At 29.8% G+C, this 57,671-nt stretch carries 58 protein-coding genes (2 of these 58 only partly in view); 39 read left to right on the forward strand and 19 right to left on the reverse strand.

Translation table 11 applies throughout. The features are described 5' to 3' along the window. Positions 1-674, forward strand: partial view of a flagellar filament capping protein FliD gene (gene fliD / locus Y592_RS07975; protein ID WP_075666452.1) — the final stretch only. 1,102 nt of this gene lie to the left of the window's left edge; the window shows 674 of its 1,776 coding nt (coding positions 1,103-1,776); its start codon lies beyond the left edge, outside the window; its stop codon occupies positions 672-674. A gap of 102 nt (positions 675-776) precedes the next feature. Here fliD and Y592_RS09115 read toward each other — a convergent pair whose 3' ends face one another. The 4 genes from Y592_RS09115 to Y592_RS07985 form a co-directional block, all read right to left on the reverse strand. After that, positions 777-914 carry a hypothetical protein gene (locus Y592_RS09115; protein ID WP_156858189.1) on the reverse strand — a complete coding sequence of 46 codons (138 nt, stop codon included), beginning with the start codon at positions 912-914 and terminating at the stop codon, positions 777-779. Between the two features lie 126 nt (positions 915-1,040). Continuing rightward, positions 1,041-1,202 (reverse strand): hypothetical protein, encoded by a 162-nt coding sequence (locus tag Y592_RS09120; protein ID WP_156858190.1) that lies wholly within the window; start codon positions 1,200-1,202, stop codon positions 1,041-1,043. A gap of 350 nt (positions 1,203-1,552) precedes the next feature. Then, positions 1,553-2,599, reverse strand: a complete 1,047-nt coding sequence (locus Y592_RS07980; protein WP_075666453.1) for a vWA domain-containing protein — start codon at positions 2,597-2,599, stop codon at positions 1,553-1,555. 13 nt (positions 2,600-2,612) lie between these two features. Further along, positions 2,613-3,098, reverse strand: a complete 486-nt coding sequence (locus Y592_RS07985) for a hypothetical protein (RefSeq protein WP_075666454.1) — start codon at positions 3,096-3,098, stop codon at positions 2,613-2,615. A gap of 189 nt (positions 3,099-3,287) precedes the next feature. Between Y592_RS07985 and rlmN the strand changes: the two genes are divergently transcribed. Genes rlmN through Y592_RS08025 form a run of 8 tightly spaced genes read left to right on the forward strand, consistent with a single transcriptional unit; the run spans position 3,288 to position 11,071 of the window. After that, a complete protein-coding gene (gene rlmN / locus Y592_RS07990; protein ID WP_075666455.1) occupies positions 3,288-4,310 on the forward strand; it encodes a 23S rRNA (adenine(2503)-C(2))-methyltransferase RlmN in 1,023 nt (340 codons plus the stop codon). A gap of 50 nt (positions 4,311-4,360) precedes the next feature. Continuing rightward, positions 4,361-4,792 carry a PASTA domain-containing protein gene (locus tag Y592_RS07995; RefSeq protein ID WP_232218183.1) on the forward strand — a complete coding sequence of 144 codons (432 nt, stop codon included), beginning with the start codon at positions 4,361-4,363 and terminating at the stop codon, positions 4,790-4,792. After that, positions 4,789-5,655 (forward strand): ribosome small subunit-dependent GTPase A, encoded by an 867-nt coding sequence (gene rsgA, locus Y592_RS08000; RefSeq protein ID WP_075666457.1) that lies wholly within the window; start codon positions 4,789-4,791, stop codon positions 5,653-5,655. The genes Y592_RS07995 and rsgA overlap by 4 nt, the downstream gene beginning before the upstream one ends. Next, complete coding sequence (locus Y592_RS08005) at positions 5,656-7,329, forward strand: YgiQ family radical SAM protein (protein ID WP_075666458.1); 1,674 nt, start codon at positions 5,656-5,658, stop codon at positions 7,327-7,329. A 29-nt stretch (positions 7,330-7,358) separates the two neighbouring features. Next, positions 7,359-8,651: a hemolysin family protein gene (locus Y592_RS08010; protein WP_075666459.1), complete on the forward strand. Its 1,293-nt coding sequence runs from the start codon at positions 7,359-7,361 to the stop codon at positions 8,649-8,651. After that, positions 8,644-9,033 carry a cytidine deaminase gene (cdd, locus tag Y592_RS08015; RefSeq protein ID WP_075666460.1) on the forward strand — a complete coding sequence of 130 codons (390 nt, stop codon included), beginning with the start codon at positions 8,644-8,646 and terminating at the stop codon, positions 9,031-9,033. The genes Y592_RS08010 and cdd overlap by 8 nt, the downstream gene beginning before the upstream one ends. Continuing rightward, positions 9,030-10,553, forward strand: coding sequence for an AAA family ATPase (locus Y592_RS08020; RefSeq protein WP_075666461.1), 1,524 nt, complete (start codon positions 9,030-9,032; stop codon positions 10,551-10,553). Before cdd ends, Y592_RS08020 begins: the two co-directional genes overlap by 4 nt. Positions 10,554-10,558: 5 nt before the next feature. Next, entirely contained in the window at positions 10,559-11,071 is a 513-nt protein-coding gene (locus Y592_RS08025) for a hypothetical protein (RefSeq protein WP_075666462.1), read from the forward strand. On the opposite strand, the gene ligA is transcribed toward Y592_RS08025, so the two are convergent. Beyond that, entirely contained in the window at positions 11,054-13,039 is a 1,986-nt protein-coding gene (gene ligA / locus Y592_RS08030; protein ID WP_075666463.1) for an NAD-dependent DNA ligase LigA, read from the reverse strand. The two genes, Y592_RS08025 and ligA, sit on opposite strands and share 18 nt — an antisense overlap. A gap of 101 nt (positions 13,040-13,140) precedes the next feature. Here ligA and Y592_RS08035 point away from each other — a divergent pair, with 101 nt between their 5' ends. Continuing rightward, a complete protein-coding gene (locus Y592_RS08035; protein ID WP_075666464.1) occupies positions 13,141-13,359 on the forward strand; it encodes a hypothetical protein in 219 nt (72 codons plus the stop codon). A 3-nt stretch (positions 13,360-13,362) separates the two neighbouring features. Here the strand turns inward: Y592_RS08035 and rnr are convergent, their stop codons facing one another. Genes rnr through Y592_RS08075 form a run of 8 tightly spaced genes read right to left on the reverse strand, consistent with a single transcriptional unit; the run spans position 13,363 to position 21,696 of the window. Next, positions 13,363-15,477 carry a ribonuclease R gene (rnr, locus tag Y592_RS08040; protein ID WP_075666465.1) on the reverse strand — a complete coding sequence of 705 codons (2,115 nt, stop codon included), beginning with the start codon at positions 15,475-15,477 and terminating at the stop codon, positions 13,363-13,365. 4 nt (positions 15,478-15,481) lie between these two features. Next, the gene (locus Y592_RS08045; protein ID WP_075666466.1) at positions 15,482-16,732 is read right to left on the reverse strand and encodes a 16S rRNA (cytosine(967)-C(5))-methyltransferase; all 1,251 of its coding nucleotides are present in this window, start codon (positions 16,730-16,732) and stop codon (positions 15,482-15,484) included. Next, on the reverse strand, positions 16,729-17,421 hold the full coding sequence (locus Y592_RS08050) for a zinc metallopeptidase (RefSeq protein ID WP_075666467.1): 693 nt from the start codon (positions 17,419-17,421) through the stop codon (positions 16,729-16,731). The genes Y592_RS08045 and Y592_RS08050 overlap by 4 nt, the downstream gene beginning before the upstream one ends. A 4-nt stretch (positions 17,422-17,425) precedes the next feature. Next, the gene (locus Y592_RS08055) at positions 17,426-18,085 is read right to left on the reverse strand and encodes a response regulator transcription factor (protein ID WP_075666468.1); all 660 of its coding nucleotides are present in this window, start codon (positions 18,083-18,085) and stop codon (positions 17,426-17,428) included. Next, positions 18,066-18,782 carry a 23S rRNA (guanosine(2251)-2'-O)-methyltransferase RlmB gene (gene rlmB / locus Y592_RS08060; protein ID WP_075666469.1) on the reverse strand — a complete coding sequence of 239 codons (717 nt, stop codon included), beginning with the start codon at positions 18,780-18,782 and terminating at the stop codon, positions 18,066-18,068. Before rlmB ends, Y592_RS08055 begins: the two co-directional genes overlap by 20 nt. Then, positions 18,779-19,534, reverse strand: a complete 756-nt coding sequence (gene mazG / locus Y592_RS08065; protein ID WP_075666470.1) for a nucleoside triphosphate pyrophosphohydrolase — start codon at positions 19,532-19,534, stop codon at positions 18,779-18,781. The genes rlmB and mazG overlap by 4 nt, the downstream gene beginning before the upstream one ends. Next, entirely contained in the window at positions 19,518-20,492 is a 975-nt protein-coding gene (locus Y592_RS08070; RefSeq protein WP_075666471.1) for an AI-2E family transporter, read from the reverse strand. The genes mazG and Y592_RS08070 overlap by 17 nt, the downstream gene beginning before the upstream one ends. Further along, positions 20,482-21,696 carry a hypothetical protein gene (locus Y592_RS08075; RefSeq protein WP_075666472.1) on the reverse strand — a complete coding sequence of 405 codons (1,215 nt, stop codon included), beginning with the start codon at positions 21,694-21,696 and terminating at the stop codon, positions 20,482-20,484. Before Y592_RS08075 ends, Y592_RS08070 begins: the two co-directional genes overlap by 11 nt. An 81-nt stretch (positions 21,697-21,777) precedes the next feature. On the opposite strand from Y592_RS08075, the gene Y592_RS08080 reads away from it, so the two are divergent. Continuing rightward, positions 21,778-22,956, forward strand: coding sequence for a hypothetical protein (locus Y592_RS08080; RefSeq protein WP_075666473.1), 1,179 nt, complete (start codon positions 21,778-21,780; stop codon positions 22,954-22,956). A 21-nt stretch (positions 22,957-22,977) separates the two neighbouring features. Here the strand turns inward: Y592_RS08080 and Y592_RS08085 are convergent, their stop codons facing one another. The 4 genes from Y592_RS08085 to rpe are packed head-to-tail and all read right to left on the reverse strand — an operon-like array spanning position 22,978 to position 28,541. Beyond that, a complete protein-coding gene (locus Y592_RS08085) occupies positions 22,978-25,002 on the reverse strand; it encodes an efflux RND transporter permease subunit (RefSeq protein WP_075666474.1) in 2,025 nt (674 codons plus the stop codon). Further along, positions 24,999-25,436, reverse strand: coding sequence for a hypothetical protein (locus Y592_RS08090; RefSeq protein ID WP_075666475.1), 438 nt, complete (start codon positions 25,434-25,436; stop codon positions 24,999-25,001). The genes Y592_RS08085 and Y592_RS08090 overlap by 4 nt, the downstream gene beginning before the upstream one ends. Continuing rightward, complete coding sequence (locus Y592_RS08095; RefSeq protein ID WP_075666476.1) at positions 25,426-27,900, reverse strand: helix-hairpin-helix domain-containing protein; 2,475 nt, start codon at positions 27,898-27,900, stop codon at positions 25,426-25,428. Before Y592_RS08095 ends, Y592_RS08090 begins: the two co-directional genes overlap by 11 nt. After that, positions 27,897-28,541, reverse strand: a complete 645-nt coding sequence (gene rpe / locus Y592_RS08100) for a ribulose-phosphate 3-epimerase (protein WP_075666477.1) — start codon at positions 28,539-28,541, stop codon at positions 27,897-27,899. The genes Y592_RS08095 and rpe overlap by 4 nt, the downstream gene beginning before the upstream one ends. A 59-nt stretch (positions 28,542-28,600) precedes the next feature. On the opposite strand from rpe, the gene Y592_RS08105 reads away from it, so the two are divergent. Genes Y592_RS08105 through Y592_RS08150 form a run of 10 tightly spaced genes read left to right on the forward strand, consistent with a single transcriptional unit; the run spans position 28,601 to position 41,939 of the window. Then, the gene (locus Y592_RS08105) at positions 28,601-29,398 is read left to right on the forward strand and encodes a purine-nucleoside phosphorylase (RefSeq protein ID WP_075666478.1); all 798 of its coding nucleotides are present in this window, start codon (positions 28,601-28,603) and stop codon (positions 29,396-29,398) included. Continuing rightward, entirely contained in the window at positions 29,399-30,382 is a 984-nt protein-coding gene (locus Y592_RS08110) for a DHH family phosphoesterase (protein WP_075666479.1), read from the forward strand. Between the two features lie 26 nt (positions 30,383-30,408). Further along, complete coding sequence (locus Y592_RS08115) at positions 30,409-34,440, forward strand: GGDEF domain-containing protein (RefSeq protein ID WP_088368948.1); 4,032 nt, start codon at positions 30,409-30,411, stop codon at positions 34,438-34,440. Continuing rightward, entirely contained in the window at positions 34,415-35,308 is an 894-nt protein-coding gene (gene murB / locus Y592_RS08120; RefSeq protein WP_075666481.1) for a UDP-N-acetylmuramate dehydrogenase, read from the forward strand. Before Y592_RS08115 ends, murB begins: the two co-directional genes overlap by 26 nt. A gap of 13 nt (positions 35,309-35,321) precedes the next feature. Continuing rightward, positions 35,322-36,662: an aminopeptidase gene (locus Y592_RS08125; RefSeq protein ID WP_088368949.1), complete on the forward strand. Its 1,341-nt coding sequence runs from the start codon at positions 35,322-35,324 to the stop codon at positions 36,660-36,662. Between the two features lie 4 nt (positions 36,663-36,666). Beyond that, the gene (locus Y592_RS08130) at positions 36,667-37,089 is read left to right on the forward strand and encodes a MarR family winged helix-turn-helix transcriptional regulator (RefSeq protein WP_075666483.1); all 423 of its coding nucleotides are present in this window, start codon (positions 36,667-36,669) and stop codon (positions 37,087-37,089) included. 5 nt (positions 37,090-37,094) lie between these two features. Further along, the gene (locus Y592_RS08135) at positions 37,095-38,471 is read left to right on the forward strand and encodes a PEGA domain-containing protein (RefSeq protein ID WP_075666484.1); all 1,377 of its coding nucleotides are present in this window, start codon (positions 37,095-37,097) and stop codon (positions 38,469-38,471) included. After that, positions 38,472-39,770 carry an S-layer homology domain-containing protein gene (locus tag Y592_RS08140; RefSeq protein ID WP_075666485.1) on the forward strand — a complete coding sequence of 433 codons (1,299 nt, stop codon included), beginning with the start codon at positions 38,472-38,474 and terminating at the stop codon, positions 39,768-39,770. A 13-nt stretch (positions 39,771-39,783) separates the two neighbouring features. Then, entirely contained in the window at positions 39,784-41,154 is a 1,371-nt protein-coding gene (locus Y592_RS08145) for a DUF342 domain-containing protein (RefSeq protein WP_075666486.1), read from the forward strand. Beyond that, positions 41,151-41,939 (forward strand): type I phosphomannose isomerase catalytic subunit, encoded by a 789-nt coding sequence (locus Y592_RS08150; protein WP_075666487.1) that lies wholly within the window; start codon positions 41,151-41,153, stop codon positions 41,937-41,939. The genes Y592_RS08145 and Y592_RS08150 overlap by 4 nt, the downstream gene beginning before the upstream one ends. Here the strand turns inward: Y592_RS08150 and Y592_RS08155 are convergent. Then, positions 41,908-42,789, reverse strand: coding sequence for a damage-control phosphatase ARMT1 family protein (locus tag Y592_RS08155; protein ID WP_075666488.1), 882 nt, complete (start codon positions 42,787-42,789; stop codon positions 41,908-41,910). The two genes, Y592_RS08150 and Y592_RS08155, sit on opposite strands and share 32 nt — an antisense overlap. Before the next feature lies 1 nt (position 42,790). After that, positions 42,791-43,045 (reverse strand): acyl carrier protein, encoded by a 255-nt coding sequence (locus Y592_RS08160; RefSeq protein WP_075666489.1) that lies wholly within the window; start codon positions 43,043-43,045, stop codon positions 42,791-42,793. A gap of 164 nt (positions 43,046-43,209) precedes the next feature. Here Y592_RS08160 and ruvB point away from each other — a divergent pair, with 164 nt between their 5' ends. The 18 genes in view from ruvB to ftsY are tightly spaced (at most 34 nt apart) and all read left to right on the forward strand, a layout consistent with a single transcriptional unit that may run on beyond the window. Continuing rightward, positions 43,210-44,184 carry a Holliday junction branch migration DNA helicase RuvB gene (gene ruvB / locus Y592_RS08165; RefSeq protein ID WP_075666749.1) on the forward strand — a complete coding sequence of 325 codons (975 nt, stop codon included), beginning with the start codon at positions 43,210-43,212 and terminating at the stop codon, positions 44,182-44,184. Continuing rightward, on the forward strand, positions 44,177-44,872 hold the full coding sequence (locus tag Y592_RS08170; protein ID WP_075666490.1) for a YggS family pyridoxal phosphate-dependent enzyme: 696 nt from the start codon (positions 44,177-44,179) through the stop codon (positions 44,870-44,872). Before ruvB ends, Y592_RS08170 begins: the two co-directional genes overlap by 8 nt. Then, positions 44,872-45,162 carry a YggT family protein gene (locus Y592_RS08175; RefSeq protein WP_075666491.1) on the forward strand — a complete coding sequence of 97 codons (291 nt, stop codon included), beginning with the start codon at positions 44,872-44,874 and terminating at the stop codon, positions 45,160-45,162. The genes Y592_RS08170 and Y592_RS08175 overlap by 1 nt, the downstream gene beginning before the upstream one ends. Then, positions 45,159-45,914: an NAD(+) kinase gene (locus Y592_RS08180; RefSeq protein ID WP_075666492.1), complete on the forward strand. Its 756-nt coding sequence runs from the start codon at positions 45,159-45,161 to the stop codon at positions 45,912-45,914. The genes Y592_RS08175 and Y592_RS08180 overlap by 4 nt, the downstream gene beginning before the upstream one ends. A 10-nt stretch (positions 45,915-45,924) precedes the next feature. Then, complete coding sequence (locus Y592_RS08185) at positions 45,925-46,617, forward strand: phosphate signaling complex PhoU family protein (protein ID WP_075666493.1); 693 nt, start codon at positions 45,925-45,927, stop codon at positions 46,615-46,617. After that, entirely contained in the window at positions 46,614-49,904 is a 3,291-nt protein-coding gene (locus tag Y592_RS08190; protein WP_075666494.1) for a YjgP/YjgQ family permease, read from the forward strand. Before Y592_RS08185 ends, Y592_RS08190 begins: the two co-directional genes overlap by 4 nt. A gap of 17 nt (positions 49,905-49,921) precedes the next feature. Beyond that, on the forward strand, positions 49,922-51,229 hold the full coding sequence (rlmD, locus tag Y592_RS08195) for a 23S rRNA (uracil(1939)-C(5))-methyltransferase RlmD (protein WP_075666495.1): 1,308 nt from the start codon (positions 49,922-49,924) through the stop codon (positions 51,227-51,229). Between the two features lie 34 nt (positions 51,230-51,263). After that, a complete protein-coding gene (locus tag Y592_RS08200; protein ID WP_075666496.1) occupies positions 51,264-51,863 on the forward strand; it encodes an IMP cyclohydrolase in 600 nt (199 codons plus the stop codon). Positions 51,864-51,874: 11 nt separating this feature from the next. Then, positions 51,875-52,486 carry a hypothetical protein gene (locus Y592_RS08205; RefSeq protein WP_075666497.1) on the forward strand — a complete coding sequence of 204 codons (612 nt, stop codon included), beginning with the start codon at positions 51,875-51,877 and terminating at the stop codon, positions 52,484-52,486. Next, on the forward strand, positions 52,455-52,739 hold the full coding sequence (locus tag Y592_RS08210; protein ID WP_232218184.1) for an EscU/YscU/HrcU family type III secretion system export apparatus switch protein: 285 nt from the start codon (positions 52,455-52,457) through the stop codon (positions 52,737-52,739). Before Y592_RS08205 ends, Y592_RS08210 begins: the two co-directional genes overlap by 32 nt. 1 nt (position 52,740) lies before the next feature. Then, on the forward strand, positions 52,741-53,640 hold the full coding sequence (locus tag Y592_RS08215; RefSeq protein ID WP_075666499.1) for a PEGA domain-containing protein: 900 nt from the start codon (positions 52,741-52,743) through the stop codon (positions 53,638-53,640). A gap of 12 nt (positions 53,641-53,652) precedes the next feature. After that, positions 53,653-54,762 carry a peptide chain release factor 2 gene (gene prfB / locus Y592_RS08220; protein WP_077198682.1) on the forward strand — a complete coding sequence of 370 codons (1,110 nt, stop codon included), beginning with the start codon at positions 53,653-53,655 and terminating at the stop codon, positions 54,760-54,762. A 10-nt stretch (positions 54,763-54,772) separates the two neighbouring features. Next, on the forward strand, positions 54,773-55,576 hold the full coding sequence (gene minD / locus Y592_RS08225; protein ID WP_075666501.1) for a septum site-determining protein MinD: 804 nt from the start codon (positions 54,773-54,775) through the stop codon (positions 55,574-55,576). A 5-nt stretch (positions 55,577-55,581) separates the two neighbouring features. Next, on the forward strand, positions 55,582-55,848 hold the full coding sequence (locus tag Y592_RS08230; protein ID WP_075666502.1) for a trigger factor: 267 nt from the start codon (positions 55,582-55,584) through the stop codon (positions 55,846-55,848). Next, the gene (locus tag Y592_RS08235) at positions 55,794-56,480 is read left to right on the forward strand and encodes a hypothetical protein (RefSeq protein ID WP_075666503.1); all 687 of its coding nucleotides are present in this window, start codon (positions 55,794-55,796) and stop codon (positions 56,478-56,480) included. Before Y592_RS08230 ends, Y592_RS08235 begins: the two co-directional genes overlap by 55 nt. A gap of 12 nt (positions 56,481-56,492) precedes the next feature. Continuing rightward, the gene (locus tag Y592_RS08240) at positions 56,493-56,726 is read left to right on the forward strand and encodes a hypothetical protein (protein ID WP_075666504.1); all 234 of its coding nucleotides are present in this window, start codon (positions 56,493-56,495) and stop codon (positions 56,724-56,726) included. After that, the gene (locus tag Y592_RS08245) at positions 56,723-57,505 is read left to right on the forward strand and encodes a class I SAM-dependent methyltransferase (protein WP_075666505.1); all 783 of its coding nucleotides are present in this window, start codon (positions 56,723-56,725) and stop codon (positions 57,503-57,505) included. Before Y592_RS08240 ends, Y592_RS08245 begins: the two co-directional genes overlap by 4 nt. Before the next feature lies 1 nt (position 57,506). Next, a protein-coding gene (gene ftsY / locus Y592_RS08250; RefSeq protein ID WP_075666506.1) for a signal recognition particle-docking protein FtsY crosses the window boundary here: on the forward strand, positions 57,507-57,671 show its start. 723 nt of this gene lie beyond the right edge of the window; the window shows 165 of its 888 coding nt (coding positions 1-165); the start codon lies at positions 57,507-57,509; its stop codon lies off the right edge, out of view.

Consider the following 57,671-nt stretch of genomic DNA (forward strand, 5'->3'; position numbering starts at 1 on the left):
TTACTGCATACAATTTAGGAAATGTAACTATAAGTGTTAATACTGATACAGATGCTATAGTGGAAAAAGTTAAAGAATTTGTCGATAAATGGAATGAAATGACTGATTATCTATACACTAAATTAACTGAAGATAAGGTTAAAGGTAAAGATGAAAGTGAAATGTCTGAAGAAGAAAAGATACAAGGTTACTTAAAAAATGATCAATATTTAAGAAGAATTTTTGACAAAATGAGAGGATTTTTATATGATTCGTACAATGGTAATTATTTATGGGAACTTGGAATAACTTCAGGAGATAGCGGTATAGGTTTTGAAAATACGATGAAAGGTCATATTGAATTAGATGAAGATAAATTAAAAGAGTATATTTCGAAAAATGGTGTAGATTCTGTTTGGAAATTTTTTGGAGGTTCTGAAACAAGTTTTGCAAGCCAAGTAAAAGATTATCTTTATGATTTAACAAAGTTTAATGGAGAAATAGATCAAGTTGCAGGAGTAAGTGGAAGGTTAGGGAGAGAAAAAAGGGTGCTTGCAAAAGAAATGGCAAACTGGATTGATATTTTGCAGAAAAAAGAGCAAGATTTGTGGGCAAAATTCTCTGCAATGGAAGAAGCACTTGCAAAAATGAATTCTCAAGGTATGTATATTGCACAGGCTCTTTCAAAAAGATGAAAAAGCGGATGAGATAGACTTGCTTTCGAAAATATGATAAACAAAAATTAATTTATTAATTTTTGAATGACATGGCTTCAGTATACCACTGAAGCCATGTTTTTAGTCTTTGAGGATAGAATCGTTAAAATACGAACTCTTTTTATATTTGTGAAAATTCATTTCAAAGTTATGAGCCTCAAATAATTGTATTTTATCTATATCATTGAACATATCTGATACGTATGATTTGATTTTCAAAAAATATCTCCAACTATTTTCGAGTAATAATCTTGCAAGTGCTATTTTTGTTTTTTCTCTGCCAGAAATATTGCTTTTATTGCTTCCAAGAACTATGTCAAGTTTTTTTATTTTGTATAAACTTTTTCAAACCTGCCAAATCTTTTCTTTGTATTGTGATATATACTTTAAAACAAGTCTTATAAAAGTTGTTTTTCCTTCTTCACTTGAACATACAATAGCCACTTTATCATCATGTGTTATTTCAAGATTAAGATGTCTAATATTTTTCTTTTTTAAATGAAACAATACTTAGTATAATTTTTTGTGCTTCCATATGTCAGGTGACTAGTATAATTATCAATATTTAAAGTTTCAAAGCCAAGTTTTTAATTAAATTTTAAATGATTTATAAAGCGCTCTAATTGGACCTTAAACTAACTCTACTTAGATTAATACATAAGAAAAGAAACAATGATTTATTTTAAATTTTAAAATAAAGTCTAATAACTTATTCTTTTAGTTTAGGAAGAGATAAAATTTTTGCTATTTATTTACCAAAAAAAAGCACCCCCTCGTTGGTTTTGTTTACCACCTAGGGGGTGTTTTTATTGTTTCATTTTTGGATTTATAGCAAATTGAAGACCTTTTTTATAATTTTAATAATTTACATTTTCAAGTTTTTTGTAACCTTTGAGGTTTTCGTGATCTATAAATACTTCTATTGTATGCGTTGCATTTGGAGAGTCACTTTCGAATGCAATTATCCAGCTTGAAGAAATGTATTCTAAAAGACCTATATTTGTCAAATCAACATTGCCAGATGAATCGGTATAGTTTACAATTCCTCCTGTTTTTTCTATGATTTCCCTTGGATCTTCAGGATTGCTAAAATCAGTATCGGTAATATTATAATAATATGTTGGTACAAAAGCACCGTGTACTGTTACGTATCCTGTTATAGCATCGATTACTTCGCTTTTATCGTATAAAGTTTCACCTTCGGCATCTCCAGGATATGATTCTGATTTATAATGTGCAGATGCATCTGTAATGAGTATTATAATTTTTTGAGAAGAAGTTCTCCAAGATGCGTTATTAAATGCATACATGATACCTGCGTATGGATTTTCAGGGAAATCTCCTCCACCGTATGCAGATAAACTAGAAACAAAATTTTTAGCGCTACTTGCATCTGAAAGATCCAACCAGGCGGGTGATACCGTTATATTTTTAGAAGGTGCAGCATCATCAAATGGAACAATTCCTATTCTTGCATCTAAGCCACTTGCTTCTAGAGTGATAATCAAATTTTGAATGCTGTTTTTAACCCCTTCAATTGCGTTATACATGCTTCCTGTTGTGTCTAATACAATCATTATATCAATTTGTGTTCTTTTTTCAGCTTCTTTAAATAAAAGAAATCCTTGAGCTTTATTGTCTTCGAAGACTTTTATTTCGCTATCAGAAAGATTTGAAATATCGGGAACACTTAATTTTAACCTTACATAATCTGGAACGGAAAGTGGTACTAAAAACGGTGTTTTATCAGTTGTAAGGTATAACGTAAGATCAGTGTACAAACTTGTTGAAGGTTTAAGCACTCCTTTTGGATCTTTTGGAATTAATTTGGGCAACGTTGGAATGTTAACACATCCAAATATGAATATTAAGACTATAAATGATAAAAGTATAATTTTTTTCATAATTATCCCTCCTTTAGAATGTAAGACCTATACCAAGATTTAGGGTATAGATTCCGGTGCTTAAAAATTGAAGATTAAATGTAGTAATTGCTTCGAGTGATAGTGTTATTGGTGCTCCAGTTTTTAATCCCAATTTTCCATGGAATATTTCTTGCGAATAAAGTCCAATTTCTGTGTTTTGTAGATTTACAATAAGAATTGGTGCAACTCCAACGTAAATAGAAGTGCTAGAGATTTTTAGATTAAAAAGTAAGTATGGATCAAATTCAACTAATTTTATTTCTGAGAAATTGGTGTTTTCTAAATCCAAATTAGTTCCTGAGAGTGGATAGTAAATGTTTAAGGAAAAACCTATAATGCTTGAGTAAGTGCCTAATTCTGCTCCTAAAACAAATCGGTTTTTTCCACTCATTTCTTTTCCAATGCTTGCTCCTAAAAACATGGAAAAATAAATACTCGAAAACAAGAAAAGAAGTATCAATAATGTTATTCTTTTCATTTTAATCACCTCCTAAATATATCATATCACTTTACTATATAAAAATAATATAACATTAATTGGTTATATTAAGTTGTTTGGTGTAATAATACTATGTTAAATTAATAATTCTTTGTTTTTCGAAGTATAGTATTAATTTTTGGACATTTGTGTTAGAATAATATTAGAAAAAATTTGGAGGGGAATAATATGAAGAGTATTTTGGACTTTAAGTATGATAAATTGGTTGGAGAATTTAAAAAAATAAATTTAGAAAGATATAGGGTGGATCAAGTTTTGGATTGGATCTATAAGAAAAAAATTTTTGATTTTAACGATATGACAAATCTTTCTAATGAACACCGAAGGATACTTTCAGAAAGATTTACAATAGATATTCCAGAACTATTAGATATGCAGGTTTCTAAAATTGATAAAACTACAAAGTTTCTGTGGAAATTAAAAGATGGTAACACAATTGAGTCTGTTGCGTTATTTCATTCAGGTAGGGTTACTTCTTGTATATCTACGCAAGTAGGATGTCCGGTAAAATGTAGTTTTTGTGCAACGGGACAAAGTGGTTTTGTGAGAAATTTAACTGTTGGTGAAATTGTAGGTCAAATTTTGGCTATTGAATTGAATAGAAAAGTTAAAGTGGGAAATGTAGTTTATATGGGAATGGGTGAACCACTATTAAATTTTGGAAATGTGCTGGATAGTATTAAAATATTAAATCACAAAAAGATGTTGAATATAGGGATTAGAAGAATTACTATTTCTACCGTTGGAATTCCAGAAAAAATCGTAGAACTTGCAAAATCAGGTTTAGATGTGAAATTGGCATTATCTTTACATGCCCCCACAGATTTTAAAAGAGATCAGATAATTCCGTTAAATAAAAAATACAGTGTTGAAGAGTTAATATATGCATTAAAAAAGTATCAAGAAATCACAGGTAATAGAATTACAATTGAGTATATTTTAATAAGAGAGTTTAATGATTATCCAGATGATGCTGTTAAATTAGCAGAATTATTAAGAAGATTGAGTGTATTTGTCAATCTCATTCCGGTTAATCCAGTAAATCCTGAATTTCATAGGCCAAGCAAATGGGCAATTGAGAGGTTTAAAGAGGTATTAGAGAAAAATGGTATAGAGTGTGAAATTAGGCAAGAAAAAGGTACAGATATAGATGCTGCTTGTGGACAATTAAGAAGGAGGAATATAAAATAAGGTTTTTAAAATCTTTGATAATATTTTTATTTGGAATCTATTTTGGGGCGTTGGCATTTATAGGTATAAATTATTATTTCCAAAGAACAAATTTCTTGACGTTTTCAATTGATGAGTTGAAGGGTAAAAAAATTGAAGATATAGAAAAAGATCTAAGTAGTTCTGGATTTAAGGTGGAGTTTTTTAACAAAGGACAAATTGTTGATATTATTCCAAAGTTTAGTGTGTTAAAAAAGGGAAGAACTATAAAAATAATATTGAGAGATGAAAAATTTAAATTACCTAATTTGTATGGTGTTTTTTATCTTGAAGGTATAAGCTTTTTGAAAAAACGTGGAGTTGATGTTGAAATAGTAAAAATAAAATTTCCTGGCCCAGATGGAAGGATATTGGCATCTTACCCAAGTTTTGGAAGTGAGATTTCTGAGAATTCCAAAATAAGATTATTAGTTGATTTTGGTGAAACAGGAGGTATGGAATGAGAAAAAAAGGTTTGGTATTAAAATTTATGTCAAATATGGCGTTGGTTGAAGATATAGAAACAGGGAAAGTATTTATTTGTAAGCTTAGGGGAAAATTTAAGGAACAAGGAATTAGGCCAATAGTTGGTGATTTTGTAGAATATCGCCATATAGTAGGTAATGAAGGGGTTGTAGAAAACATTTTAAATAGGAAGAACGAATTAAAACGTCCAAGGATTGCAAATATTGATCAAGTAGTGATTGTTACTTCTTTAAAAAGACCTGAAGTGCCTCTAAAAATATTGGATAGGTACTTAGTTTTGGTAGAAAATGTAAAAATACCCGCTGTCATTGTTTTAAATAAATGTGATTTGTTAAGTAGAGAGGAAATTGATGTGTTTTTAAGTATTTATAGTAAAATGTATCCTGTTTTTTTGGTGAGTGCTAAAAATAGAATGGGAATTGATAAGCTTGTAGAAGTCTTTAAAGATAAAGTGTCTACTATGGCAGGTATGTCTGGGGTAGGAAAGAGTAGTATATTAAACGCTATTAATCCTGGTTTATCGTTAAAAGTAGGTGAAATTTCAAAAAAGTTAGATAGAGGTAAACATACAACTACTGTTATTGAATTGTTGAAATTTGATTTTGGTGGATGGATTGCCGATACACCTGGATTTGCCAGTTTAGATATTAGTGAAGTTGAAAGTGAAGAACTTAAAAATTATTTCCCGGAATTTAGTAATTTTTTATGTTTGTATCCTGATTGTAATCATATACACGAACCAGAATGTGGAATCAAAAGAGCAGTTGAAGATGGATTAATTGCAAAGTCACGATATGAAAGTTATTTTGAAATGTTTCATGAGCTTTTGGAGGGAAATTAAATGTTTTTACCCACTACAAAATATGATATGGAAAAATTAGGGTGGAAATATTTAGATATAATATTAATTACGGGGGATGCCTATATTGATCATCCCTCAATAGGTGTTTCTTTGTTGGGGCGTTATCTTGTTTCAAAGGGATTTAAAGTAGGGATTATTGGGCAACCTGACGTAAAGGATGATAGAGATGTGACGAGGTTGGGAAGACCTCGTTTATTTTTTGGGATAACCGGTGGAAATGTTGATTCAATGGTTGCAAATTATACGGCATCTATGAAGAAAAGAAAAAAAGATGATTATACTCCAGAAAAACTTGGCAATAAAAGACCAGATAGAGCGGTAATAGTGTATTCAAATTTAGTTAGAAGGTTTTTTAAGGGCGTGCCAATTGTAATTGGTGGTATTGAAGCAAGTTTAAGAAGATTTGCACATTATGACTGGTGGTCTGATAAACTTAGAAAATCTATATTGTTAGATGCAAAAGCGGATCTTTTGGTATACGGAATGGGCGAAAAGGCGATTTTGGAGATTGCAAAGTGTTTGCAAAAATATGGGGATACAAGTAAATGTAACGATATCAGGGGGGTAGTTTGGTGGACGTCAAAAAGGGTTGAAAAAGCAATTGAAATTTCCTCTTATGAGGAAATATTGAATGATAAATTGAAATATAATGAGGCATTTAAAAAGATTAGTTTTTTAACTGATCCAAATAGGGATATTTTAATTGTTCAAAAGCAAGACAATAGATATGTTGTGCAAAATCCACCTCAGTTTCCTTTAGATAGAAATGAATTTGATAATTTGTATTTGTTACCTTTTGAAAGGGAAGTTCATCCTTTTTATTTAAAGAATGGGAAGGTCAAAGCTATTGAAACAGTTAGATTTTCCATTACTACTGTTAGAGGTTGTTATGGTATGTGTGCATTTTGCGCACTAACCCAGCATCAAACAACGCATGTTATTTCTAGAAGTAAAGAGTCAATTTTGGAAGAGGTGAAGATTTTAAGAAAAATGAAAAATTTTAGGGGAACAATTTTTGATGTTGGTGGTCCTACAGCAAATATGTATGGAGCTCAGTGTAATATTCGTGCTTTAAAAGGACAGTGTAATAGATTTTGTCTTTTTAAGGAACCTTGTAAAAACTCATTAGTTGATCATAGTAAATTGTTGGATTTGTTATATACTATAAAAGAGGTAGATGGAGTGAAAAATGTTTTTATTTCATCTGGAATAAGACATGATTTGGTTTTGGAAGATAAAAAATACGGTGAAATTTTTATTAGGGAGCTTCCAAAATTCACCCCCGGGCAATTGAAGCTGGCACCGGAACACTCTCATGAAAATGTTTTAAAGATTATGAGAAAACCGAATATTAATAAGTTTTTGGAATTTAAAAGGAAATATGAAAGTAACTCCAAGAAAAAATATGTAGTTGCTTATTTTATTGTTGGTCATCCTGGAGAATCTTTTAAAGAAAATAGTCATTTGAAAAGATTTATTAGAGAAAAATTGGGATATAGACCTCAGCAAATTCAAATCTTTACACCTACACCTGGTACCTTAAGCACGGCTATATATTTTACTGGTGTTGATCCGTATACAAATGAAAAAATATTTGTTGAAAGGAAATTGAGTAAACGTAATCAGATGAAGAAAAATATTATTCACATGTGATATAATCTTTTGTGGAGGTGGGTTATAGAATGGAAGATCCTTTAAGTTATTTTTGGTCATTTATATTTTTGATATTTTTGTTGTATTTGTCGTCTGTTTTTTCGGCTTCAGAAACAGCTTTAACATCTGTAAGTAGATTGAAATTAAGAGAGTCTTTGAGAAAAGGTGATATGAAAGAGGAAGAAAATGAATTACATCTTTTTAATAAGTTACTTACCGTTATTTTGATTATGAATAATTTGGTAAATATTTTGGCTTCATCCGTTGCAACTTTGTTGGTTGTTGGTCTATTTGAAAATATACTTCCGAGTAGTGTTTCTGCACTTTTAAGTACTTTAGTCTTAACCTTTTTTATACTTATCTTTGGTGAAATTACTCCTAAGATATACGCACGACAAAACAATGAGAAAATTTTTAATAAGATGATTAAAGTGCTTTTATTCCTTTCAAAAGTTTTTTCTCCTATAATTAAAATGTTAGTGGGAATTTCAAATTTTGTTATAAAGTTAATTGGTGGAAAATTGGTAGAAGAAGCGCCGTTTATTACAACTGAAGATATTTTAATGTATGTGGAAGTTGGAATGGAAGAAGGAACTTTACGCCATGAGGAAAGTTTTATGTTAAAAAGGACTTTGGAAATGGAAGAGTCAATGGTTAAAGAAATTATGATTCCCCGAGTGGATATCATAGCAATTGAGGAATCTGAGACATTGGATAAAGTAATGGGGATTATAAAGGAAGAAGAATATTCAAGAATTCCTGTTTATAAAGAAACTATAGATAATATTGTGGGAATTTGTTATGCAAAGGATGTTCTTGTTTTTATTAGTGAGAGAGGAACGGATGTTTCAACCAAAGTAAAAGTAAAAGAACTTATGAGGGAACCTTTGTTTGTTCCAGAAACAATGAAAGTTTCTGAACTTTTGAAAATTTTTAAGGAACAAAAAATACATATGGCAATAGTGGTAGATGAGTATGGAGGAACAGCAGGTCTTGTAACGATGGAAGATATATTGGAAGAAATTTTTGGTGAAATAATGGATGAATATGATCAAAATGAAAATATTGGTATAAAAAGGCTTGAAAATGGGACATATATAGTTGATGCGACAGTGCCAATAAATGATTTGGAAAGGGAATTGGGTGTTGACTTTCCTGAAACGGATTACGAAACACTGGCCGGTTATATATTAGAGCATCTTCAAAGAATTCCAAAGGTTGGTGAAGAAATTCTTATTGATGATTTTTCGTTTAAGATTATTGCAGCATCTAAGAACCGAATTGAAAAAGTTTTAGTAAAGGTGGTGGAAAAAAATGAGTAATAAGTTAATTGCATTGGCAAAAGATGCAATGAAAAGAGCTTATGCACCTTATTCCAGTTTTAAGGTAGGAGCGGCACTGTTGACAAAAACTGGTAAAGTCTTTACGGGTTCAAATGTGGAAAACGCTTCTTATGGATTAACGTGTTGCGCTGAGCGTATAGCCATTTTTAAAGCTGTAAGTGAAGGTGAAAAAGAATTTGATACATTAGTTGTAGTTGGAGATACAGAAGATCCAATATCACCATGTGGTGCTTGTAGACAGGTTATGGCTGAATTTGGAGACTTCAAAGTTATTTTAGTTGGAAAAAATGGTGCAGTAAAGGAAACAACTGTGGGGGAATTGTTGCCCGATTATTTTAAAAAGGAGCATTTGAACAAATGAACAGGGCACAGATTGTCTCCATGCATTTACATGATTATTTGTATTTTAGAGATATTGATATATTTTTTGATTCAGGACTGAATGTTATAACTGGAGAGACTGGTGTTGGAAAAAGTTTAATATTAGATGTATTTGGGATTTTGTTGGGGATTGCTAATGGAAGAGTGGATAGTTATAACGCAGAGATGGTAATGGATATTCCTGTAGATTATCCTGAATATGACGTTTTTTCCGGAGAGAATGTTTTTTCTATAACAAAGAAAGGGAATAGAACTGTTTTTAAAATTAATGGGAAAGTTTTTCCAAAAAAGATTGTAAGTAAATTACTCTCGGAATTTATAACTTTGCACAGACAAAATTCACATATAAAGATTTTAGAACCAAATTTTATTTTAAACTTTCTGGATGAAACTTCAAATAATTTTGAAGATTTGAAGAAATATAGAGAGTATTTTGAAAGATATAAAAAAATTCGAAAATTATTAACCGAAGAATCGTTAAGTGATTTAAGGGAAAACTTGGCGGAATTAGAAGAAAAAATAATTGAAATTGAAAAGATTAGTCCCTCAATAGAAGAAGAAGAGAAGTTGAAGAGAGAATATGATATTGCTTTGAAAGCACAAGAAACTATTGAAAAGTATAATTATATATTAAATTCAAGTGAGGAAATTACGGAAAAGCTCTGGGAAATAAAAAAGATGTTGAATGAAAAACATGAAGAATCTTTGAATACCGCGTTAGATATAATAGAAACTTTAAAGTTGGATTTGCAGAAAGAAATTGATGAAATAGAAAGCTACGATATAAAGGAACTGGAAGAAAGAATATGGGATTATAACCTTTTAAAGAGAAAGTATGGACCTACAATAGAAGATGTAATAGATAATTATGAGAACTTTATAAAAGATTCTAAAAAATTAAAAGAAAGAATTAAAATTTTAGAAAATTCAAATAATGAACTTGAGCAAGTTTTAAATAAAATGAGGAAATATGCAAGTTTGTTGTCGGAAAGTAGAAAAAATGCTGCAAAGAAAGTTTTGGAAAGGTTTTATAGACATTCAAGAGATTTGAATTTGTCTTTTGAATTGAAATTTCAATTTGAAAATGTGGATTTTAATTATTTTGGAATGGATAAAGTAGAATTACTCGGTAGTGCAATAAAGGAAGAAAAATTAAAACCGGTAAAGAATATAGCATCGGGTGGAGAGTTATCAAGACTTATGCTTGCTTTGGAACTTTCCGTTGTTTCAGATGGGATTTTGATTTTTGACGAAATTGATGCGGGAATTAGTGGTATTACTGGGAATAAACTTGCAGAAAAGTTGAAAGAAGTTTCTAAAAATTATCAAGTAATTGTAGTGACGCACTTACCACAAGTTGCAATTAAGGCTGATAAACACTTTGTTGTGAATAAAACAGATAACGGAGGAGAAGTTTGTGAATTGGATGAAGAAAAAAGAGCGCAAGAGATAAAAAGAATGTTAGGTTCCGATACTGTTTTAAAGTTTATTGAGGAGTGATGTTCGTGAAGAAAGTATTTATTTTATTTTTTCTACTTTTATTGTTTTTTGGGTGTAATAATACCGATGAAAATTGTATTCTTATTGGAAAAAATAAAATTTGTCTACAACCTAATGATGAAATTATCAGTATAAATACAGGATATTATAATGTTTTACTTAAGAATGGTGACTTGTTATATTTTGAAGGAATTTCTCAAACTGGTGGGATTGATTTGGAAAAAGCATTAATTTTGGCTAGAATAGATGCAGCTTTAAAAATGAAAGATTTTTTAGGAATAGATATTAAGTCGGAAAACGGAGAAATTACCTTAAATTATGGTGATATAAAGCATCTATCGTATGACTTGATCTATCTTTTGAATAGATCTTTGGAATATATTGTTTTTAGGAGAAATCGCGGAAATTTTTATGAAATACATACAATTTTATTTTTTATTCCATCTTTAAAGAGATTTGTCCCTATATATGAGGATGATTTTTCAAGAAAGATTTGGAAATTAAGTAATCATTTTTAGAAAGTCTTCTTCCGATAGAATTTTTACACCTAATTGTTGTGCTTTTTTCAACTTTGAGCCTGGATTTTCACCAACTATTAGGTAGTTTGTTTTGGTACTTATGGAATTTGATACTTTGCCACCGTTTAATTCTATTAGTTCTATAGCTTTATCTCTTGAGAGAGAGTTTAATTTACCTGTAATTACAAATGTTAGTCCTTTTAATATATCCGATTTTTTCATTTCCTTTTTTTCAAGATTTACTCCAGCCTTTTTCAATTTTTCAATAATTTCTTTTGTTTTTTCGTTTTTGAAATAATTTATTATACTTTTGGCAATTTCAGGACCTATATTTTCAATTTCAACTAGTTCTTCATAGGAAGCATTGGATAGGTTTTCTAAGCTTTTAAATCTTTTTGCTAGTATTTTTGCAGTTTTTTCACCAACTAATGGTATGCCAAGACCAATAATAACTCTGTTTAGTGGAGTATGTTTTGCTTTATTTATTTGTTCTAGAATTTTTGCGATGGATTTTTGACCTAATCCGCTTATTTGTGCTAGCTCAAAGGGAGTTAGGTAAAATATATCGGCTACATCATCTACCAATTTTGCGTCAACTATTTTATCGATAATTTTTTCACCGATACCAGAAATATCAAAAGCAGATTTAGATACAAATATTTCTAAATGTCTTTTAAGTTTCTGAGGACAATGTGGATTGAGACATCTAATGGCGGTTTCATCATCAGATAATTTTCCAATTTCGCCATTGCAAATGGGACATTTTTTTGGAATTTCAATATCTTTTTCGGAACCTGTTCTTTTTTCTTTGATTATGTTTACAACTTGTGGAATTATACCTCCCGCTTTTTCAACGAGGACGTGATCACCGATTTTAATGTCTTTTTCTTTTATGTAATCAAAGTTATGTAATGATGCACGTTTTACGATACTGCCATCTAAATCTATTGGTTCAAAGATTGCAACAGGAGTAATAACTCCGCTTCTTCCAACATTTAATTCTACGTCTAATATTTTTGTTTCTTTTTGAATAGCAGGGAATTTAAAAGCAATAGCCCATCTTGGTGATTTTGTGGTTTCTCCCAAAATTTTTTGATACTCAAAGTTATTAACCTTTATTACCAATCCATCGATCCAATAATCTAATTTTTTCCTACCATCGGTCCATTTTTTCCAAAAATTTACAACACATTCTATATCTTGGCACAGTTTTGAGTGCGGATTAACTTTAAACCCTATTTCTTTCAAGAAGTTTAAAGCTTCCCATTGAGTAGTTAATCCGTATTTTTCAGGATTTACTATATGATAAATAAATGAATCAAGGTTTCTTCTTGCAACAATTGAAGAATTCAATTGGCGAATTGTCCCAGCTGCTGCATTACGTGGATTTGCAAAAGGTTGTAAGCCTTCTTTTTCGGCTAATTTGTTGTATTTTTCAAATTCTTTAATAGGCATATAAATCTCGCCTCGAACTTCTATATCAATATTTTTGAATAATCGCAAAGGTATTGATTTTATTTTTTTTACATTTTCTGAAATGTCATCGCCAATTATTCCATTGCCACGACTGATTGCAGTTTTAAAATATCCATTTTCATACCTTATTGCAACGGAGATACCATCTATTTTTAATTCACATACATATTGTACTATGTTTGTCTTTAACATTTTTTTTATTCTATTATCAAATTCTCTCATTTCTAGTTCGTTGTATGTATTGTCTAAACTTAGCATGGGAATTGAATGTTCCACTTTTTTAAATCCTTGAATTAATCCTCCTCCCACTTTTTGTGTTGGAGAATTTGATGAATAGTATTCCGGATATTTTTTTTCCAGATCTATTAATTTTTTTAAAAGTTTATCGTATTCTTCATCACTTATTACCGGATTAGCCAAAACATAATATCTGTAATTATGATATTCAATTTCTTTTCGTAATTTTTCAATTTCATCTTTGATTTTATCCATATTACTTTCCTCCAAATTATTTTTGTAAATTTGCAAAAAATTTGATTGTATGATAAAATATTTTTCGGTAATTAATATATTTTTTTGGGGGAGGTATAAATATGATAAACTTTCTTGCTATTTTAGGTGTTATATTTTTAATAATTTTAGGGATTTTATTTTTTCCGTTTTTATCCCCTATTTTATCTATAGTTCTTGGGGTTCTTTTAATTGTTTTGATTTTTATTGGATTAGTAACAATAGTACTTCCAGTAGTTCTTGTCTTAATAGCAATCGCTCTTATTGTAAAAGGTGTCAGATATTTAACAAACAAAAGGTGAGGCTTATGCCTCACTTATTTCAAAATCAATCTGCATTCTAGTTTTGTTAGCATTTACAACTTTTGCCCTTAATTTATCTCCTATTTTGTACACTTTTCCTGTATGTTGACCAATTAAGATACTTTTTTCGGGATCATATAAGAAATAATCATCCAGTGTAGAAACATGAATTAATCCTGATATGTTTTTATCTATTATTTCTACGAACATTCCAAATTTTGTGACGGAAGTTACAACTACATCGAAAACTTCACCAATGTGATTTGATATATAGTCAATTTTTTTCAAGGCAATATAATCCCACTCAGCTTCATCTGCTATTCTCTCTCTTTTACTTGAATGTATGGCAACTTTTGATAGCTTCTCATTTAATTTTTTGAGTTGCTTTTTTGATATTTTTTTGTTGTCAGTTAAGAATTTTTTAATAAGTCTGTGGACAATAAGATCTGGATATCTCCTTATCGGAGAGGTAAAATGTGTGTATGCATATGAGGCAAGTCCAAAATGTCCAATGTTTGTAGCTGAATAGATTGCACGTTTCATTGAACGGACAAGGAGTTTTTCTATACTCCCCCTTAATGGATGTCCTTCGGTTTTTTCGAGTAATGTTTGTAATACTTTGGGTTGTATCTTTTTTGGAACTTTAAATTCTATCCCTAAAGCTGCTAAATAATTTTTTAATTGGATAATTGTATCTGGATCAGGTTGTTCATGTACTCTATATACAAATGGCAAATCAAGATGATGAAAAATTTCTGCGATGGTTTCATTTGCTTTTATCATAAATTCTTCTATGATAACTTCTGCTTCTCCCCTTTTCCTTGGGATAATATCAACTGCGTGCCCTTTTTCATCTAGAATAATCTTAACTTCTCCACCTTCTATGTCTAAAATTGCCCCTCTTTCTTTTCGAGCTTTTCTTAAAATATCTTTTAATTCTTTCATTAGCAATAATTCTTTTCTTAAGTCTCCAATTTTTTTTATTGCTTCTTCTTTTCCTTCGAAAAGAGCGTTTACATCGTCGTATACAAGTCTTCTATTGCTTCTTATTACTCCTTTTGTAACTTCAAAATCAACTACTTTACCATCTTTGTTGATTTCCATTGTTAACGACATTACCAAACGATCTTCGCCTTGGACCAAACTACAAATTCCATGTGATAATTTAAAAGGTAACATTGGAATGACTCTATCGATTAAATAAATACTTGTTCCGCGTTTAAACGCTTCTTTGTCTAGAAAGCTATCTTCTTTTACATAGTGTGAAACATCTGCAATATGTACTCCAAGTAGGTAGTTTCCATTTTTTAATTTTTTTACACTTACAGCATCATCAAAATCCTTTGCATCTGGTCCATCAATTGTTACTACTAATTCATTTCTAAAATCTTTTCTATTTTTAATGTCTCTTGAAAAGACTTTATCAGGAATTTTTGATGCTTCTTGCATAACTTCGTTTGGAAAAGATATATTTATGTCATGTTTTACGATTACAGTTGGAAAATCAGTTGCAGGATCATCGGCATAACCTAATACTTCTACAATTTTTGCAACGGGATTTTTCGTAGGGGTAGGATATTTTAAAATCTTTCCTACTACTTTTTGACCAGGTTTTGCATTATTAAAAAATTCTATGGGGATATAAAAATCATATTGAATTTTTGGATCATCTGGGATTAAAAATGCAGCTCTTCCAATAGGTTGAAATGTTCCCACTACCTTTTTTAACCCGTGATCAATTATTTTTATTACTCTTCCTTCAGGTATGTCATACCATTTTCCCTCTATTTCTACTATTACCTTGTCTTTATGTATAGCTCTCCCTGCTTTTTCGGCGGGAATAGCAATTTCTTCTCCAGATTCTGTCCAAACAAATGCCATTGTACCATTTCTTGTGAATTCTATAGTACCAATAACCATATTTTTGCTTATTGGTTTGTATCTTCCTTTACTGTCTTTGAATAATTTTCCTTCGTATAAAAGATCATTTAGTATTTTTCTTAGTTCTTTTTTTTCGGTTTTATTTTTTAAGCCTAGTGCTTTATATAATTCTTTTTGAAGCATAGGTTTATAATTTTTTGAATTGATAAAATTTAATACTTTTCTTTTGGTAATCATTTCTTCACTCCTTTATTTTTCTAATGATTGAAACATAAAATGGTGTTAGAGTTTCATCTGGATAAAATAGCGCTCCATAGCCATCCCATATATATTTTATACCAAATTGTTCTAATTGGTTTCTTATATCCAAAAATTCACCGAGAGATTTTAGTTGATTTACAGTGTTTTTGTTTTCCTCGATAGTTACTGTACATGTAGAATAAACCATTAATCCATGTTTTTTTAGATTTTTCCATAAATTTGATATGATCTTTTGTTGAATTTTGGAAAGTTTCTGGAAATTTTCCTTAGATTGTCTTCTTAAAACCTCTGGATTTCTTCTTGCTGTTCCTAGACTGCTGCAGGGTACATCAACAAAGATTTTATCAAAAAAGTCATTTAATTTTATTTTTTGAGCATCGTAATTTAAGATTTTTTTTGGTTTTAAATTTAATCTTTTGAATTGTTCTTCTAGGATTTTTATCCTTTCTTTTTCGATATCGTTTACATATAAGTTTACATCTTGCAGTTCTAAAATATGTGTGGCTTTTCCACCTGGAGCAGCACATGCATCTAAAACATATTCATCTTTTTTGAAGTCTACAAGTAAAGGTATTATCTGTGATGATTCACTTTGATATGTAATTAGACCTTTTTTGTATTCTTCAAATTCCCATGGATTTTTTTCAATTTTTTCAAAGACTATTCCTACAGGAGAATGGGAGGTAAATGATGAATTGCTTATTTTTATATTGTCTCTTTCTATCTTTCTAATATTTACCCTTGCAGTAGTTTTGAGGGGGGTTTGATTTAATTCTAACATTTTAATTATATAATCTGTTGGCAAAAAGCTTTTCCAATATTCAACTAACCATTTTGGATGGGAGAATTTTAAGTGTATTTCTTTTGGTTCTATATATCCAATTTTTGATATTTTTCTTAAAACAGCGTTGACAAGTCCTTTGAATGACTTTTTTTCAACTAAATCCACCATTTCATTTACAATTAAATAATTTGGTTTATTTGTGAATAATATTTGAAAAGTTCCCATTCTTAAGATAGTTCGAATTGACGGAGGTATCTCTTTGTTTTTCAAAAAAGAATTTATTATCCAATCTAGATAATCTTGATATCTTAAAACGCCAAATATCAAGTTTTTAAAAAAAGCTTTCTCCTCCACATAGGAGAAAGCACTATAAAATTCAGTGGAGAATATTCCGGACTTAAACTTTTTTCTTAATAGTCTGTATGCAATGATTAAATCACTTTTCAATCTCTGTTTCCTCCTAGAAATCCTGCAATTAGCAACATTCTTAAAAGTTGTAAGAATGCCATTAGCGTACTTGCAACATAAGTCATAGCTGCTGCACCTAGTACACTTTTTACACCAGATAGTTCATTTTTTGGCATCATTAAGTTGTTTTCCAAAATCTTAACGGCCCTTCTGCTTGCGTCAAATTCTACAGGAAGAGTAATTAATGAGAATATAACCGCTAATGAGAATAAAAGAATTCCAATTCTTACCAATGCCATATTCATAAAGATAAATCCAAGTATAAATAAGATCCATGAAAGATTTGAAGAAAAGGATACAACTGGAGCAATACTATTTCTCAAAATTAATGGCACATATTTTCTTGCGTGTTGGATTGCATGACCAATTTCATGTGCAACTACTCCGAGTGCAGCTACAGAATTTGAATTGTATGTAGCATCGGATAGTCTAACAACTTTTTTTATTGGATCATAGTGATCTGTTAAATTTCCAGGAACTCTTTCTACTTTTACATTATAAATCCCTGAAGATTCCAACATAAATTTTGCAAGTTCAGCACCTGTCATATTTAGGCTAGATGGAATTCTAGAGTATTTTGAAAATCTTTCTTGAACGTACATTTGCGCAATAAGTGCTAAAAGGATACCAGGTATTAGAATTATAAAGGTTGGGTCAAAGAAAAACACCTTTTCACCTCCAATTTATTGTATAGCCCACTCCTCTAATAGTTTTTATTAAATCCGGTGAGATTTTTTTTCTTAGATAGTTTATATATACTTCAACTATATTTTCAGAACCTTCATACGAAATTCCCCAAACTGCGTTTAAAATTTCTTCTTTTGAAACTGTCCTATTTGAATTTTTAACAAGATAAAAAAGTAAATCAAACTCTGTTTTAGAAAGATTTACAGGTTTTGATTTGTGTAATACTTCTCGTTTTTGTAAGTTTATTTTTAGTTCTCCTATTTTAATTTCTTTTTCAAAAGTTATTCCTTTTCTCCTTGCAAGTGCTTTGGTTCTTGCAAACAATTCTTCAAAATCGAAAGGTTTTACTACATAATCGTCTGCACCACTTTCAAATCCTTCTAATTTATCTTTTTTTTGAGAAAGAGCTGTTAGCATTATTATACCAGCTGTTGGATCCATTTTTCTTATTTTTTTGGCAACTTCTGTACCATCTATATCTGGCAGCATAACATCCAAAATTACGACATCAGGTTTGAATTTATCATACAAAAGTATGGCATCTTCACCAAATTCACAAGTTTTAACTGTACAATTTTCGTGTTTATATTCTAATTCTAATAATCTTCTTAATTTCTCATCATCTTCAACTATTAATATCTTCATTTTTTCTAAACACCTCGTATAATAATATTCCAGCACTTACAGATACATTTAAAGATTCTACTTTATTTTTCATGGGAATTGAAATTAAATCGTCGCATTTATTTTTTACATTTTCTCTAATGCCACTTCCTTCGTTTCCCAATACTAAAGCTACGGGTTTTTTTAGATCTACTTTATGATACGCTTTTCCTTCCATTGCAGCACCATATACCCATACACCTAACTTTTTTATTTTTTCTATAAATCTTGAAAGGTTTGTTACTTGAACTATATTTGTTTTAAATATTGTTCCTACAGAAACTTTCACAACAGCTGGTGTTACCTTTACTGAGTTGTTTTTTGGTATTACTATTGCATCAACACCAGTTGCAACAGAAGTCCTAATGATTGCACCAAAATTATGTGGATCTTGTATTTGATCTAGAATAACAATAAATGGGTTGGTTATTTCTTCGATTATTAATTCATCTTTATATTCAAACTTCCCAATGTCGATTACAACCCCTTGGTGTTTTTTTTCATTTGAAATCCTTTCTAGTATTTTATCATTAGCTATTGTATATGGCATGTTTCTTTGTTTGACACTTTCGATTAATTTTTCTAAATCTCTTGATTTTGAATTTGAAAAGTAAACCATTTTTACAGATACATCATTTTCCAATATTTCTTTTAGAACATTTCTACCATACACTTTCACTTTTTTGACTCCTTCCAATATTGTTCTAGTTCGTTAATTGATAGATCTTCCATTCTTCCTCCATCCTTTTCGATTAATTCTTCCATCTTTTTAAACCTATTTACAAATTTTTGTGTTGCGTTTCTTAATGAGACTTCTGGATCAACTTTTAAAAATCTTGAAAGATTTACTATTGAAAATAATAAATCACCAAATTCTTCTTCTATTTCATTTGCGTTTTTGGAGTTTTTAAGTTCTTCAAGTTCTTCGTATACTTTTTCGTATACATCTTCTATGTTATCCCAGTCAAAACCAACGTTTGCAGCGTTTTCTTGTATTCTTCTTGCAAGCGAAAGGGCAGGAAGTGATTTGTTTACTTTTCCAATTTTTGAGAAGTGTTTTTCTCCCTTTTCAAGTGCTTTTATTTTTTCCCAGCGTTCATATGAAAAATCTTTTTCGTTTCCAAAGACATGTGGATGTCTTCTAATTAATTTGTTAATCAAAGTGTTGATTATATCTTCGATTGTAAATTCTTTTTTTTCTTTTCCAATTTGTGCATGAAAGATTACTTGTAAGAGAATATCCCCTAATTCCTCAACCATATTTTTGTAATTTTGATTTTTAACTTCTTCAACAAATTCATAGGTTTCTTCGATTAAATACGGAATTAGCGATTCATGAGTCTGTTTTCTATCCCACGAACAACCATTTTCTCCCCTAAGGGTTTCCATAATTTGGAGTAATTCTTCAAACTTTTCACCTATTTTTCCCATAATTACCTCCCAAAATGTATTCAAGCCAATATCTTTTTATAAACAAAAGAGAAGGAATAGCTATTAGGATTCCTATGAATCCAAGTATATCCCCAAAAATGAGCAGAGAAATTATTAATATAAACCAATGTATGTTAAAATTCTCGCTTTGGATTTTTGGGGCAAATACCCAACTTTCCAATTGATTTGCCAATGCCAAAATTAAGATACTAATTATTATACCTTTTATACCTAATGATGAATATCCAAGCATTAACATGGGAATTGATACAATTACAACTCCTAGAAACGGTATAAAATCCGTTATAAATGAAATTACTCCAAGAAAAAACGCTCCCTTAATTTTAAAGACCCATGCAAGAATTCCAACTATAAGTCCTACAAGCATTGCAATAATTACCTGTCCACTTACAAATTTTTCAAAGTCTTTGTAAAATTTCTTTATAAAATTGTATCCTTTTTCTGGATCTTTTATGAAAAAATTTTTTACGCGTTTTTTTAAATATTCTTTTAAATTTGCAACTGCAACTGTGGTGGTTGTTATTAAAATTACCATTGTTATTAAAGATGGAGTAAAACTGATGATTTTATTAAAAATATTTAACGCGAAATTTGAAATTTGTCGATTAGAGTTGTTTATAAAATCTAGGAGCCATTTCGGAAGTGTTGTATTGTTTGGAATAGAAAGTTTGGTTAATTCTGAAAATATTTTTTTCCCTTCTAAGAAGATTATTGGAAAAAAATTTATAGAAGAGTAAAAAATCAAAGATAAGAGTAATGAGTATGAGATAACCTTTGAAAGTTTTGGATTCAACTTTCTTGAAAGATATTTTGCAGGAACGTCAAGTACAATAGAAATATAAAAACCAATTACTACTGCTCCTAAAACAAATGGTGAAATTTTTAATATGATTAGGAATATAACAAAATAAAATAAGAGTATAAAACTATCTAACATCTTTTTCACCATCTTTTTTTTTGAATTTGTTAAGAAATTTATTGATAATTGATTCTTTTTGATTTATTTTAGAGACATGTGTAAATTTATTTTGCTTATCTTTTAAAAATTTGACAAATAGGTTTAAGATTGCTCGATTAGCATCTACTTCTGGATAAAGTATTCTTCCAATACCTTCGATTGCATTTTCTAAAGTAGTGTCAATGTTAGATAAAATTTCTTTTTTTAATACAAGAGTTCTGTTTTTGACATGATACTTTTTATTCTTTGTTTCCAACATATTTGTTGATATTTTTATTTCTAATTCTACTGCTAAGTCTTTGAGTAGGTTTTCGACTATTTTTAAGTTTTCTTTTTCTACATCGGTTAGCTGATCTTTATTTATGTAAGCAAATTCAAAATTTTTTGAGTATTTTTCAAGAAAAACATTAATAGTGTTTATATTTTTTCCTAAAAAATCTTTTTCACTTTCTACTATATCTTTTATATTTTGCGAAATATAAACTGGTTTATAGCCACTTTCAATTGCCGTATCTATTAAGTAATAATATTTTACATAGTCACTCTTTGTTATAAACAAGTATTTGTTGAGGGCATTAAGCAATTTTACCGCGTGTAATTGTACATCTTTCCAGTTTATCTCATCATGTGCTTGCCCTCCATCAAGTTTTTCCAAATCTTTTGCAAGATACATTGCAATTTCCGCTTTTTCACAATTTAATAAGATAGTCTTTATCTTATGAACATACGCTGTTCTTTTAAATGGCAATTCTAATTTTTCGATTTTTTTTATAATAGTTTTTGTTGGTTTTTTTATATTATAGCTAAATAGAAAATTCTTTTCTGTGGCAACTAAAAAGCCGTTTATATAAATTTTTGAATTGTTATTTTCGTTTAGAAAGACTTCACCTTCGTTGTTTGACTCTAGTACCGTTACGTTATTTAAAAACATAGATTTTAACTTGTCGAGCGATTCATCTGGAATATTATAAAATAAAATTGTTGCATTTTCAATTACAGGAGAATCAATCTTATTATCTGCTTTTAATATTTTAAAATCGACATCTTTAAGAAATTTAGTAACTATGCGATCTGCAGAGAATAGTATTTCATTTTTGTTAAATTTAATTTTGTATTTTGAGATTATAGCAAGGTTTGCAAGTGAGAATACAAGCGACTTTTCTGTTTTGGAAAAATCAAACATAAAATCCCCCCTAGATTCAAAATAAATTATACCATAACTGTGGTATAATAAAATTACGAAGAATTATGTGGAGGTGATATTATGAGAAAATTTTTAATTACGTTATTAATTTTTACGTTTACATTGTTTGTATTTTCAAATATTCCCCTTAGTATTGGTACAATTGAAAAAAATAATGAAAAGTATTTTGTGTATGAATTAACCCCTGAATTTTCTTTTGGACCTTTAACTTTGGGAATTGGATTTACAGCTTATGCCACTGATGTAGTTTATGGAGAGCTTTATTATGGAATTCCTTCTTCTACACCGAGTACTAACATAATTAATGCATTTGTTTTAAATACTCTGGGAATAAAAACGGATAATTTTGAGTTTAGGTACGGTTTAGTTAAACCTACTACTTTGGCTTTAGGATTTAATATGAGGAAGTACATTAACAGAAATACTAGGGCATTTGATTTAAAATTTAATTTATCTAATTTTGGGCTTTATACACATATACCATACGAGATTACTAAATTTGTACCTTTTGAAGTTTTACAATCTGATAGTGTATTTTTTGGTGACTTTGTGTATAAAGCAGGATTTGTGGAATTACAAGTATATGGTATAACTGACCCTGAAGCAACGGATACTTTTGTAATTGACAATTCTACACCTGTTAAATATGCGGGTGGTGTTGCAATATACGTACCATTAGTTAATGTTGTAAAATTGGGAGTTGAATTTGCTTTACAATCAGATGAAAGCTTTTCTTCTATAGGAAATGGTGTCTTTGTAGGAGTTTATGGAGATTTTGGAGTTTTAGAACCAGTTGGTGGAGTATATTATTTTAGAAATGGCTATGTTCCATTTTTGTTTGATAGAAACTATAACTATTTAAAATCAAATCAAAGTTTAAATGGTTTAGAAAACGTTGAGGATAAATCTGGATATTTGGTAGGGATGTCAGTGGATTTGATGCCGTATGGTAATGGTGAGTTTTACGTTTATGGTGCTTTAGATGGTGTTACACCAGTTGCTGAGGGAAATGTAAGAATTATATTACCGGAAATAGCTAGCTTTCCAGGATTGTTTATTGATGGATATTATTACGATTCCACACCATTTGAGAATGGTTTCTTAGATGAAAATACAGAAGTGTATTTAAAAATTTCATATCCTATACTCGGTGAAAGTTTCGTTGCAGGGATTGTTTATAGCTGGGAAGAAAACCAATGGGCAAAGAGTTTGTTTATAGGTGGATTGACAACGTTTTAAGAAAAAGACCTCTCTGATAAATCAGAGAGGTCTTTTTTTATTTTTTGTGAAATTTAATAGAAATGGCTGTATTATCAGTGTAAAGTAAAGACCGGTAGATATACCAAGTATTAACAATAACGCTATTGATTTGAAGAGTTTTAAAGAAGAGAAAAGTAGAACAGAAAATCCCAGTATCAATCCTATACCATTTGCAAGAATTGGAGGACCGACGTTTATTATCGATTGTTTTGAAGATTTTGTTAAACTTCTGTCATTTGCAAGATGTATCGAATAGTCTATAACTAAGCCCATTAAAATACTAGAAGTTATGGATGTTGAAATATCCAGGTTAATTTTAAAGATTGCCATGAAGATAAAATTAAAAATTGTGGTGAAGCTTATTGGGATTATTACACTTAATGTTATTTTGATTGATTTAAAAGTAATTAAAACCATGAGAAAGATTATGATACTTGCAAATAAGATAGTCTGTAATTGTGCATTTAATATACTGTTATTTATATCATGCCATATTAAAGAAGAACCGGCCACATAGAAGTTATCATAAGGTATGTATTTTTTTATTAATTTGACTACTTTGTCGACGTTGTTATAACCATCTTGAGTTAAGTAGATTAATAATCTGATCTTATTTTTATTGGCAATGTAATATTTTAAAACGGGATTTGTCTTTGAAAAATTGTATAATAGTGGTATAGGAATATTGAGTGGAAAATTGGCATTGGAGATAAGTTCAGACTTTTCAAGTTCTCTTGTAAATTTCTTTAATTTTGTATTATCAGAGGCAAGGAATACTTTTTCATTTTCTATGACCAATGATATAGGTTCTCTAAAGTTAAAAACATTTTGCATAATTTTTGTTGCTTTTCCAAGTTGCGAGTTTTCTGAAAAATACGATAACATGTCAGATTTTATTGAGATATTTTTAAGAATTAATGGGGAAAATATTATTAAAACAACAAAAGTTATTAGAGAGAAAATAGCAACTTTGTCTCCTAAGTATTTTATACCAAATTTTTCAGGTTCTTTTTTTCCGAGTGATAGAATTAATGGTGAAAGTTCAAAAATTATTATTACATTTATTGCAAGCCCTATAGAGACCAAAACACCTAGTTCCTTAAAAGATTCAATCTTTACAAAAATGAAAGATAAGAATCCAGCAGCGGTTGTTAACATTGAAAACAGAATAGGAGCTAAAATATGAGATTTTGTCTTTTTGAAATCCTTGTTTTTGTAAAAAGAATTATAATAGTGTAAACCATACCCGGAACCTATTATTAAAAGAAATGAAAAAATCATTACGGTTAACGTATTTAAAGGTCTTCCCGTGAGGAAGAGCATAGCAATTGTTATTAACGTAGAAAGTATGGGAGATAAAAGTATAAATAGTGAAGATTTAAATGATTTTGTTTGGTAGTAAAAAAACAATAGTATTAAAGAGAACATTATAACAGGATAGAAATACATTTGTTTTAGTAATTCTTTAAAGAGATAGCTATCAATAACTGGTTCCCCAAATAAATAAAAGTTTTTAAAGTAATTTGTTACCATGTTTTCAATTTTTGAGATATCTTTTCTTGAATCTACATTTGGTCTGAAAATTACGTTAATTATGCAGTATTTTCCATCTTTGCTTATTAAATTTTGTGCCATTTTGTCTTTTAGAATATCTTTTTGTAGAGTGTTATTTTTTACATAGTTTTGTGATAAAAAATTTGCTTTTGGAATATTTGTAGGACTTAAGATTGTAGTTATGTTTTTCATTTTTAAGAGAGCTTTTTCTAACTTTATTAATTTTGTTGTTTGTTCACTGTTAAAAAATGTTTTTTCAGAATAAAGTATAACAAAGATTGTGTTGCCATCGTTAAAGTCTTTGCCAAGTCTTATAAAATTTTTAATGTTTACATTGTTTATTTCTTCTATATTTTGTCCATGTTTAAAACCAGGAAGAAATACTTCTGGACCTGTATATACCTTTCCTTTAGAGATTATTATTAAGATAGATAGTAAAATAACGATAGAAAAAATTATAAGTTTTTTCATAATTTATCACCTTCAAATTTTTCCGCTTCAACAGCAGCATTAATTAAAATATCATGAAATTTTTTCCATTCATTTATGACTTTTTGTTTTTTTAGATGTTGGACACATTTTTCATTTTCCTTTGGTTCTAAAAGTAAACATCCACTGGGGCGTTTTTCTTTTGTAAGTTTACATCCTCTTTCCGTTAAAAAAGTGCATTCGCCTGATATGGAATGATCAAAAACTTGAAATTCTTTTCCTTTTATAGAAGGCCTTACAAAATATTCATCTTTTTTCTCCCAATCTATGCACCAATTTCCGGATTTGAAAGCATCGATTAGATTTTTGTAAATTTCTTCTTTTGTATTACCAAAATCATTTGGAAGGGTAAGTCCTGGATAATTCTTGCAACATTTACCTTTGCATTTACTACAAATTTCAAAATTAATATACATCTCTTTCACCTTCTATCATTATTTTATAATCGTCAAAGAGAGGTCTTGCACCTTTTATTTTTAGATTATTATTTTTAACGTAGAGGTATTCATTGGTGTTTCCTTTTTCTAAAAAGTTTTTTGGTGGGAGATTGTTTACACTGTAAGTTACTTTTCTATAACCTGGAATTATTTTTAATTCTCTATCATATATCAACGTGTAAATTCCATCGGGAATATTTATTTTAATTGTAGAAATACCATCACTTGCATATCCGGCGATTGATTTAACATTAATTGCTAATTTTTGATCCCTTGAAAAAGCTATTGAAAGCGGGGCAAGTTGGTTTTCTAATTCGTTATCTGTAAATGGTTTTGAAATACAAAATCCCAAAGTATTGTATTCCATATCGCAGCGTTCCCATGCTTTTTCTTCTTTTATTTCTTCACTAATCTTTTTACCAAATAGTTTATTAGATAATTCCAAAATTTTTTCATTTATTCCATTCCTAATTTCTTTTAATTTAAATAAAAGTTCCCTTCTATTATTTGAAAGATAATCAAAACTTCCAACTTTGATTAAGGATTCAATTACCGAGTAATTTAAATTTGGATTTTTTTGAATAAACTCTTCTAAGGAATTGTATGGAGAGTTTTCAAGTATTTTTCTTTCAAGATTTTCGTTTATACCTTTTATTAAAAATAGGGGGATATAAAAAGTATTTTCATCTTTTCTATTTTCGATATTAGGGGAAGAAATTTTGAATCCCCTTGATTGAATTTCAAAAATTATCTTTTCTATTTTTGAAGTATCGTATTTTAAAAGTATTGTATAAAATTCTTTTGGATAGTGTTTTTTGAAATATGAAAGATAATACGATATATGAGAATATGCAACGGCGTGAGATTTGTTAAAGGCATATTCTGAAAATTCTAAAATAATTTCAACTAATTCGTTTACTTCATTTTCGGAGAATTTTTTTAGAAGGTTATTTCTAAATTTTTCCATTAAAGGTTTCATTATGTTTTTATCTTTTTTTGAAACTGCTTTTCTCAAAATATCTGCTTCTTCGTCGGAAAATTCCGCGTAGTTTTTTGCAATTTTCATTATTTGTTCTTGAAATATCAATATTCCATATGTTTCATCAAGTATATCTAATTTGCCTTTTTGATTTTTCCATTTGGCACTTGCCAATTTTTTATCTAGATTAGATTTTAAAGGTCCAGGCCTGTTAAGGGAAATAACTATTGAAAGTTCGTTTATGGATTTTGGTTTAATCAATCTAATAATTTTTTTTGCGATATTACTTTCAAGTTGAAAAATTCCGTTGGTATAGCCTTTAGATATGAATTTGAACGTTTCACTATCCAATTTTGGCTTTCCAAGTACATTTTCAAGTTCAGAAAGAATTGTCAAAGTTTTTAAGCCTAGAATATCAAATTTTATATATCCAATTTTTTGTAAAGAGTCCATATCCCATTCAATTATATTATCTTTTATTGGAAGTTCTAAGGGTGATGTAGATATAATTATGCCTGCAGCGTGAATACTTTTGTGAATAGGTAACCCCAAAAGGTCATTTAGTTCTAAATAAGACACATTGGTTTCGAATGCAATTTTTTTTAGTGTTTTTAATCCGATATTAGAGAATGTACTTATGTGGTACACATATTTGAATTCTTCTTTAAGTAGTTCTATAAGTTTTTTCCGTTTTTCATCTTCAACATCTAAATCTATATCCGGTGGTTCTTTTCTTCCTATGTTTAGAAATCTTTCAAATAACAGATTGTATTTTAGAGGGTCAATTTTTGTTATTCCGAGCATGTACGACAGCAAAGAGCCTACAGCACTTCCCCTTCCAGGACCAATTTTAATGTTATTTTTTTTTGCAATATTTGTTATTTTGTGGACTGTGTAGAAGTAATCTAAGAAATTTTTGGCTTTTATGATTTCTAACTCATATTTTAACCTTTCTTTATATGCGGGATTGTTGATTTTTTCCAGGTTTATAAAATTTGATGGTGCTTTTGGAAGTGTTTGAAAAGATGTAATTTTATAATCTGAAACATCTAAATTGCAATAAATTTTTTTTAATACACCTTTTTCAACGGGTGAGATACCCAAGAATTTAGAAAATGTTTCATAGACCTTCCTTTTTCCGGGCAAGTAATATGCAAAGTAAACTTGATCTTTATCTATGTAATTAAGATCTAATTTTTGAAAAGAATTGTTGGAATATGCATTAAATAACGAATACAACTCATCCGTGTTTTTCGCATAAAATACCTTGTCATTGTATGGATATGCAATTATAGGTTTAATGTGGTATTTTTTGCAAGTTTCTATAAATTTTACAGTTGCATGAAAGTTATTATCACACAATACCAAAACCTTTGCCTCTTGACTTGAAGCATATCTTACAGTGTCTTCAATTTTAAGAATAGATCCTTTAAAAGAATAAGGAGAAACTATTGCGGTGATCATTTTCCCCTTAATTGGCTGCTCAGATTTTCAAGATCAGGATTTTTGAAAATACCATAACCCATTATTAAAATATTCGCACCAGCGGATACTACAACGTCGGCATTTGAGGAGTTTACCCCGCCATCTACTGCAATTGAATAGTTCATTCCGTATTTTTGTTTCCAGTTGTTTAGAGTTTTAATTTTTTCAATAGATTTTGCTATAAATTTTTGACCGGAAAACCCTGGGTTTACACTCATTACCAGTACGCCATCCACATAAGGAATAACTTCTTCTATTAATACAAGGGGAGTTCCTGGATTTAGTGTGACAAAGGCCTCGATGTTATTTTCTTTTATTTTTGTAATTGCCCTATGGATGTGTACAGTGCTTTCAATGTGGACTGTGATTCTTTGAATATCGAAATCTAATAGTTTATCAATGTGAAATTCTGGATTTGTAACCATTAAATGTACGTCTATGGGTAAATTCGTAATATTTTTAACTGCTTTGATCAATGGAAAACCAAAGGTTAAATTTGGAACAAAATGACCGTCCATAACGTCTATATGGAGTTCGTCAATGTAATTTTCCACTCTTTTTATTTCAGACTTCAAATTTGAAAAATCTGCCGCAAGGATTGAACCACTTAATTTAGTCATTTTTCATTCCCCCTAACAAATTTATGTTATAATAATTATAACATGAGGAGGTGGAAATAGTGAAGGAAAAAATTTTGCAAACAGTTGAATATATTAGAGCAAAAGTTGATTTTAAACCGGATATAGGATTAATTTTAGGATCCGGTCTTGGTTTTTTAGCGGATAAAATAGAAGATTCAAATGAAATAGCATATGAAGAAATTCCGAATTTTCCACATTCTACGGTTGCAGGTCATGAAGGAAAATTGGTTTTTGGTAAATTATCTGGGAAACGTGTAGTTGTACTAAAGGGAAGGTTCCATTTGTATGAAGGATGGTCTCCTGAAGTGATAAAATTTGTGATTTATGTTTTAAACAAATTAGGTGTAAAAAAATTAATAATTACAAACGCAGCAGGAGGAATAAATAAGTTATTAAAACCTGGAGATATTGTTTTGGTAAAAGATATTATTAATTTCCAATTTAAAAATCCGTTGCGTGGTCCAAATTACGAAGAGTTTGGACAGAGATTTCCAGATATGTCGACTATTTTAGATAAAGAATGGACTGAAAGGTTAAAAGAAAGTTTTGATTTGCCACAAGGAGTTTATATGGCCGTTTTAGGCCCAAGCTATGAAACACCCGCCGAGATAAGGGCGTTTAGAAAATTAGGGGCTGATGTAGTGGGAATGTCAACGGTTCCTGAAATAATTGCTGCAAAGCACTGTGGAATAGATTGTCTTGTGTTGTCTTGTGTAACAAATATGGCAGCAGGTGTTTTGGATCAGCCATTATCACATAAAGAAGTTGTAGAAGTTGCAAATAGAGTAAAAGATAAATTCTCAAAAATAGTTTTAAAGTCTTTGGAGGTGGCTTGATTGGTTGCAAATGAGTTTTTGAATATTGTTGGAACCTTAAATGAAGCAAAAAAAATAGTTGTAATTGGTCATATAATGCCAGATGGTGATGATATAAGCTCAGTGTTATCTCTTTCATTAGGTCTAAAAAAATTAGGGAAAGAAATTCTATCTTCAATTGATTGGAAAATTCCAGGTTATTTTCACGAGATTGATGAAGTAAAACATATCAGAAATTATGATGAAATAGATGTATATGGGTTTAATCCAGATGTTATAGTAGTAGTTGATGCCTCTAGTCCAGATAGAGTTGGAAGATTTTCAGAAGTGTTAAAAGATTTTAAAGTCATAGTTATTGATCATCATGCTACTAACACTTATTTTGGAGATATAAATTGGGTGGATCCTACTTTTGGAGCTACAGCCCAAATGGTTTTAAGGATTAACAAAGAACTTCAAGTTGAATATGATGAAAGACTTGCATTAGTAAATTTAATGGGAATAGAAACTGATACGGGATTTTTTAAATATTCAAATGCAGATGAAAGAGTTTTTAATGATGCGGCATATTTGATCTCACTAGGTGCAAGACCAGATGTTATTGCAAGAATGATATTGGAAAACAAAAGGCTTGAACAGTTTAAATTATTATCTAGAATGATTGATAATTTAAAATTAGAATGTGATGGGAAAATTGCATATTCATTTTTATCAAAAGAAGATTATGAAGAGTTTAATTGTACAGATGAAGATAGTGGAGGATTTGTAAGCGAGATTAGAGCTATTAAAGGAGTAGAAATTGCCATATTTTTCTATGAATATGTAAAGGGAGAAGTTCATATAAGTTTTCGGTCGAAAGAGTGGTTTGATGTAAGCAAGATTGCGTTTTCTCTGGGGGGAGGAGGCCATCCAAGGGCGGCTGGTGTGACCATAAATGGGAATATAGAAGATATAATTAAGGAGGTAATTAAGTTAACTAAGGCTACTTTTTCAGCGCAAAGGTAGCCAAGTAAGTTTCAAGGGGGAAATATATGAAAATTTTAAAATTTTTTAGGAAGACTTATAATGGAGAGGAATATATCATTGAAGAAGAAGGAAATATAAAAAGAATGAAAGTTATAGACAAAGATTTAGTTGGAAATTTTATGGAATTTTCCAACTATTTGAGTTTGTTAAATTATGTAATGGGTTTTTTAAAGCCTGAAAGATACGAAATAGAAAATGAAAAGGTAGTTTTGTATTTTGCATATAACAACGAGCAACCTGTTGAAATTGAAAAACTCTCTTTAAGCTCTAAGAGAGCACTTTTTTTGATTTTGCTAAATTTGCTTCAAGAAATTTATCATGTACCAAATTTATTTTTTCCAATTTTTTCTGTTGACGATATTTTGTTACAGGAAAATACTTTTGTTGTACAGCCACCAATTTGGTTATCCAGAAACATGGTTCCTGAGATAAAAGATAGAGTTTTTGTTGCGCCTGAATTTTTGAAAAAACAGCAAATTGTTGAAAAATCTACGGTTTACGTTATTGGAAAATTTTTAGAAAAACTAAACTTGGAAAATGACGAGATAAATAAAGTAATAAAAGAAATGGTAAGAGAGGATGTTACCAAAAGAAATTTTCATTTTGGAATGCCAAGTGTTTATAAGAGTTTTTTGGAAATGAATTTTGTTGTTCCTACTATCCAAAGACCTGAACTTGATATTATTTTAAAAGTTGTAGATTATCCTGAAAGATTTATTGGAGTTGTAGGAGAACAAAGAATGGGTAAAACCACCTTAATTAATATATTGCAAGACAGGTTTATGGTAGAAGGGAAAAATGTTATCCGTGCAAATAGTATTAAACAATTTGCATTGCAACTTTTACAATTGGCAGCAGATAAAGGTTCAGAAAATGTACTGAGTGAGATCAGTGATATTATAAAAAATGGCGGGAAAGTAGATACGCTTGTACCTTTAGTTGGAAGTGTAATGGAGGAATTTGATCAGATTATAATATTAGTTGATGATTATCAAGAAAAATTCGATAATTTTAAAGTTTTTTTGAAAGAATTATCTAAGTTGAGTTTTTCTGGAAATCATAAGATTATAGCTTTTTCAACGGAAGAATTTGAGGATTTTGAAAAAGTAATAACATTGAATCCTTTTAGTGTAGAAAATGTAAGAGAATTAGTGGAAAAGTCATTTGGTAAAATTGAGAAATTAGATATTTTGGTTGATTTTTTGCATAAGGTAAGTAGTGGGTTTCCCGGGATCTTGGTGGAAATTTTGGGTTCCCTTGTTGAGAAAAAAATATTAAGAAAAGATATTGAAAAAAATTGTTGGATTTGCGATTTTGAAAGACTAGAAAATTTTAGTTTTGAAAATATTTTTGATGTTTTCTCTATGCTAAATGCAGAAGATGTATATTCTTTGAGGTGTTTATCTGTTTTGGGACAGAAGTTTACTGTAGAAGAAATAAAATTACTTGAAAAAATATTAAATAAAGATTTTTCAAAAATTATAGAGTTATCTGAAAAAAGGGGAATTTTATATAGAGAGTATTCTATTTGGAGATTTACACTGAAACAATATTGGCAGAAGTTATATTCTCAAGCGGAAAGAAAAAAAGAAATTCATCAAAAACTTATCTGTGAGTATTTGAAGTTTGATTTTTTTGGAGTTTACCAAAAAGTAGCGTGGCATTTTAAAATGTTAGGAGAGGAAAGAAAAGCCGTAATTTTTTACTTAAAAGCAATAAGAAGGGGACTTGAAAAATACTATTCACCTAATATATTACTTAAAATGATTTCTGAAGCGGAAGATCTTGCCCCTGGAAAGGTTTTGTATTCGTTGATTAGATTTAAAATAGAAGTATATTACCGTACATTTAAAAAGATTAACTTTGAAGTTTCAGATAAGGAAATCTTTTTGTATTGGAGGATGGTTTCAAAATTTGTTAATCAAAAAAATAGAGAAGTTGTGGAATTTTTTGAGGAAAATAAAGAAAAATTACAAGGATTTGGAAAGATAGGGACTTATAGGAGGATATTGTTATATTATTCGGCACTTTATAATTTAGGATTATACGATAGAATAGATATTTCCGTTTTAAAAGAAATCTCATCAATTAAAGATGTAGATTCGAAATTTGTCGTGGATTTAAAAATAAGGGCTCTTATTTTATTGGGAAATCTCTTATCTAGTAGAGATAAGCTTTCTTCGGATTATTTTTATAATACAGCAGAGATGATAGCAAAAGAAAAGGAATTATACCACTTTTTACCCACTATATATAACAATAAATCGTTTAACATTGGTAATTTTGTCATATTAAGACAATTGCTTGATAAGTCTATTTATTATGCAGAAAAGGTTGGACTGACTAATCTTTCTATAGTTTCCAAGATAAATAAGATTTATACAATGCTATATATAGGAAATATTAGAGAGTTTTTTATGGAACTTTCAAAATTAAGGAAGATAATTAAATTAAAAAATATGGATTATGAACTTGCTGAGACTTATAAATTGGAAGTGTTATATCATATCTACAATAGAGAATTTGAAGAAGGGTACAAAGATTTGATGATAATAAATAAGATTTCACAAAAGTTTGAAATTAGTGATTCTTATCTTAAATCTTTGTTTATGTTATATATTTTTACTGGAAAAGTTGAACTTGCAAGAGCACTATACGAAGAACATAAAAATGAAAAGTCATTTTTGGAATGGGGATTTAACTATTTTGTTAAATTAAGTCTTGCAGAAGATGAAGATAAATTTAAAAGAGTTTGGGATGAGTATAAAGATTCAGACGTGTTTTTGTGGAGGGAGGAAATTTTCTCATTATTTGGCGAGAAAATAGCCAAAGTTGATCCTGAAGGTTTCTTTGAACAATTGAGATTTTTTGAAAAAGATTATGCAAGTCAAGATTTGAAGTTGTCATTGGCGCTTTTGTATGAAGGATTTGCCAAATATTACAAGGTTTTAGGAAAGAGTTATAGGTATAGCCTGTATATTTCAAAAGCATATTCATTGTATAGAGAAATTGGGTTGGAGAATTACGTGAGAATTTTGGAGAAAAACGAAAGTGCAGGTATAAATTCTTATTTTAAGAAGGGGCAAAATATTTCCGATATGCTTCAAAAACAAAATATTTCTAAGGGATTGAAAGATTACTTTTTAAAATCTAATTTTGCATTGGAAGTTTTAGAAGAACTAAAGGCTATAGAAGAAATAGAAGAACCGCAAAATATCATAAATTATTTTGCAAGTAAAATTATTCAAATATTGCCTGTTAATGAAGTTGCTATTTATGTTGAAGATAAGCAAATTGAAGAAAAGTTTGAATTTTCTAACGCAGATGATATATTGAAAGAAGATTCTATAGAAAAATCACCACTGAGAATTAGAATTTCAGATAAGATTGATAAATACTTAGAATATTATATATACATTTCAAATAAAAATTTGAGAATTAGTGATGAAGAACTATTATATATTTTAGATTTATTAAAGATTGTAGAATATGGTTTTGTTACTGCACTTAAGTCATCTATATTAAGAATTAGAAGTCTTTTAGATCCTTTGACAAAATTGTATACAAGATATTACTTTGCAGAAAAGATAGAACAATATTTTATAAGGGCCAAAAAATTTAGAGAAAAAATGTCGATAATAATGTGTGATTTGGATCACTTCAAACAGATAAATGACAAATATGGACATTTAATGGGAGATAAAGTTCTAAAGGAAGTAGCTCGTATCTTAAAAGGTGGTGTACGTAATAAAAATGATATAGTTGGAAGATATGGTGGTGAAGAATTTATAATTTTGCTTTCAAATACTTTTTCTAAAGAGGCTAAACAGATTGCAGAGAGATTAAGAAGAGAAATTGAATTGATTGATAGATTTCCATTTAAAATAACTATGAGTTTTGGAATAGCATGTTATCCTGAAGTAAAGGTGGATACTTCAGATGAACTTGTTGGATATGCAGATGATGCATTATATAAAGCAAAAGACTTGGGAAGAAATAGGGTGGTAGTATTTGAAGTATTTAAAGAAAATAATTAATATATTATTGGAATTGGGAAATGATGTGCATACCAATGAAAAATTAAAATGCCATGTAAGTTTTAGAATAGGTGGACCAGTTAGGTTATTTGTAGTTCCATATTCGTTAGAATCATTTGTTAAAACAATAAAACTATTTGAAGGTAATGTTAGAATTCTTGGAAATGGTACTAATGTTTTACCAAAAGATGATTTTATGGATTATAACATTCTTTCTACAGAAAAGTTAACGGAGATTGTTTTTGAAAAAGATTTACTGGTATGTGAAAGTGGTTTAAATTTAAAGAGATTGTGTCTTTATGCATTACAGCATGGTTTTTCTGGATTTGAAAAATCATATGGGATACCGGGAAGTGTTGGTGGAGCTGTATATATGAATGCAGGGGCTTTTGGTTGGGAAACAGCAAATTTGGTTGAATTTGTCGATGTATATGATGGAAATAAGATCAGAAGATTAAGTAAATCAGAATTGGATTTTTCATACAGAAATAGTATTTTCAAAAAAAATAAAGGATTATTTATTTTGAGAGTGGGATTTAAAATATTTGAAGGAGATAAGCAAAAAATATTTTTGGAAATGAATGATATTATAAAAAAAAGAGTTGAAAAGCAACCATTAGAGTTCCCAAGCGCTGGTAGTGTATTTAAAAGACCAAAAGAGAACTTTTATGTTGGTAGTGCTATAGAAAAGATTGGATTGAAAGGTTTTAAGATAGGAGGAGCTATGATATCTGAGAAACATGCAGGGTTTATAATAAATTACAACAATGCAACATCAAAAGATGTAAAAGATATTATTAATCACGTAAAAAATAAAATTTATGAAGCATACAAAGTTAATTTGGAAACTGAAATAGAAATTTGGTAAAGGAGGAAAAGTTATGAAAAATCTTTGGAAATTGAGGGACATTAACGAGGTAGAAAGTTTTGGAAAAAGTTATAGAGAATTTATAGATACTGCTGTAACCGAAAGACTTGCGGTGGAATTTTTTGAAAAAATGCTTCTTAAAAATGGATTTATACCATTGGAAAAATATACTGGAAATGAAGAAAAAATATACTATATCAATGCAAACAAGTCTTTGGTTGCCGCAAGAATTGTCGGTGAACCAAGGGATGGATTTAACATTATAGCTGCTCATATTGATGCGCCGCGTTTTGATCTTAAACCTAATCCATTATTTGAGGACGAATCTATTGCAATGTTAAAGACACATTACTATGGAGGAGTAAAGCTTTACCAATGGTACAATATTCCTTTAGCACTTGTTGGAGTGGTTTATAAATTAGATGGTACAAAAATTGATATAAATATAGGTTTGAGTGAAGAAGATCCTGTGTTTTTATTTGCTGACTTATTACCACATTTAGATAAGGAAGATAAAAAAGTAAGTGAAAAATTTCAGGGAGAAAAAATGAATTTAATCGTTGGCTCTATTCCTTTAGATGGCTCTGAGAAAGACGCAATAAAGAAAAATATATTAAATATTTTAAAGGAAAAGTACGATATTGAGGAAGAAGATTTTGTAAGCGCTGATATTGAAGTTGTTCCTGCAATTAAGTCAAGAGAAGTGGGATTTGATAGAAGTATGATTGCGGCATATGGGCAAGATGATAGAATTTGTTCGTATCAAGCTATTATGGCGTTGATTGACGCAAAAAAATTGGAAAAATCTGCAGCGGTTATTTTATTTGATAGGGAAGAAATTGGAAGTGAGGGTAATGCAGGTGCCAAAGCAAGGTTTTACAAGAAATTTTTTAGAAGTATTTTAAAAGCCAAGGGAGAAAGCGATGTAGAATTTGCATTAGATGAATTATTTGAAAATTCTTTTGTTGTTTCTGCAGATGTTGCTGCATTAATAAATCCCAACTTTAAAGACGTACATGATAAATTCAACGCTCCAAGGATTGGGAATGGAGTTGTTGTAGTAAAATATACTGGAGTACGCGGTAAAGCTGGTGCAAGTGAAGCACATGCGGAAACATTGTTGCACGTAAGAAGAGTATTAAACAGTGCAAAAATAAGGTGGCAAGTTGGAACTTTGGGGAGAATTGGAGTAGGTGGTGGAGGAACAGTTGCAAAATTTTTGGCTCAAGAAGGTTTTAATGTTATTGATATGGGTCCAGGATTATTAAGCATGCATTCACCGTATGAAATTGTGTCAAAGATTGATTTATTTGAAACATATCTAGCGTACAAAGAATTAGTTTCAAAGAGGTGAAATTGTGTCGAAAAATGTTGAAAATCTTTTGAGGGAGATTTGTTTTAGAATTAAAATAAAAGGAAGAGAAGTATTAAAGGATTTTCCTATAACTCCTGCGCAATTTGATTTGATGCAAAAGCTTTATTTTACCGGTGAAAAAACAATGACAGATTTAAGTAAAATGTTAGGAATAGCTAAAAGTACAACTACAGGTTTAGTCTCAAGATTGGAAGCTGAAGGTTTTGCAGAAAGAAAGAGAAAAAATGATGATAAAAGGGTTATTGCTGTGGACTTAACAGAAAAAGGTAAAGCGGTAATTGATAAGGTTATTTTAAAAAGGATAGAATTTGTGGAAAAAGTAATAGAGGATTTTGATGATAAGTCCAAGAAACAGCTTATTGTTCTTTTGGTGAAATTGAATGAATCAATGAAAGATTACGGGTGATAGTTATGAGAAAAACTTTTGTTATTTTGATTTTACTTTTTACAAGTATGTTTTTTTCTGAGTTGGTAATTATAACTGAGCCAAGCGCAATGGTGTATTGGAATGATAAATTAATTGATGTTGTTCCGTTAAATGGTATTTTAAAGATTTCCAATTTGACGTATCCAGGAAAATTAAAGATTGTTAAACCCGGTTATTCAATATATGAAACACTGGTTTCAACAGAAAGCACTTTAAACGTTTCATTATCATTGCCTTCTTACGTTGAAATAACCACAGATCCTGAAAATGTCAAGATTTATATCAACGGTAAATTTTACGGTTTATCACCTTCTGTTTTTGAAGTTCCGGCTGGTTTTTTAGAAATTCACTTGGAAAAGGAAGGGTTTATTTCGAAAACTTTAAATTTGCATGTGGGAGCTTCAAAAATTGAGAAAATAAATGTAAAACTTAAAAGGTTTGTCAAATTGAGGATTAATGCTTCTGAAAAGTTAAATGTAATTTTTAATGGAAAATATTTAACTATTCCTACAGAATTGGAAGTTTTACCTGGAAAATATGTTTTAGAGTTACTAGATCCCGAATTTGTTAAATTGAAACAAGAAATAGATGTTCCAAATGCAGAAGAATATGAGTTTAACGTAGATGAGACGAAATTTTCCAAGCTTTACGTTTATGGTTTTCCAGAAAATGCCGAAATTATTTTTAACAGCATTTCAAAGGTAAGCCCAGCAAATTTTAAAGCAATGCCAGGAGATTATGAAATTACAATTAGAAGCGAAGGTTATAAGGAGTTAAAAAAGAAAATAAATTTAAAGTCTGGAAATAATACTTATGTTTATAATTTAAAGAGAAATGTAATTTCAAAAATAAACGAAAATTTATTGGTATTTCTTGACGGTATAAAAGCATCTAATCTTTTTGTTGCAAAAAGGTTGTATTTTACAAAGATAGTAGGAAAAAACAGGGAGTGGTATGGTTTTACAGATGGATCTATTGAAAAGATGCCAGAAAGTTATAGTATAATTTTAGGTAGAGAGGGTGCAGTAGAATATAAGGGGATAAGGTATAACTCTCCAGCGATTATAAATGCAAGATTTGGTGAGATTTTAACCTTTATTTCAGATGATGATTCTACAAATTTTACAGTTGTAAATAACTTGATTATTGATGATGAAGAACATTGTGTAGTAAATGTCTATTCTAAGGATAAATTAGATGTTTATGTTGATGATAAGTTTATTGGTAGAACTCCCATTTATTTTTTGGTTTTGCCAAAGGGGATGCATAAGTTTAGATTTCAAAAAGAAGGTATTATTGTGTCTGAAAATAAAGTGATAATTCAAAATGGCATATTAAATGAGGTGTTTGGAGGGGATTAAATGAAAAAATTAGTATTAGGTTTAATATTATTTCTCAGTATAGCGTTTTCTGCTGAGATAACTATAACGGATTTGTCTCCAATTGTGCCAGAATATTCTGCAGTTGAATTTTTGGTTAGAAACCAAATAATGGAATTAGATATTAATGGTAATTTTAAACCTTCATTGCTTATTACAAGACTTGATATTGCAAAAATATTGTATACCGTTATACAAAAATACAGTTTGGATAAGTTATCTGAATTAGAAAATGTTCTTTTAAATATTAACGAAGATTTAAAAACATATAAAGCAGCTTTAAATGGAGTAGATAAAAGGATGTCGCTACTTGAAGATTCTTTTTCCAAAACAAAGATGAGGTTTGAAGAGATAGAACGTTTTGTAAAAAAAGCATCTGAAACTGTTTTATCCGAAGGAGCAATTGAAAAAATTTATGAAAAGTTAAATAATTTAGATAAAGAATATGCAAAAAAGGAAGATTTAAACACACTTTCTGCACAAATTTCTATGATATCTGAAATATTCAATACTCAGATAAAAAAGTTTGATGAAAAAATTGCGTCTATTGAAAAAATTGGAGAACTTGAAAAAAAAGTAAATATTTTGAATACTGAACTAGATGAGTTAAAGACTAATTTTTTAGAAGAACAGGCGAGAAATTTGGCAAAGTTTTCAAAATTAAACGAGCAATTGGGGAATATACCTTCTGATGTAACTAATTTGAATCTAATGGTTTCGCAGCTTTCAAAAAAAATAACGGCTATTGAAGATTTGTATAATAAATTAGGAGATTTAAAACCTAGTGATTTTGAAAAACTATCTAAGATTTCGGAAATGGAAACAAAAATTAATGAATTATACACTATGTTATCTGATTTAAAGTCTTTTTCTGGTGATTTGGATACTTTAAGACAAAGGTTGGAAGGTATAGATATTTTAACGGTTAGAAATGTGGTAAATAAATTTGGGATTATTGAAAATAGGTACCAACAATTGGAAGTAAGGATACAAAATTTGGAGGATTCTTTCGGGAAATTTGATGTATATGATCAGAAAATCAAAGAATTTGAGGCGAAATTATCTGAAATAGAAAATAAAAAGATTGCTTTAGACAATATTTCAAAGATTTCCAATGATGTGGAAGACTTAAAAAAATACAAAGGTGAATCTGAAAAAGTTTTAAACGTAATGACGGATAAGATCCTAGAAGCGGAAAATAAAATTAATACTCTTCAAATTGTTTCCATTGTTTCTGTGGTTATTTCCGTTTTATCATTGGTAGTGGTATTTACAAAGTAAGAGGGGGGGATTTATGTTAATAAATGTGAAGATTTCTGAAGATAAAATGAGTGCTAGTGTTATACTTGAAGAAACTTCAGATAATGAAAAAGTTAGTCAAAAAGATATAATGGATGCATTAAAGGAAAATGGGGTAGTTTTTGGAATTGATAGTGATGTAATAAATAGAATATGTGAAAATCCAGAATTTAATGTACCTATAAAGGTTGCTTTTGGAAAACCAGCTGGTATTGGATTAGATGGAAGTATAGAATTTGTAGATTTCGAAAAAGGTATGGAAAATAAAAGTGATAAAGTAGATTTTAGGGAGTTTCCAACACACAGAAGGATTATTGTTAAGAAGGGGCAAAAAATAGCTTCAATTTTCCCACCTACTAAAGGGGAAGATGGAATAAATGTTTTAGGAGAACCTGTTTTGGGAAAAAATGGAAAAGAAATTGAGCTTAAGTTAGGGAAAAATGTTGAAAAAATTGATGATGAAATATATGCAAAAGTTGATGGGATTTTAAAAGTAGACAATGATACGAATTTTATAGATGTTGAAGAGACTTTGGAAATAGATGGTAATGTGGATTATTCCGTTGGAAATATTGATTTTCCCGGAACTGTTATAGTTAAAGGAGATGTTAAATCAGGATTTGTTGTAAGGGCAAAAGGAGATATTGAAGTTGGAGGATTAATCGAAGCAGCTACTGTAATTTCGTTAGAAGGGAATATTACTGCGACAGGTATTAAAGGACGTGAAAAAGGTATTGTAAAATGTAAAGGTACTTTGAAGATAAAATTTGCGGAAAATGCCACTATTGAAGCTGGAGTGGTTGTCTTTAATGAACAATTGAGTAATTGTAAAGTGAAAGCCAGAAAATCGATTACTTCAGAAAATGGAAAAGGTGTAATAGTAGGAGGAGATTATGTAGCTGAATTTGAAATTGTAGTTGAAGAAGCAGGTTCAGAAATTGCAACGCCTACACATCTTGAGGTGGGAATTTCACCTGAACTTATTGAAGAAAGAAATTTATTAAAAACTCAAATAATGCTTGATAAACAAAATGCAGAAAAATTATTGCAAATATTAAAGCAGTATAAAGTACTAAAGGAGAAAGGTGTAAAAATACCTGAAGATAAAAAGAAATTGTTTTTGAAGACATCTAATACTTTAATGGTAATCAAAGAGCAACTTGAAAAAAACACAAAAAGGTTTCATGAAATAGAAGAAAAAATAAACAAAACTAAGGTAAATGCTAGGATAGTTATAAAAAGGATTGTACATCCAGGTGTAGAAGTTTCTATACAAGGAATAAAGTATTATATTAATAAAGGAATGCCTAAGGTTATTTTGAAACTTTCAGAAGGAAAAGTGGTTGTAGGAGGTTATAGTGAATGATAAAAGTTAGACCGCAATTTAGAAACCAAATTTGGGGAAATAAAAAGATAAATGAGATCTTTGGAATAAAAGAAGGAAAAATTGGTGAAATTTGGTTAGTTTCCGGGCATCCACTTTTTACAACGTTAGTAGATGGAAAAGATATTAATGAGATTTCAGAGAGTTTGTGTGGAGAAAGATTTGAAAGATTCCCACTTTTGGTAAAACTTATTTCCACTTCTGATTGGCTTTCTCTTCAAGTTCATCCCGACGATGAATATGCAAAGATTGTGGAAAATGAACCTTGGGGAAAAAATGAAGCGTGGTATTTTTTAAGTGATGGAGAAATAGCAATTTGTGAAGAACCATCACTTATACCAAGAGCCGTAAAAGAAGGAAATTGGCAGGGCATTTTAAAAATTTTAAAAGTAAAAAAAGGGACTTTTGTTAATATCCCAGCAGGGATAATCCATGCACTTGGTCCCAACTCAACGGTGATTGAAGTTCAACAATCATCAGACCTTACATATAGAATATACGATTGGGGTAGACCTAGAGAGACACACTTAAAAAAAGCTTTAGAAGTTGCAAAATCTGTTAAATTTAAAGATTTATTTTTTGATAGGATTGATACAAAATATTTTAAAATGGATGTAGTTAAGAATTGTAAAATAGATGGGTTTAGTATAGTTGTGCCAGAAAAAATAGATAAAAACTTCGGAGCCTCAATAATTCCAAGAGGCTCCAAAGAAGATATATATGATTCTATAGTAATCAGACTTGGTGAATTCTTTTTGAATTCATAAATATTTTAGAGCCTTTTTCTACTCCTATGTAATCGGATATAACTTGGCATTTTGCAACGAGGGCAAAATAAAGGTTTTTTCTGGAAACTTCAGACAAACCTTCAAAATTTCCTTGTCCTTTTGCAATTACAATATCGTGCATGAAAAATGCTTCCCTAAACAATTGTGAGGATTTTTCTAGACAAGTTCCTGCTGTTTTTAATTCGGTATTTATTAATGTAGCAAACTTATTTAACCCAATGGCATAACCGTCCTCGACAGTTGCGTCGTTAATAATAGGATGTCCTTTTAGCGCAACTGATATGTTTAATTTAGGATGAAATTCTTTTAAAATTTCAATAAATAACATATCAAAAACTATTTCTCCTGTATTATCAGCGATATAAAGCAATGTATTAGAATTTGAGATATTGCTTTTAAAGAGTTCGAAATCATCAATCGAGAATGGTTGTTGCCAAATTTCGTTAATTCTATCAAATAGTTCCTCGGGAGAGTTACTTAAAGCGCCAAAATCGATTAAATTTCCGGATACTGCAAGCTTGGCTGCTTCATACAATGGATCCGCACAATCAAGTACTTTAAACTTAAAATTTTCGTACAAGGATAGCGCAATTTTATTTGACTTTTCCTTTTCTGTTTTGTATAAATCTTCTTTATCTAATAACTCTTCAAGTTTTTTGTATAAAAATTCCGCAATTTCAATAGGCTTTAATCCAAACCTTGTTTTGGAGAGCTCTTTTAGAATTTCTTTTAGAAATTCAAATTTTTCTTGTTCTGAAGAAACAAATTTATCAAGTATCCTTTGTGCTTGCTCGACATGGCAAGTTAAACATTTACTAATTGATTTCATGTTAATCCTCTCTGTCTTTTAATTTGGGTTCAAGAATATTTAAAAGGTCTTCGATTGTGACAATTCTTTCAAGTTCATCGTCTTCTATCTTTACGCCATACTCATCTTCTAAAATCATTACAAGGTCGACTACATCAAGTGAATCTGCACCCAGATCGTCGATTATATTAGAAGATTCATCTATATCTTCAATGGGAACATCAAGCTTTTCGGCTAAAATTTTACTTACTTGTCTTAAAAGTTCTTCTCTCTTCATTTTATCCCTCCTTAACAGATTAATTACATTAAAGATTAAACACAATTTTTTTAACTTGTCAAGTATATTATATACCAAAATGGTATTTGTTAATACAAATTTTTATGGTATCATTTCAATAAGGAGGTGTGATTATTTCTGAAAGGATAATTGATCCGGAAAAGATGCCAAATGATGTACAAACAATACGACCACAAAAATTAAATGAGTATATTGGGCAAGAAAATATAAAAAAAAGACTAGGACTTGCGATAAAAGCATCAAAGATGAGAAGTGAGGCACTTGACCACGTTTTGTTAGTGGGACCTCCTGGGCTTGGAAAGACTACATTAGCACATATAATTTCAAATGAACTTGGAACTAATATACATGTTACAAGTGGACCAATACTTGAAAAACAAGGGGATGTGGCTGCAATACTTACTAATTTAGAATATAGTGATGTTTTGTTTATTGATGAAATACACAGAATGAATAAATCTGTCGAAGAAATTTTGTATACGGCAATGGAGGATTTTCAGATTGATATTTTAATAGGGAAGGGTCCTTCTGCTAGGTCAATACGGATAGATTTACAACCTTTTACTTTGGTTGGTGCAACAACGCGTAGTGGTTTGTTAAGTGCCCCTTTGCGTAATAGATTTGGTTTAATAATGGAATTGGATTTTTATTCAATAGAGGAATTAAGCAAGATAATTGAAAGAGCGGCTTCAGTGTTAAATGTTGAGATTAAAAAAGATGCTGCAATTTTGCTTGCAAGAAGATCAAGGGGAACTCCTAGAATAGCTCTAAGACTTTTAAGAAGGGTCAGAGATATGAGTACAATACGTGGAAAAGTTACAATAGATATGCATATGGTTGGAGAAATAATGGAACTTTTGGGAATAGATGAAGAAGGATTAGATGAGCTTGATAGAAGAATTTTAAAAACAATAATAGAGGTGTATAATGGAGGACCAGTTGGTGTGAAATCACTAGCTGCATCTGTTGGTATCTCAGAAGATAGTATTTCAGAAGTTTATGAACCTTACCTTTTGCAAAGTGGATTTATTGCACGTACTCACAGGGGAAGAATAGCTACACAAAAAGCGTATAAACATCTGGGAATAAATGTAAAAAGGGGGCTTTTTGATGAGTAATGAATTAAAGGAAAGATATGAGGTAGTAGTAAATAGCATAAATAGTAAAATGTTGGAAGTTGGAAGAAAGGATGAAATAAAACTTGTTGCGGTGAGCAAGACTTTTCCAGTAGATGTAATTAAAAATGCGTATGAAATTGGAGTTAGGATATTTGGTGAAAACTACGCGCAAGAATTACGCGATAAATCGAAAATTTTGAAAGATTATGATATAGAGTGGCATTTTATTGGAAGAATACAGTTAAATAAATTAAAATACATAGTCCCGATAGCAGAATTAATCCATTCTGTTACAAGATTAGAGGAAATAAAAGAAATCAATAAATTAAGCACGAAATTTAACAAGGTTCAAAAGGTTTTAGTACAGGTGAATTTATCAGGTGAAACAACCAAAGCAGGATTAAGAAGTGAAGAAGTAGAAGATTTTATAAAAAAGGCATATGAATTTGAAAATGTAAAGATTATTGGTTTAATGACTATGGCCCCTTTTACTAATGATGTTGAGGCTATAAGGCGTGTATTTAGGAGTGCAAAGTTTTTAAAAGAAAAACTCCTTAAAAAATTTCCAGAGATTAAGGAACTTTCAATGGGGATGTCAAATGATTATCTAATTGCCATTGAAGAAGGTGCGACTATATTAAGAATTGGTAGTAAGATTTTTGGAGAAAGAAATGGGAGGTTGAAATAATGTTTATTTTAGGTAATTTTTTGATAGGATTGGGGGTAGCTTTGCGAATTTTAATAGATATTGAGATGTTTTTTGTTATTATCTCTGCTATTTTAAGTTGGTTTCCATTACCTTCAAGGATATATTATTATTTTCAAGCAATTGCCGATATTGTGGAAAAACCTGTAAGAAGATTAATTCCAAGAATTGGACCTGTGGATATTTCGCCGTTAATAAGTATAGTAATATTGGTGTTTTTGGATAGATTTTTAATACAGAGTATTATAGATTTGGGGTATATGTTGAAATGAAAACTATAGGAATATTTTATAAACCTACGTTAAAGGATATTGCCGAAAAATTTAAGAAAGATCTTCTTTTTGAAGGATTTGATGTTGTTTATTGTAATGAGAAATTGCTAAATATTGAAGTGGATTTGACGTTGGTCTTAGGTGGAGATGGAACATTTTTGAAAGCGGCGCATAAAGTAAAAAATCCATTAGTAGGATTTAAAGGTGGGCGATTGGGATTTTTATCCAGTTATACGTTGGAAGATTTTGAAAAATTTTTGTTTGATTTAAAGGAAAATAATTTTGTAAAGGATAGAAGATTTTTTTTGAAAGTTGAAAAGTTTTACAGTTTAAATGAACTTCTGTTGATAAAGGATCCTACTCAAAAGATGTTGGATATACAAGTTTTTTTTCAAGATGGTAGCTTTTACTTTCACGCGGATGGGCTTATAGTTAGTACTCCAACCGGTTCAACTGGGTATTCATTATCATTGGGAGGACCTATTTTGCTCCCAAATGTGAGTTCTTTTGTAATTACACCAGTTGCTCCACAATTTTTGGCATCACGAAGTATTATTATACCAGATAGTGAGGAAGTGTTAATTAAGTTAAATCAGAAGTCAAATCTTGTTTTAGATGGAATGGGATTTGGTAAAGTAAGTGAAGTTAAGATAAAAAAGTCGAAGAAAAAGATAATAATTTTAAGACCAAAGGATTATGATTTTTCAAAATCTATAAAGGAAAAGTTGGGGTACGGTAAAAAATTTTTGTAGGGTGGTTGGTATGGATTGGATATTAAAAGAACATGTGGAAGATTTGAAGAAAATGGTTTTGAAAGAAGGATGGTTAATTGAGTCTTTGTTAAATCAAGTGTTGAATGCTTTGAAGGAAAGGGATAAAGATGCAGCATTTAGTGCTTTAAAAAATGAGAATGATATCAATGTAATGGATATGAAAATAAGGGAGAAGGCTTTAATAATATTATCTACCATGATGCCTATGTCTAGAGAGCTGAGAATGGTTACGGGAAGCTTTGTTATTTCAAGCTATTTTCAAGAGATTGCGGAAAAAACACTTGATATTGCAAAAAAAGTTTTAGAACTTATTAAAGAACCGCAGTTAAAACCGTTGATCACGATTCCAGAAATGACTAAAATTTCTTTAATTATGTTAAGAGAGAGTATGAGAATGTTTGCAGATCAAAATGTATCTGGAGCAGAATCGATTTGTGAAAAGGATGCGGAAATAGATAATTTCTTTGAAGATATTAGAAAAGAATTAATGGTTTATATGATGGAAGATTCAAAATATGTAAAAAGGGCATTGATATTATTAGAGATATCACAAAGAATAGAAGAAATAGCGGATCTTGCTACAAAAATTGTAGAAACAACATCGTATATAATTACCGGTAGACAATATAAATGTTACGAGGATAAATTGCATACTATCGAGTCTTTGGAGGATAAAGCTTGAAGGTTTTAACAAAGTATGTTTCAAAACTTTCAATAGGTCCTTTTTTAATGGGAGTTGGGGCTTTTGTTTTGTTTGCAAGTGTTGAGCTTTTGTATCAACTCTCTGATATTATTGTTAGACATAGAGTTAGTATATTAAAGCTTTTTGAGCTTGTATATTATAACTTGCCGTATTTTGTCTCTATGGGAATTCCAGTAGGGGTTTTATTTTCCATTTTCTGGGTTTTATCTCAGTTATACAATTCTAAGGAGATTACAGCGCTACTTGTTCATGGTATTCCCTCTCGAAAATTAGTATATCCTTTTTTCATGTTATCAATTTTATTTGGTATTTTTGCATTTTATTTAAATGATCAAGTAGTTCCATCTTTTAATCATAAGGCTATGGAAACTATATCTAGGTATGTTTACAAAAAGCCAGAAATTTCCATTAGGGAAAATGTCTTAACTAAGATAGATGATTCTCAATATTTTTTTGTTAAGAGATATGATCAGTCTAACGGCATTTTATACAATGTTGTTCTTTTTCAAAATGTAAAAAATGAAGAGAGAATAATTACCGCGCAAAAAGTTATAAAGGAAGACTCAAAGTGGTTTTTAATCAATGGTAGAATGTATATTACCGATAATGATGGTTTTTTGAAATTAGATGTTAATTTTTCAAAGATAAAGTTGAATTTAAAAGAAGATTTGGAAAGTCTTATGAGGTTTGGAAAGTCGCCTAGAGATATGACAGGTGAAGAATTAAAAAATAAAATAAGAACTTTTAAAAAGTTGGGTATTGATCCTGCTCCGTGGATTGTGGAATTACATAGTAGGTATGCAAATTCAATTGGCCCTTTTATAATAGCCATCCTTGGTGTTCCGTTGTCTTTATTGTTTGGATTAAAAAGTAAGTCTTGGAGTGTTATTTTTACCTTTTCTATTGTTGTGTTGTACCAAGGTTCTGGTGCTTGGATTTCCGCAATGGGGAAGGAAAATCTAATGGAGCCCGTTTTAGCAGCTTGGTTCCCGAATTTAATTTTTGCAACTGTTGGTGTATTTTTGTTTTTTTTGCTTGACACACCTTTTGCTTACAAAATTAGAGAATTATTCTCAAAGTTCTTGGTGTTGTTTTTCGTAGCATTTATTTCTGGAAATATGTTTTCAGAAACTGTGAATATGGAAGCTTCTAGTTTGATTTATAATGAAGGATCAGTTTATGCAATGGGTAATGTGCATATAAGTTGGGATGAGAATCTTTTAATATCTGATGAAGCAACTATTTTTGTGGAAAATTTAAAGGCAAAGGTAATAGAAGCATATGGAAATGTGCAATATGTTAAGGAAGGAAAAAAGTATAACGCACGGTATGTAAAGTATTTTTTTTCTGAAAAAAATTCCTATGCTTTAAAGGTAAGAGGAATAGAAAAGTATAAATCAAAAGAAAAGAAAATAGATTTATATTTTGGTGCGGAAAATTTTACGGATAATTCAAGTATGGTTTTGTTAAATGAAGCGTATGTAACAACTTGTGAGCTTAAAGAACCACATTACAAGGTGGAATCGTTGGACGTTTATATTTACGAGGGAAAATATTTAGTTGCGGAAAATTCTGTTTTGTTAATATTAAATTTTCCCGTTTTCCCATATCCAATTTATTTTTGGAATTTGGATAAAAATTATAAATCACCTTTTTCTTTTTCCTTTTCTTTAGATAATGGTTTTAATTTATCTACTAAGCAAGAATATAATATGTATGTTGATAATTATCTTTTGAGTACAAAATTAGAGACGGGTGAAAGCTCAAATTTGATTTTCGAGATACAAGATGAGAAAAGAAGCATTTTATATGTGGACTATAAGAAACAATATCTGACTTTAAATTTTAGAAATTTTAATTATATTACCAGATGGGATGAAAAATATACTAACCTAAAGTTCCAGTTTTATCCCTTTTATTACAATGGACTTTTAAATTATAATACATGGAGTAAAAAGTTTGGTTTGAATTTTAAAGGAAAAAGTTTTTGGTATGATATAGGTTTAATCTTAAACAGTAATAGTATAGTACTTAATAATTTTTTTTCAGTCAAAAATATAGATGAAAAGTTATATTTTTTTAATTTTCATATCAATAATGTGAATTTTAATACGCAAATGAAAAAGGAAATTGCAAATTCGACTTTTACAATTTCAGAAACGGGAATTTTCGATTTTTATTTTAAAGATAAATTGTACACTACAAGGTTTAGTGGAAGTTTAAGAGACGATAATTATATAAGCAGGGTTAGTCATTCTTTTAAATTACCATTTGAGTACAAGAGTGAGTTTTTGGATTCAAAGTTTAAATATTCTTTTGAGTTAAATTACTATAATGCACTTACTGATAAATATTATTTAAATTTAGAATTAAGTGATATATATGAATTAAGTTCAAAGCTAAAATTAAAAGTTTTAGAGATCCAACCAAAATATTCGTACAAAAAAAGTTTCAGGTCAGAAAGAGAAGGGTACAACAAATTTAATTTGGATATATCTGTTAAGGGAAATTATATGACTTTTTCATTAATTCAAGGATATGATTTTTTAGAAAAAAGGAGTTTGAATGATAAAATTTCATTAAAGTATTTTTTAGGAAAGTATTTTTCTATGAGTTTTAGTTCCGAATACGACTTTGGGACACAAAAGCTTTTACCTACTACTGTGAAAGTTAATTACTTTAATTCTAAATTTTCATTAAAGTATAGCCTTATTTTTAAATATTATCACAATGATAACGTTCCAATTAAGGAAATAACACATTTTATCACTTTTCAAAAGTTAAAGGGTCGTTTATTACAATCTGTAGAAGAAAATTATATAAAAAATGCATATTTTAAGGGGAGTTTTAAATTAAATGATATGTTAAATATCTTGGAATTTAATTACGTAAAAAATGATATTACAAAACATTCTGTTTATTCTATAAAGTATAATTTAAAGAAGGGAAAGGATTCATTTGGAATAACCTACAAGTTGGATAATTTGTACTTAAATTTAGCTTTAAAATCTTTTGATCCAGGTTTGAAATTTGAGGTAAATTATGATTTTAACGAAGAAAGGGTTAAAGATTTAAAATTAACCTTTTTAAAAAAGTTACACCATTGGATGTTTGAATTTTCATCATGTTTTAATTTTAATAATGATGGGAACTTTGATTTTGAAGATGTAGAAAAGTTTTCTGTATTGTTTTATATCGTAGAATTTGATGAAAAATTCTTGGGATGGGATTTTAAAGAAAATGCCCCGAGTATTGGAATATTTTGATTTTGGAGGTTTTAATTATGGGAGAAATGGTATATATTGAAAAAATGGCATATGGTGGAAGTGGAATTGGAAAATTGCCAGGTGGGAAGGTTGTGTTTGTTGAAAATGCGTATCCGGGTGAACTTGTTGAGGTTAAGGTGTTAAAGGATAAAAATGACTATGCGATTGCCAGGGTATTAAATGTTTTAGAACGTGTTCCTGAAAGAAGAGCTGTAAAATGTCCATATTTTAAAAGATGTGGTGGTTGTAACTTTTTGGATTTAAGATATGAAAAACAAATAGAATTAAAAAAACAGGTTTTTCTTGAACAGCTTTTTAGAATTTCAAAAGTAGAGTTGGATGATATTGGTGTTGAACAAAGCAATCAGGAGTACGGATACAGGTTAAAGATGGAGTTTTCTATTACAAAGGATAGAAAACTTGGTTTGAAAATGAAAAATTCGAATAGAATAATAGAGATAAAAAGTTGTTTAATTGCTCCAAAGCCAGTCAATGATTTGTTAAAGCTTATTCCTGAAGTTTTGGAAATGTTTAAGGTTGATGTATATGATGGCAAAAGAGGTACATTGAAAAATGTGGTTATAAGATATTCTCCTAATGGTGAATTGATGGTAATTTTCGTGACTAAAACGGAATTTTTTAAAGATGGTAAAAAAATCGCGGCAATTTTAGCTAAAAAAGTACCTTTGCTGAAATCAGTGGTACATGTGATGAACAGCAACGATAAAGTCGTGTTGAGAGGACCTTACCGTATTTTAAAAGGTGAGGGAGTAATTACATACGATTTTAGTTGGGAAAAATTTCAGATTCCACCCACCGCTTTTTTCCAAAATAATTACTATATAACGGAAAAAATGATGGAGTATTTAACAAAACAATTAGATTTAAAAGATAATGAGGTAGTTTTAGATCTCTTTAGTGGTCTTGGAACTTTTTCAATAAGGTTAGCTCTTTTATCAAAATTTGTAATTTCTGTAGAATCAAATCATGTTTCGGTGAAGGCAGGAAGGGCAAATGCTAATATAAATAATGTCAGAAATATAAGATTTGTTGAGTCAGACGCCTATGAATTTTTGAAGGAATATAACAGAAATTTTGATGTTTTGGTTTTAGATCCACCAAGGAGTGGATTGGAAAAGGACTTGAGCTTGGAAATTTTAAAACGTAATCCTGAAAAAATTGCTTACATTTCTTGTAACCCCACTACCTTTTCAAGGGATTTAAGTATTTTATTAGAAAAGTACAAGTTGAAAACTATAAGGTTATTTGATATGTTTCCACAAACATATCATACAGAATCAGTTGCTATATTAGTTAGAAAGTAAAAATATGTTAAAATAAAAAGGGGGAGTGTAGAAAATGAATATTAAAAGGGCTTTAATTAGTGTTTCAGACAAGAGAGGGATTGTCGAATTTTCAAAAAAATTAAGGGAGTTTGGTGTTGAAATAATAAGTACTGGTGGAACTGCAAAGCTTTTGGAAGAAAATGGCATATCTGTTAAAAAAGTTTCTGAAATAACCGGTTTTCCAGAGATTTTGGGGGGGAGGGTAAAAACTCTTCATCCAAAAATTTTTGGTGCTATTTTGGCGAGGTTTGATAACAAAGAACATTTGAATGATTTGGCAAAGAATGATATTATGCCTATTGATATGGTAGTAGTGAACTTATATCCTTTTGAGGAAGTTGCAAAGAGAACTAGAAATGAAGAAAAGCTAATTGAAAATATAGATATAGGAGGAGTTGCATTATTAAGAGCATCTGCGAAGAATTATAGAGATGTTGTTGTAATTTCTGATCCTGATGATTATGGGAAAGTTATAAAAAGTCTTGAAGAATGTGGGGATGTACCACTTCAAAAGAGAAGGATATTTGCATTGAAAGCTTTTTATAGAACAATGAGGTATGATTCTGAAATTCACAGTGTGCTTTCTGAGCTCTTTGCCTCTGGGAATTTTTAAGGTGAAAAGTAATGTACGGAATAGTTTCAGATTCTTACAAAAATTTGGTAAAATTAAAAACCAAAAAGGGTGAGTTAGTATTAAAATCAAATAAAAAGATTCCAAAAGGATTGAGAATTGAAGTAAAAAAAATAGGACAAGGGGATTATGAAGGAAAGATTTTATTAGGTCCTAAGAGTTGTTTACCACCTATAAAGTATATATTTTTAGCAAATAGAATCACAGATGATCCTAGATTTATCGAAAGACTTTCCGTTATATTTGAAGAATTGGAAAGAAGGATAAAAATTAATAGGAATTTTTTGGAGAGGTTTGAAAAGTATTTTAAAAGTAATATGAAGGATGAAGAAAATTTGGAATTTGAGGTGTATTTAAACGCACTGTCAGGAAGATATGGATTACGCTCTTTTGGCGATATTAAGGTATTTTTTGATAGGGTGTCTGAAAAATTTGAAATTTTTTACGAAAAAGAAGTGATAGTTGGATATGTAAATGGTGAGCAAATTTCTTTGAGTACATCTTCGGTGATAGAAAATGTAGAAGAATTAAAGAGTAGATTGAGTAAATATTTTAAGAATGTTTTTATTAAATTTGAAGGATTTAAAGGAGGAGTTTACGTTTAGGAAAAAGATTGCCGTTGCACTGAAGTATAATCCAGATACGGATTATATACCTTTTGTTATTGCAAAGGGAAAGGAAGAGATAGCACAAAGAATTATAGATATTGCAGAAAAAAGTGGAGTCGCTATTGTTAAATCTCCGAAGCTTGTTAGTGAATTGTATAAATTAGAAGTGTTACATGAAATCCCAGAAAAATTGTATGTTGCAGTTGCGGAAATAATAGCTTTTATTGAAACTCAGAAAGGAAGCGATTGAAATGAGAAAGACTTTAATTTGTGTTTTTCTAGTATTTGGTTTAATGATATTTTCAGAGTTTTCTATAAATTTTGGGATAATGTTTGGAAATTATGATGTTGAACCTTACACATTGATTTTAATTACCGAACCATTTTTAGATGTGTATATAGATGGTGACTATATTGGACAAACGGATGTTTTTGGACAGTTGGAAATATCTTTTGGACGTGAAGGTTATCATTTTGTTGAAATTAAATCGGATAGTTATATGGTAGTATCAAAAAATGTGTTTATTAGTGCAAATGGGGTAATTTTAAAAATTCGTCCCCAAAAAGCGGGAAGTATTGTGATTTTTTCAAATGTTTATCCGGTAAATGTTTATCTTGATAATGCTTTTTATGGAGTATTTAAAGACAAGAAAGATGAACTTAAAATTCCAATTGGTGCACATAAATTGAAGTTTTTATCACCAGGATACAAGGTTATTGAAAAGGATATTTTGATTAGTTTTAAAGAAAAAGTGCCTGTTGAATTAAATTTTCACAAGAAAAATTTAGATTTGTATCTGAGAAATAGTTATGATGAATTTTCACCTAATGGTGATTGGTACAGAGATAAATGGGATTTGGAGATTTTTTTAACAACATTTGCAACTATTACCATTGATATTTTCAGCGAAAATGAAAAGGTGGAGAGTTATAGGTTTTCTGGAGTACCTGGTGAGAATATTTTCAAATGGAACGGAATTAAGAAGACAGGTGAATATTTGGTTGTGGTAACTGCATATAATGAAAGTGAAAAAGTAATGAAGGATACTAATGTAAAAATAAATATGGAAAAATACACTTATCTAAAAGAAATTACTATTTTAAGTCTTTTTGTGATATTTTCCGGAATAGTTTATGTGATTTTAAAATAGAGGAGGGTTTATATGATCGATTATGAATTAAAACAAAGAATAGATGAAGTTAAGAAAAAATACGAAGATATTGTAAAGGTATTTCACCCACAAGATAAATTGGAAGAACTTAAAGAATTGGAAAGTTTAATGGGAGCTTCGGATTTTTGGAGTGATCAAAAAAAAGCAAAGGAAATTTCTCAAAAAGCGCAAAGAATAAGAAAGATAATAGAAGATATGAAAGATATAGAAAATAAAATGGAAGATTTAGAAGCCGGATTGGAACTTGTAGAAGAAGATGTAACTTTTTGGGAGACTGTAAAACAATTGATTGAGGAAATAGAAAAGAAGGTTAAAATTTTTGAACTTGAGTTGATATTAAACGAAAAATTTGATGCAAGTAATGCGTATTTGACAATTCATCCTGGTGCGGGTGGAACGGAGTCTCAAGACTGGGCATCTATGTTGCTTAGAATGTATATGAGGTGGGCAGAAAGAAGAGGATTTAATGTGCAGGTTGTTGATTATCAACCAGGTGAAGAGGCGGGGATAAAAAGTGCAACACTTTACATAAAGGGTGAGTATGCTTATGGTTATTTAAAGTATGAAAGAGGAGTTCATAGATTGGTGAGAATTTCCCCATTTGATGCAAACAAAAGACGTCATACGTCTTTTGCATCTGTGAATGTAATGCCGGAGATAGAAGATGATATTGACATTGATATTAATCCAGAAGATTTGAGAATAGATACGTATAGGGCATCAGGTGCAGGTGGACAGTATGTAAATAAGACGGAATCTGCTGTGAGAATTACCCATATACCAACGGGAATTGTCGTAACTTGTCAGACAGAGAGATCTCAATTGCAGAATAAAGAAACGGCAATGAAAGTGTTAAAAGCTAGACTATATCAATTAGAACTTGAAAAAAGGCAAAAACAACTTGAGGAAATACAAGGTGAGTTAAAAGATATTTCATGGGGGAACCAAATTAGATCATACGTCTTTCAACCTTATACTATGGTAAAAGATCACAGGACAAATATTGAAACTGGAAATATAGATGCTGTTATGGATGGAGATATCGATTTATTCATTGAAAGTGAGTTAATTTATTTTGCAAAAAACCGGAATAAGAAGTAGAGGTGGTTTTATGGCAAAAGTTTATGTGTTAACTTCGGGAAAGGGTGGGGTTGGAAAAACAACGGTAACGGCAAATTTAGGATGTGCATTGGCAAAAGATGGAAATAGAGTATGTCTTATAGATGCAGATGTAGGTTTAAAAAATTTAGATGTCGTGTTAGGACTTGAAAATAGGATAATATATACCATTTTAGATGTGGTAAATGGTAATGTTTCACCTAAGGATGCTTTAGTAAGACACAAAAATTTGAAAAATCTTTTTTTACTTCCAGCTTCACAAATCGCAACAAAAGAGATGATTACACCCGAGGATATGATAAAAATAGTTGAAGAATTAAATGGAGATTTTGATTACATATTAATTGATTCGCCTGCTGGAATTGAAAGAGGATTTAGAAATGCAATTGCCCCGGCAAATTTTGCGATAATTGTTACAACACCAGAATTGCCGGCTATTTCAGATGCCGATAGGGTGATAGGGTTATTGGAAAACAACGGTTTTGATGACAAGAATATAATACTAATATTAAATAAGTTTAAAGTTAATATGGCTCGTAAAGGAGAAATGTTGTCTGAAATGGATGTCCAAAAAGCACTTGCAATTGAGTTAATTGGTGTTATCCCTGAATCTGATGATGTTATTATTTCAACAAATAGGGGAATGCCGGTTGTATTGGAAAGTGAATATGGTATTTCTAAGAATTTTACAAACATAGTAAGACGATTAAAGGGAGAGGAAATTCCATTGGAAAGTGATATTCCTTCTGCAATTAATTTTTTAGCAAAGTTTTTTTCTTTCTTTAAAAAGAGGTGAAGTCTATGTGGATACTGGATATTTTTAAAAAACATGAAAAGAAGAATTCAAGAGAAGAGGCATTAAAAAGATTGGATAATATGATGAGTAGGAGAAGGGATATTATTCAAAAAATTCCACAAGATGTTTTTGAAAAAAACTCTGAGGAAATAAAAAGAGAGGTTATTAGAGTTATTTCGGCTAAATTTAACGTACCTGTTGAAAGGGTGAAGGTAGATTGTCAAGAAGAAGATGGATACGTGGTAATAGTTACAAACATAAATTTCAAATAATTTTAGTAATTATGTTTTTTCTTTTATCAAGTTGTGCGTTGACGTTGGATAAAATATTGCCTGATACCACAGATGAGCAAATTATTAATTTAAATGCTTATTTTCAGGCATTTTATTCAGATAATTTAAGACGTATTTTTTTAGAAAAACTTGGTATTTCCGAAGATGATTTTGTGTTGGATAATATAAAGAGTGTTAATGTAAAAATGACATTAAATGGCGAAGAGATGGAAAAAAATGTGATTTCTTCAGGAATTTTAATAAAACCAATGGTTACCGTTGAAAAGAACATTTCAAGTATTAATATGGATGTTGAAGTTATTTATACTTTAACCAATGGAATCTATGAAAAAACTTACACTTTAACTGCACAATTTAACGAGAATTTGGATTTATCAAAAACGAACAATTTGTATTTTATAATTTATTTAGAAGACGAAGGTACTGGTGTAAAATTAAATATAGATCCTACGTTTGAAATTAAATTTATTGGTACAGATGAAAAAGAAAAAATTTATTATGTAACACCTGATAGTAAGAAGTATTATTCTATATTGAAAAATGAAAATATTGAAAATAAAATCATATTAAAAGACGCTTACGATGAGGTTCAAGTTTTTTCTTTTCCATAAGGGGTGGTTTTAGTGAAAAAAAATAGAAAAAAAGATTTTTTTAAATATTTTTACATAAGCTTTGTGGGATTTTTATTGCTTTTTTTAATTGTGAATGTTGTTACTTCTATAATAAGGTATAATGTTAATTTCAAAGAGTATAAGAAGGTAAAATCTGAGTATGAAGAAACAAAGAAAAAATACGAAAAGATGTTGAATTTGTACGATAATCTGAAAAATTTAAAAGAGGGCAGGGAAAAGGAATGAATTTTGTGGTGACAACGTCGTATAATCCAAGTAAGGAGCTTATAGAAATTGCAAAAAAACTTGCCATAGAATACGATGTAAGGTATTTAAATAGAAATCATTTGCCAAAATATTTAAAAAAAGGTTTAATTGATTTTTATTATGTTATAGATAAAAAAAAGATGTTGAGTATAAAATGGAGGGATGGGGAGTTTTTTTTTCATCAAGGAATTGCAAAAATTAGAATGGAAAATATAAGGCATGGTGAAAGAGATTATTTAATAGAATCTATTAACCCCAGCGAAAATGATGTAATATATGATGCAACTTGTGGTTTGGGATCAGATGCGCTTCTAATTGCAAATTATGCAAAAAAAGTAATTGCAACGGAAGGATCAGTGCATATATATAGAGTAGTAAAGTGGGGACTTTCAAATTATGTCTCTGAGGAAGAATGGATAAATAAGTCAAAAGAAAAAATAGAATTATTAAACGAAAATTATAAAGATTTTATTCGAAAAGTAGAAGATCGAGCGTTTGATGTGGTATACTGTGATCCTATGTTTGAAAATCCAATATATGAGAGTAATTCGTTAAATCCTTTGCGCTCCTTTGCTTTGTATGAGCCTCTGACAAAGGATGATTTAGAAGAAATGTTGAGGATTTCAAAGAAAAAAGTGGTAATCAAGACTCTTAAAAAAGATAATTTGTACAAGGAAATAAGAAAGTATTTTGATGCAGAGTATGTTTCTAGAAAAAGTGGAGTAGTATATGGAGTAATAAACAAGACGGAGGTGTAGTATGGGATTTTTTGAAAAGTTCAAAAAAGGTCTTCAAAAAACAAGAGAAACTTTTTTCGGAAAGATAAAAAGTATTTTAAAAGGTAAAAAGTTGGATGAGGAAACAAAAGAGGAAATAGAAGAACTTTTAATCTTGTCAGATGTTGGATACGAGGCGACTGAATAT

Origin of the sequence: Thermosipho sp. 1070, assembly GCF_001682135.1 — a bacterium.
GTDB lineage: Bacteria > Thermotogota > Thermotogae > Thermotogales > Fervidobacteriaceae > Thermosipho > Thermosipho affectus.

Coding starts and splice junctions, on each gene's coding strand:
- Y592_RS07980 (WP_075666453.1), bottom strand. CDS start 2,599: ATGAAAAAAATTATACTTTTATCATTTATAGTCTTAATATTCATATTT.
- Y592_RS07985 (WP_075666454.1), bottom strand. CDS start 3,098: ATGAAAAGAATAACATTATTGATACTTCTTTTCTTGTTTTCGAGTATT.
- rlmN (WP_075666455.1), top strand. CDS start 3,288: ATGAAGAGTATTTTGGACTTTAAGTATGATAAATTGGTTGGAGAATTT.
- rsgA (WP_075666457.1), top strand. CDS start 4,789: ATGAGAAAAAAAGGTTTGGTATTAAAATTTATGTCAAATATGGCGTTG.
- Y592_RS08005 (WP_075666458.1), top strand. CDS start 5,656: ATGTTTTTACCCACTACAAAATATGATATGGAAAAATTAGGGTGGAAA.
- Y592_RS08010 (WP_075666459.1), top strand. CDS start 7,359: ATGGAAGATCCTTTAAGTTATTTTTGGTCATTTATATTTTTGATATTT.
- cdd (WP_075666460.1), top strand. CDS start 8,644: ATGAGTAATAAGTTAATTGCATTGGCAAAAGATGCAATGAAAAGAGCT.
- Y592_RS08020 (WP_075666461.1), top strand. CDS start 9,030: ATGAACAGGGCACAGATTGTCTCCATGCATTTACATGATTATTTGTAT.
- ligA (WP_075666463.1), bottom strand. CDS start 13,039: ATGGATAAAATCAAAGATGAAATTGAAAAATTACGAAAAGAAATTGAA.
- Y592_RS08035 (WP_075666464.1), top strand. CDS start 13,141: ATGATAAACTTTCTTGCTATTTTAGGTGTTATATTTTTAATAATTTTA.
- rnr (WP_075666465.1), bottom strand. CDS start 15,477: ATGATTACCAAAAGAAAAGTATTAAATTTTATCAATTCAAAAAATTAT.
- Y592_RS08055 (WP_075666468.1), bottom strand. CDS start 18,085: ATGAAGATATTAATAGTTGAAGATGATGAGAAATTAAGAAGATTATTA.
- mazG (WP_075666470.1), bottom strand. CDS start 19,534: ATGGGAAAAATAGGTGAAAAGTTTGAAGAATTACTCCAAATTATGGAA.
- Y592_RS08070 (WP_075666471.1), bottom strand. CDS start 20,492: ATGTTAGATAGTTTTATACTCTTATTTTATTTTGTTATATTCCTAATC.
- Y592_RS08075 (WP_075666472.1), bottom strand. CDS start 21,696: ATGTTTGATTTTTCCAAAACAGAAAAGTCGCTTGTATTCTCACTTGCA.
- Y592_RS08080 (WP_075666473.1), top strand. CDS start 21,778: ATGAGAAAATTTTTAATTACGTTATTAATTTTTACGTTTACATTGTTT.
- Y592_RS08085 (WP_075666474.1), bottom strand. CDS start 25,002: ATGAAAAAACTTATAATTTTTTCTATCGTTATTTTACTATCTATCTTA.
- Y592_RS08090 (WP_075666475.1), bottom strand. CDS start 25,436: ATGTATATTAATTTTGAAATTTGTAGTAAATGCAAAGGTAAATGTTGC.
- Y592_RS08095 (WP_075666476.1), bottom strand. CDS start 27,900: ATGATCACCGCAATAGTTTCTCCTTATTCTTTTAAAGGATCTATTCTT.
- rpe (WP_075666477.1), bottom strand. CDS start 28,541: ATGACTAAATTAAGTGGTTCAATCCTTGCGGCAGATTTTTCAAATTTG.
- Y592_RS08115 (WP_088368948.1), top strand. CDS start 30,409: ATGAAAATTTTAAAATTTTTTAGGAAGACTTATAATGGAGAGGAATAT.
- Y592_RS08125 (WP_088368949.1), top strand. CDS start 35,322: ATGAAAAATCTTTGGAAATTGAGGGACATTAACGAGGTAGAAAGTTTT.
- Y592_RS08135 (WP_075666484.1), top strand. CDS start 37,095: ATGAGAAAAACTTTTGTTATTTTGATTTTACTTTTTACAAGTATGTTT.
- Y592_RS08140 (WP_075666485.1), top strand. CDS start 38,472: ATGAAAAAATTAGTATTAGGTTTAATATTATTTCTCAGTATAGCGTTT.
- Y592_RS08145 (WP_075666486.1), top strand. CDS start 39,784: ATGTTAATAAATGTGAAGATTTCTGAAGATAAAATGAGTGCTAGTGTT.
- Y592_RS08150 (WP_075666487.1), top strand. CDS start 41,151: ATGATAAAAGTTAGACCGCAATTTAGAAACCAAATTTGGGGAAATAAA.
- Y592_RS08155 (WP_075666488.1), bottom strand. CDS start 42,789: ATGAAATCAATTAGTAAATGTTTAACTTGCCATGTCGAGCAAGCACAA.
- Y592_RS08160 (WP_075666489.1), bottom strand. CDS start 43,045: ATGAAGAGAGAAGAACTTTTAAGACAAGTAAGTAAAATTTTAGCCGAA.
- ruvB (WP_075666749.1), top strand. CDS start 43,210: ATGCCAAATGATGTACAAACAATACGACCACAAAAATTAAATGAGTAT.
- Y592_RS08170 (WP_075666490.1), top strand. CDS start 44,177: ATGAGTAATGAATTAAAGGAAAGATATGAGGTAGTAGTAAATAGCATA.
- Y592_RS08175 (WP_075666491.1), top strand. CDS start 44,872: ATGTTTATTTTAGGTAATTTTTTGATAGGATTGGGGGTAGCTTTGCGA.
- Y592_RS08180 (WP_075666492.1), top strand. CDS start 45,159: ATGAAAACTATAGGAATATTTTATAAACCTACGTTAAAGGATATTGCC.
- Y592_RS08185 (WP_075666493.1), top strand. CDS start 45,925: ATGGATTGGATATTAAAAGAACATGTGGAAGATTTGAAGAAAATGGTT.
- rlmD (WP_075666495.1), top strand. CDS start 49,922: ATGGGAGAAATGGTATATATTGAAAAAATGGCATATGGTGGAAGTGGA.
- Y592_RS08200 (WP_075666496.1), top strand. CDS start 51,264: ATGAATATTAAAAGGGCTTTAATTAGTGTTTCAGACAAGAGAGGGATT.
- Y592_RS08205 (WP_075666497.1), top strand. CDS start 51,875: ATGTACGGAATAGTTTCAGATTCTTACAAAAATTTGGTAAAATTAAAA.
- Y592_RS08215 (WP_075666499.1), top strand. CDS start 52,741: ATGAGAAAGACTTTAATTTGTGTTTTTCTAGTATTTGGTTTAATGATA.
- prfB (WP_077198682.1), top strand. CDS start 53,653: ATGATCGATTATGAATTAAAACAAAGAATAGATGAAGTTAAGAAAAAA.
- minD (WP_075666501.1), top strand. CDS start 54,773: ATGGCAAAAGTTTATGTGTTAACTTCGGGAAAGGGTGGGGTTGGAAAA.
- Y592_RS08230 (WP_075666502.1), top strand. CDS start 55,582: ATGTGGATACTGGATATTTTTAAAAAACATGAAAAGAAGAATTCAAGA.
- Y592_RS08245 (WP_075666505.1), top strand. CDS start 56,723: ATGAATTTTGTGGTGACAACGTCGTATAATCCAAGTAAGGAGCTTATA.